The 54,759-nt window shown below is 62.2% G+C and carries 58 protein-coding genes and 1 pseudogene; 21 read left to right on the top strand and 38 right to left on the bottom strand.

Annotation, left to right across the window (positions count from 1 at the left end; all coding sequences use genetic code 11):
* Together AC070A_RS21270 and AC070A_RS21275 are read right to left on the bottom strand one after the other, a co-directional pair.
* Positions 1-75, bottom strand: a pseudogene (locus tag AC070A_RS21270) (hydrolase); the annotation flags it as partial.
* A 292-nt stretch (positions 76-367) separates the two neighbouring features.
* The gene (locus tag AC070A_RS21275) at positions 368-994 is read right to left on the bottom strand and encodes a hydrolase (RefSeq protein ID WP_057252195.1); all 627 of its coding nucleotides are present in this window, start codon (positions 992-994) and stop codon (positions 368-370) included.
* 409 nt (positions 995-1,403) lie between these two features.
* Here AC070A_RS21275 and AC070A_RS21280 point away from each other — a divergent pair, with 409 nt between their 5' ends.
* The 10 genes from AC070A_RS21280 (at position 1,404) to AC070A_RS21325 (ending at position 11,412) form a co-directional block, all read left to right on the top strand.
* Complete coding sequence (locus AC070A_RS21280) at positions 1,404-2,327, top strand: dioxygenase family protein (RefSeq protein WP_112996842.1); 924 nt, start codon at positions 1,404-1,406, stop codon at positions 2,325-2,327.
* A gap of 28 nt (positions 2,328-2,355) precedes the next feature.
* The gene (locus tag AC070A_RS21285; protein WP_057252208.1) at positions 2,356-3,141 is read left to right on the top strand and encodes an SDR family NAD(P)-dependent oxidoreductase; all 786 of its coding nucleotides are present in this window, start codon (positions 2,356-2,358) and stop codon (positions 3,139-3,141) included.
* A 123-nt stretch (positions 3,142-3,264) separates the two neighbouring features.
* Positions 3,265-4,161: a beta-keto acid cleavage family enzyme gene (locus AC070A_RS21290; RefSeq protein WP_057252197.1), complete on the top strand. Its 897-nt coding sequence runs from the start codon at positions 3,265-3,267 to the stop codon at positions 4,159-4,161.
* A gap of 12 nt (positions 4,162-4,173) precedes the next feature.
* Positions 4,174-5,199 carry a quinone oxidoreductase family protein gene (locus AC070A_RS21295; protein WP_425988100.1) on the top strand — a complete coding sequence of 342 codons (1,026 nt, stop codon included), beginning with the start codon at positions 4,174-4,176 and terminating at the stop codon, positions 5,197-5,199.
* 4 nt (positions 5,200-5,203) lie between these two features.
* Positions 5,204-5,548, top strand: coding sequence for a cupin domain-containing protein (locus AC070A_RS21300; RefSeq protein ID WP_112996841.1), 345 nt, complete (start codon positions 5,204-5,206; stop codon positions 5,546-5,548).
* 93 nt (positions 5,549-5,641) lie between these two features.
* Entirely contained in the window at positions 5,642-6,991 is a 1,350-nt protein-coding gene (locus AC070A_RS21305; RefSeq protein WP_057252199.1) for a dicarboxylate/amino acid:cation symporter, read from the top strand.
* Between the two features lie 64 nt (positions 6,992-7,055).
* Positions 7,056-7,583, top strand: coding sequence for a gamma carbonic anhydrase family protein (locus AC070A_RS21310; RefSeq protein WP_057252200.1), 528 nt, complete (start codon positions 7,056-7,058; stop codon positions 7,581-7,583).
* Positions 7,584-7,629: 46 nt separating this feature from the next.
* The gene (locus AC070A_RS21315; protein ID WP_112996840.1) at positions 7,630-8,325 is read left to right on the top strand and encodes a CoA transferase subunit A; all 696 of its coding nucleotides are present in this window, start codon (positions 7,630-7,632) and stop codon (positions 8,323-8,325) included.
* A gap of 12 nt (positions 8,326-8,337) precedes the next feature.
* Positions 8,338-9,012 (top strand): 3-oxoacid CoA-transferase subunit B, encoded by a 675-nt coding sequence (locus AC070A_RS21320; RefSeq protein ID WP_057252202.1) that lies wholly within the window; start codon positions 8,338-8,340, stop codon positions 9,010-9,012.
* Positions 9,013-9,126: 114 nt separating this feature from the next.
* On the top strand, positions 9,127-11,412 hold the full coding sequence (locus tag AC070A_RS21325; RefSeq protein WP_057252203.1) for an NADP-dependent malic enzyme: 2,286 nt from the start codon (positions 9,127-9,129) through the stop codon (positions 11,410-11,412).
* 67 nt (positions 11,413-11,479) lie between these two features.
* Here AC070A_RS21325 and AC070A_RS21330 read toward each other — a convergent pair whose 3' ends face one another.
* From AC070A_RS21330 to AC070A_RS21370, 9 genes are all read right to left on the bottom strand, one after another.
* Complete coding sequence (locus AC070A_RS21330) at positions 11,480-12,727, bottom strand: patatin-like phospholipase family protein (protein WP_162728168.1); 1,248 nt, start codon at positions 12,725-12,727, stop codon at positions 11,480-11,482.
* Between the two features lie 55 nt (positions 12,728-12,782).
* On the bottom strand, positions 12,783-13,949 hold the full coding sequence (locus tag AC070A_RS21335; protein ID WP_057252205.1) for a low temperature requirement protein A: 1,167 nt from the start codon (positions 13,947-13,949) through the stop codon (positions 12,783-12,785).
* A gap of 56 nt (positions 13,950-14,005) precedes the next feature.
* A complete protein-coding gene (locus AC070A_RS21340; RefSeq protein WP_057252206.1) occupies positions 14,006-14,680 on the bottom strand; it encodes a DUF1275 family protein in 675 nt (224 codons plus the stop codon).
* Positions 14,681-14,878: 198 nt separating this feature from the next.
* Positions 14,879-15,571: a hydrolase gene (locus tag AC070A_RS21345; protein WP_425988092.1), complete on the bottom strand. Its 693-nt coding sequence runs from the start codon at positions 15,569-15,571 to the stop codon at positions 14,879-14,881.
* A gap of 386 nt (positions 15,572-15,957) precedes the next feature.
* Positions 15,958-16,170, bottom strand: a complete 213-nt coding sequence (locus AC070A_RS21350; RefSeq protein ID WP_057252207.1) for a hypothetical protein — start codon at positions 16,168-16,170, stop codon at positions 15,958-15,960.
* Positions 16,171-16,190: 20 nt separating this feature from the next.
* Positions 16,191-18,068 (bottom strand): amidohydrolase, encoded by a 1,878-nt coding sequence (locus tag AC070A_RS21355; RefSeq protein ID WP_492383896.1) that lies wholly within the window; start codon positions 18,066-18,068, stop codon positions 16,191-16,193.
* A gap of 636 nt (positions 18,069-18,704) precedes the next feature.
* Positions 18,705-19,583, bottom strand: a complete 879-nt coding sequence (locus AC070A_RS21360) for an AraC family transcriptional regulator (RefSeq protein ID WP_246805952.1) — start codon at positions 19,581-19,583, stop codon at positions 18,705-18,707.
* Positions 19,584-19,646: 63 nt separating this feature from the next.
* Entirely contained in the window at positions 19,647-20,432 is a 786-nt protein-coding gene (locus tag AC070A_RS21365; RefSeq protein WP_492383897.1) for a helix-turn-helix domain-containing protein, read from the bottom strand.
* 139 nt (positions 20,433-20,571) lie between these two features.
* Complete coding sequence (locus AC070A_RS21370) at positions 20,572-21,465, bottom strand: LysR family transcriptional regulator (protein ID WP_112996901.1); 894 nt, start codon at positions 21,463-21,465, stop codon at positions 20,572-20,574.
* A 99-nt stretch (positions 21,466-21,564) separates the two neighbouring features.
* Here AC070A_RS21370 and AC070A_RS21375 point away from each other — a divergent pair, with 99 nt between their 5' ends.
* Positions 21,565-22,026, top strand: a complete 462-nt coding sequence (locus AC070A_RS21375) for a cupin domain-containing protein (RefSeq protein ID WP_057249264.1) — start codon at positions 21,565-21,567, stop codon at positions 22,024-22,026.
* A gap of 101 nt (positions 22,027-22,127) precedes the next feature.
* Complete coding sequence (locus AC070A_RS21380) at positions 22,128-22,943, top strand: arylamine N-acetyltransferase family protein (RefSeq protein ID WP_244495564.1); 816 nt, start codon at positions 22,128-22,130, stop codon at positions 22,941-22,943.
* Positions 22,944-22,996: 53 nt separating this feature from the next.
* Here AC070A_RS21380 and AC070A_RS21385 read toward each other — a convergent pair whose 3' ends face one another.
* Positions 22,997-23,230, bottom strand: coding sequence for a hypothetical protein (locus AC070A_RS21385; RefSeq protein ID WP_492383898.1), 234 nt, complete (start codon positions 23,228-23,230; stop codon positions 22,997-22,999).
* Between the two features lie 423 nt (positions 23,231-23,653).
* On the opposite strand from AC070A_RS21385, the gene AC070A_RS21390 reads away from it, so the two are divergent.
* Together AC070A_RS21390 and AC070A_RS21395 are read left to right on the top strand one after the other, a co-directional pair.
* Complete coding sequence (locus AC070A_RS21390; RefSeq protein WP_244495563.1) at positions 23,654-24,064, top strand: methylated-DNA--[protein]-cysteine S-methyltransferase; 411 nt, start codon at positions 23,654-23,656, stop codon at positions 24,062-24,064.
* Position 24,065: 1 nt separating this feature from the next.
* Positions 24,066-24,701 carry a hypothetical protein gene (locus tag AC070A_RS21395; RefSeq protein ID WP_494773585.1) on the top strand — a complete coding sequence of 212 codons (636 nt, stop codon included), beginning with the start codon at positions 24,066-24,068 and terminating at the stop codon, positions 24,699-24,701.
* Here the strand turns inward: AC070A_RS21395 and AC070A_RS21400 are convergent.
* The 8 genes from AC070A_RS21400 to AC070A_RS21435 all read right to left on the bottom strand — a co-directional run bounded on the left by AC070A_RS21400 (position 24,679) and on the right by AC070A_RS21435 (position 30,707).
* A complete protein-coding gene (locus AC070A_RS21400; RefSeq protein WP_112996904.1) occupies positions 24,679-25,428 on the bottom strand; it encodes a 2OG-Fe(II) oxygenase in 750 nt (249 codons plus the stop codon). The two genes, AC070A_RS21395 and AC070A_RS21400, sit on opposite strands and share 23 nt — an antisense overlap.
* Complete coding sequence (locus AC070A_RS21405; protein WP_492383900.1) at positions 25,425-25,991, bottom strand: methylated-DNA--[protein]-cysteine S-methyltransferase; 567 nt, start codon at positions 25,989-25,991, stop codon at positions 25,425-25,427. Before AC070A_RS21405 ends, AC070A_RS21400 begins: the two co-directional genes overlap by 4 nt.
* Before the next feature lie 88 nt (positions 25,992-26,079).
* Positions 26,080-26,730, bottom strand: a complete 651-nt coding sequence (gene alkB, locus AC070A_RS21410; RefSeq protein WP_057249257.1) for a DNA oxidative demethylase AlkB — start codon at positions 26,728-26,730, stop codon at positions 26,080-26,082.
* Positions 26,714-27,364 carry a hypothetical protein gene (locus AC070A_RS21415; protein WP_057249256.1) on the bottom strand — a complete coding sequence of 217 codons (651 nt, stop codon included), beginning with the start codon at positions 27,362-27,364 and terminating at the stop codon, positions 26,714-26,716. The genes alkB and AC070A_RS21415 overlap by 17 nt, the downstream gene beginning before the upstream one ends.
* 22 nt (positions 27,365-27,386) lie before the next feature.
* The gene (locus tag AC070A_RS21420; RefSeq protein ID WP_494773586.1) at positions 27,387-28,028 is read right to left on the bottom strand and encodes a DNA-3-methyladenine glycosylase family protein; all 642 of its coding nucleotides are present in this window, start codon (positions 28,026-28,028) and stop codon (positions 27,387-27,389) included.
* 94 nt (positions 28,029-28,122) lie between these two features.
* On the bottom strand, positions 28,123-29,214 hold the full coding sequence (ada, locus tag AC070A_RS21425) for a bifunctional DNA-binding transcriptional regulator/O6-methylguanine-DNA methyltransferase Ada (RefSeq protein WP_057249282.1): 1,092 nt from the start codon (positions 29,212-29,214) through the stop codon (positions 28,123-28,125).
* A 344-nt stretch (positions 29,215-29,558) separates the two neighbouring features.
* On the bottom strand, positions 29,559-30,008 hold the full coding sequence (locus AC070A_RS21430; RefSeq protein WP_492383902.1) for an ester cyclase: 450 nt from the start codon (positions 30,006-30,008) through the stop codon (positions 29,559-29,561).
* Positions 30,009-30,185: 177 nt separating this feature from the next.
* Positions 30,186-30,707, bottom strand: coding sequence for a DUF6428 family protein (locus AC070A_RS21435; protein ID WP_492383903.1), 522 nt, complete (start codon positions 30,705-30,707; stop codon positions 30,186-30,188).
* A gap of 43 nt (positions 30,708-30,750) precedes the next feature.
* Between AC070A_RS21435 and AC070A_RS21440 the strand changes: the two genes are divergently transcribed.
* A complete protein-coding gene (locus AC070A_RS21440) occupies positions 30,751-31,092 on the top strand; it encodes an ArsR/SmtB family transcription factor (protein WP_057249252.1) in 342 nt (113 codons plus the stop codon).
* Between the two features lie 19 nt (positions 31,093-31,111).
* A complete protein-coding gene (gene arsK, locus AC070A_RS21445; RefSeq protein ID WP_113132689.1) occupies positions 31,112-32,314 on the top strand; it encodes an arsenite efflux MFS transporter ArsK in 1,203 nt (400 codons plus the stop codon).
* Here the strand turns inward: arsK and arsH are convergent, their stop codons facing one another.
* The 16 genes from arsH to AC070A_RS21525 all read right to left on the bottom strand — a co-directional run bounded on the left by arsH (position 32,315) and on the right by AC070A_RS21525 (position 46,448).
* Complete coding sequence (arsH, locus tag AC070A_RS21450) at positions 32,315-33,043, bottom strand: arsenical resistance protein ArsH (RefSeq protein ID WP_057249281.1); 729 nt, start codon at positions 33,041-33,043, stop codon at positions 32,315-32,317.
* Positions 33,018-33,440, bottom strand: a complete 423-nt coding sequence (gene arsC, locus AC070A_RS21455; protein WP_057249250.1) for an arsenate reductase (glutaredoxin) — start codon at positions 33,438-33,440, stop codon at positions 33,018-33,020. The genes arsH and arsC overlap by 26 nt, the downstream gene beginning before the upstream one ends.
* A 2-nt stretch (positions 33,441-33,442) precedes the next feature.
* Entirely contained in the window at positions 33,443-34,501 is a 1,059-nt protein-coding gene (gene arsB, locus AC070A_RS21460; RefSeq protein ID WP_057249249.1) for an ACR3 family arsenite efflux transporter, read from the bottom strand.
* A complete protein-coding gene (locus AC070A_RS21465; protein ID WP_192494900.1) occupies positions 34,488-35,027 on the bottom strand; it encodes an arsenate reductase ArsC in 540 nt (179 codons plus the stop codon). The genes arsB and AC070A_RS21465 overlap by 14 nt, the downstream gene beginning before the upstream one ends.
* A 15-nt stretch (positions 35,028-35,042) precedes the next feature.
* Positions 35,043-35,483, bottom strand: a complete 441-nt coding sequence (gene arsN2 / locus AC070A_RS21470) for an arsenic resistance N-acetyltransferase ArsN2 (protein ID WP_057249247.1) — start codon at positions 35,481-35,483, stop codon at positions 35,043-35,045.
* The gene (locus tag AC070A_RS21475) at positions 35,480-35,833 is read right to left on the bottom strand and encodes an ArsR/SmtB family transcription factor (RefSeq protein WP_112996909.1); all 354 of its coding nucleotides are present in this window, start codon (positions 35,831-35,833) and stop codon (positions 35,480-35,482) included. Before AC070A_RS21475 ends, arsN2 begins: the two co-directional genes overlap by 4 nt.
* Before the next feature lie 203 nt (positions 35,834-36,036).
* Positions 36,037-36,879 (bottom strand): NAD(+) synthase, encoded by an 843-nt coding sequence (gene nadE / locus AC070A_RS21480; protein ID WP_057249245.1) that lies wholly within the window; start codon positions 36,877-36,879, stop codon positions 36,037-36,039.
* Between the two features lie 249 nt (positions 36,880-37,128).
* Complete coding sequence (locus AC070A_RS21485; protein WP_057249244.1) at positions 37,129-38,019, bottom strand: intradiol ring-cleavage dioxygenase; 891 nt, start codon at positions 38,017-38,019, stop codon at positions 37,129-37,131.
* Positions 38,020-38,022: 3 nt separating this feature from the next.
* Positions 38,023-39,777: an FAD-dependent oxidoreductase gene (locus AC070A_RS21490; RefSeq protein ID WP_492383905.1), complete on the bottom strand. Its 1,755-nt coding sequence runs from the start codon at positions 39,775-39,777 to the stop codon at positions 38,023-38,025.
* Entirely contained in the window at positions 39,770-40,855 is a 1,086-nt protein-coding gene (locus AC070A_RS21495; RefSeq protein WP_492383906.1) for a branched-chain amino acid ABC transporter permease, read from the bottom strand. The genes AC070A_RS21490 and AC070A_RS21495 overlap by 8 nt, the downstream gene beginning before the upstream one ends.
* A 10-nt stretch (positions 40,856-40,865) precedes the next feature.
* The gene (locus AC070A_RS21500; protein ID WP_057249241.1) at positions 40,866-41,729 is read right to left on the bottom strand and encodes a branched-chain amino acid ABC transporter permease; all 864 of its coding nucleotides are present in this window, start codon (positions 41,727-41,729) and stop codon (positions 40,866-40,868) included.
* Positions 41,716-42,438 (bottom strand): branched-chain amino acid ABC transporter ATP-binding protein, encoded by a 723-nt coding sequence (locus tag AC070A_RS21505; protein ID WP_113477951.1) that lies wholly within the window; start codon positions 42,436-42,438, stop codon positions 41,716-41,718. The genes AC070A_RS21500 and AC070A_RS21505 overlap by 14 nt, the downstream gene beginning before the upstream one ends.
* Entirely contained in the window at positions 42,435-43,154 is a 720-nt protein-coding gene (locus AC070A_RS21510) for an ABC transporter ATP-binding protein (RefSeq protein ID WP_057249239.1), read from the bottom strand. Before AC070A_RS21510 ends, AC070A_RS21505 begins: the two co-directional genes overlap by 4 nt.
* A gap of 40 nt (positions 43,155-43,194) precedes the next feature.
* Entirely contained in the window at positions 43,195-44,475 is a 1,281-nt protein-coding gene (locus AC070A_RS21515) for an ABC transporter substrate-binding protein (protein WP_112996914.1), read from the bottom strand.
* A 39-nt stretch (positions 44,476-44,514) separates the two neighbouring features.
* On the bottom strand, positions 44,515-45,576 hold the full coding sequence (locus tag AC070A_RS21520; protein WP_112996915.1) for a maleylacetate reductase: 1,062 nt from the start codon (positions 45,574-45,576) through the stop codon (positions 44,515-44,517).
* A complete protein-coding gene (locus tag AC070A_RS21525) occupies positions 45,573-46,448 on the bottom strand; it encodes a dioxygenase family protein (RefSeq protein ID WP_425988064.1) in 876 nt (291 codons plus the stop codon). Before AC070A_RS21525 ends, AC070A_RS21520 begins: the two co-directional genes overlap by 4 nt.
* A gap of 89 nt (positions 46,449-46,537) precedes the next feature.
* On the opposite strand from AC070A_RS21525, the gene AC070A_RS21530 reads away from it, so the two are divergent.
* The 4 genes from AC070A_RS21530 to AC070A_RS21545 all read left to right on the top strand — a co-directional run bounded on the left by AC070A_RS21530 (position 46,538) and on the right by AC070A_RS21545 (position 52,239).
* A complete protein-coding gene (locus AC070A_RS21530) occupies positions 46,538-47,488 on the top strand; it encodes a LysR family transcriptional regulator (protein ID WP_057249235.1) in 951 nt (316 codons plus the stop codon).
* Positions 47,489-47,844: 356 nt separating this feature from the next.
* Positions 47,845-48,939, top strand: a complete 1,095-nt coding sequence (locus AC070A_RS21535; protein ID WP_057249234.1) for an HlyD family secretion protein — start codon at positions 47,845-47,847, stop codon at positions 48,937-48,939.
* Complete coding sequence (locus AC070A_RS21540) at positions 48,939-51,278, top strand: ABC transporter permease (RefSeq protein ID WP_112996916.1); 2,340 nt, start codon at positions 48,939-48,941, stop codon at positions 51,276-51,278. Before AC070A_RS21535 ends, AC070A_RS21540 begins: the two co-directional genes overlap by 1 nt.
* Positions 51,268-52,239: an HlyD family secretion protein gene (locus AC070A_RS21545; protein ID WP_057249232.1), complete on the top strand. Its 972-nt coding sequence runs from the start codon at positions 51,268-51,270 to the stop codon at positions 52,237-52,239. The genes AC070A_RS21540 and AC070A_RS21545 overlap by 11 nt, the downstream gene beginning before the upstream one ends.
* A gap of 207 nt (positions 52,240-52,446) precedes the next feature.
* Here AC070A_RS21545 and AC070A_RS21550 read toward each other — a convergent pair whose 3' ends face one another.
* Both AC070A_RS21550 and AC070A_RS21555 read right to left on the bottom strand, forming a co-directional pair.
* Complete coding sequence (locus tag AC070A_RS21550; protein WP_057249230.1) at positions 52,447-52,629, bottom strand: hypothetical protein; 183 nt, start codon at positions 52,627-52,629, stop codon at positions 52,447-52,449.
* 146 nt (positions 52,630-52,775) lie between these two features.
* Positions 52,776-52,973, bottom strand: a complete 198-nt coding sequence (locus AC070A_RS21555; protein ID WP_057249229.1) for a heavy-metal-associated domain-containing protein — start codon at positions 52,971-52,973, stop codon at positions 52,776-52,778.
* A gap of 425 nt (positions 52,974-53,398) precedes the next feature.
* On the opposite strand from AC070A_RS21555, the gene AC070A_RS21560 reads away from it, so the two are divergent.
* Positions 53,399-54,691: an NCS2 family permease gene (locus AC070A_RS21560; RefSeq protein WP_057249228.1), complete on the top strand. Its 1,293-nt coding sequence runs from the start codon at positions 53,399-53,401 to the stop codon at positions 54,689-54,691.
* Positions 54,692-54,759: the final 68 nt, after the last annotated feature.

The following is a 54,759-nucleotide window of genomic DNA, read 5'->3' on the forward strand; positions in this document are numbered from 1 at the left end:
GGCCATCTGCGGCTGCTGGTCGATGAAGATCAGCTGGCTGTTTGCGGGGGTCAGGACTTCGAGTTTGCTGGACATGGACTTTCTCCTCTTTGAGCTGGTTGGAGCGGGGCGGCGGTGCCCGGTCTTGGCCGGTCTGGGGTGAACTGGTTTGGTGACACCAGGTGCAGCCGACCGGGTTGTGCCGCTGAAGTGCAATAATCATTTCGATTGAATTGCGTAAAATGAAACAAAGGTTGGGTTGGTGAGTCCCGAACTCCGTCGATTGATCTCTCGGATGCCAGGGCGGGTGGGTCGCGGTTGCTCGCTGGTCCTGGGCCTTGGATGCCGGGGCAAGTCCAGAGAGGCACCCGCGCAACGTCCCATCTGATCAAACCGGGTGAATCATGTCACGCGCATAGGCAAGTCCGATCCCGTATCCGCCCGCATGCGCTTCTACGATCGCCCGGGCACCATCGTAGGTCTCCTTGCGCGTCCAGTCCCGCTGAAGCTCGAGGAGAAGCTGCAGCCAGGACGTCATCGTCGCGCCTGCCTTCTCCATCCTTCGCAACGCAAGGGCGTGGCTCTCCGCGGTGATGCCGCCGCATGTGTCGGCTACGACGAAGACCTCATAACCATCAGCAAGCGCGGAAAGAACGGGGAAGGAGACGCATGCTTCGGTCAAGAGACCGGAGACGACGAGCTTGCGGCGGCCGGTTTTGACGACCGCGTCACGAACGCCGTCGTCCTCCCAGGCATTCATGTTGCGCCGCTCGATCACCGGAACGTCTGGGATGACGCTTCTGATCATCGGCATCAGGGGGCCGCTATAGACCTTGGATGCGGAGGTCGACACGACGATCGGCAGGTTGAAAACGCGCGCAGTTTTGGCAAGAGCCACTGTGTTTCCGACCAGCAACTGGCGATCGCCGGATCCCACGCCGAAGGCGAGTCCAGCCTGCTGGTCGACGATCAGGAGCAATGGCTCGTCGGGTGTCAGAAGGGGAATGGGCGTCATTTCTTTTACTCCAGGGAATAGCGGACAGCTGGAAAAGATAGCGGTCCGGCTTGCCGGCGGCTTGAACGCAAAGGCGGCATTTTGCCGAAAGCAATTGGATTTGGTCGGCTGTGACCGCGTTCGTCGACGGCGATCGGCGCACGCCCGCGCGATCAGCTGCATGACCGCTTCCCGCTTCGTTGCACGAGATCGAATCCCGTACCGCGCGCGTGGTCTCTGGGGCGAGCCGCGTCTTGCCTCAGCGATATGGACAGCGCTGGCGTGCGCCGCCTGCATGCGAATCCGGGTCTTTACGGGAAGCGAACCTCTGTTTGAGTCCCCGATAAAAAAGCATTCCTTCATGCTCTTGACATTATGCAATCGATTGCGTTAAAAGACATGCAATCGATTGCATAGTTGGAGAGATCCCATGGACGCAGCAGAGACGAAAGCTAGGCCCACCCACGTTATCGGAAATCAGGCGGAGGTGACGGGAGTGGTGCTCGACGCGATGTCGCGAGCGACCAGCGCCCGCCTCAGAGAAATCATGGAATCGCTCGTCAAGCATCTGCATGCCTTCGCCCGCGAAGTCCGCCTCAGCGAGGATGAATTCGAGCAGGGGATCGATTTCCTCAACCGGATAGGACAGGCGACCAACGACGCTCACAATGAGGGCGTGCTGTTCTCCGATGCGCTCGGCTTTTCCACCCTGGTCTGCCTGCTGAACAACGGCCAGAACGGCGCGACGGAAACCGCCGCGGCGTTGCTCGGGCCCTTCTGGCGGATGCATTCGCCGTCGACCGAAAACGGTGGTTCGATCATCCGCTCGCAGACGCCCGGCCCGGCCCTCTTCGCTGAATGCCGCGTCACCGATCCCGACGGCAAGCCGATCGAAGGCGTCGAGATCGACGTCTGGCAGGCGTCTCCAGCCGGCCTTTACGAGAACCAGGACCCGGACCAGGCAAACATGAACCTGCGCGGCAAATTCCGGACCGATGCGCAGGGTCGCATTTCTTTCCGCTCGGTGAAGCCCGCGGGCTATCCGGTGCCGACCGACGGGCCGGTGGGCGAGTTGCTGCGCGCGCAACTCCGCCATCCCTACCGCCCGGCGCACCTGCATTTCCTCTGCTTCAAGCCGGGCTACAAAACCCTCATCACCCAGATATTCGTCGATGACGACGAGCATCTGGAAAGCGATGTGGTGTTCGGCGTCACCCGCCACCTGATCGGCGATTTCACGCAAGGCGCCGGCGCGCCGCCGGCTGCCGATGTGACCGGCCCCTGGTACCGGCTTGCCTATGAATTCGTGATGGAATGCGGCGAAGCCAAGCTTCCGGCTCCGCCGATCCGCTGACCCCAACATAAGAAAACGGATGTATCTCATGTCGAACACAGAACAGCTGAAACGCGAAACCTATCCCCGTTCGCTCGAAGGCAAGGTTGCACTCGTCGTCGGTGGCGCCGGCGCCATCGGCGCCGCAACCAGCCGCATGCTCGCAGCGGCAGGAGCGACGATCGTCGTCACGCATATGGACACGGAGCGTGATACGCTGGCGGCCGAAGCGTTGATCAAGGAACTCGGCGCGCCTCACGCCGCCTATGTGGCGAATGTCGTCGACACGGCTTCACTCATCGCGCTTCGCGCGACGCTTGAACAGAAACACGGCCGCCTCGACATCCTGGTCAATGCCGCCGGTTTCACCAAACCCGTCCCGCATGCCGACCTCGATGGGCTCACCGACGAACTCATCGACCTCATGTTGCAAGTCAACTGGCGCGGCCAGTTCGCGACCATTCGTACCTTTGCGCCGCTGCTGAAGGCATCTGGCGACGGACTGGTCGTGTCGATCTCCTCGATCGCCTCCTTCACCGCTGTCGGTTCATCCATCGCCTATTGTGCGGCGAAGGCCGGCATCGACGTCATGACCAAGGCTTTGGCGCGGGCGCTTGCGCCGGAAATCCGAGTGCTGGCGGTCTCGCCGGGCGTCGTCGATACCGAATTTGTTCCGGGCCGCGGCGCCGACTTTAACGACAAGGTCAAGGCCTCGACGCCGCTGAAGCGCATCGGCACCGCCGAAGACATTGCCGCGGCGATCACCGCCTGCGCCACCATGCTCCGCTACTCTACCGGGCATATCATCCAAGTCGACGGCGGCCGGGCGCTCTAGAGCGCCGTGCGTTCAGACGAACGCACAAAGGACGCTCTAGCACTTTGATTCTAGAGCATCTTTCCGCTTCGAGTGATTCCACTTGAGAGCGGGATGCTCTAGCCAGGTAAACGGGAGGAAACCATGACACGCGCACCGCTGTCGAAAGTGTTCATCACCTGCGCGATCACCGGCAATATTACCCAGCCGGAGCAGACGCCGCATTTGCCGATCACGCCAAAGCAGATTGCCGATTCCGCGCTGGAAGCGGCAGATGCCGGGGCGGCTATCGCCCATATCCACGTCCGCGATCCCAAGACCGGGCGTCCGTCGATGGAACTCGATCTTTACCGCGAGGTGCTCGATCGCATCCGTGCGAAGAATTCCGAGTTGATCATCAACCTGACAACGGGGCCGGGCGGCCGCTTCGTACCGTCAGAGCATGATCCGAAGATCGCGGGCGAGGGTACGACGCTGATGGTGCCGGAGCTCCGTGTCGAGCATATCGTCGCGCTGAAACCCGATATCTGCACGCTCGATCTCAACACTATGAATTCGGGCGGACAGGTGGTCATCAACACGCCGGCCAATATCCGCCGCATGGCGAAGGTGATCGCTGACGCCGGCGTCAAGCCAGAGATCGAGTTGTTCGATTCCGGCGATATCGCCCTGCTTCATGACCTGATCGCCGACGGCACGTTCAAGGGACTGCTCCTGACTTCCTTCGTGATGGGCGTGAAGTACGGTTTCCAGCCGTCGCCGGAGACCGTGCTCTATGCCCGCGGGCTGCTGCCGGCCGACGCCGCCTTCACCGCCATCGGCATCGGCCGCTCGGCCTTCCAGATGGTCGCCCAGTCCTATCTGGCCGGCGGCCATGTCCGGGTCGGGCTCGAAGACGCCGTCTATATCGAACGCGGCGTACTTGCGCCCTCCAATGCGGCCCTCGTCGAGAAAGCGCGCCGCATCGCCGAAGATCTGGGGGCCCAGATCGCCAATCCATCCGAAGCGCGCCGCATTCTCGGCTTGCGCGAAGCTGCGTGACAGGAGGCCTTGATGATGAACAACGAAGATTTGAACATTAAAGCGGCATCGACGGTGCGGGGCCTGCGTCTCCATGCCAAGGCGCCGAGCTACGACGCGATCGAGCTCCCCATCGAGACGCATCCGCTGCGGCCTCTTCGGCCAGGCGAGGTGCTCGTCGAAATCCATGCGGCGGCCGTCAATCCCTCCGATGCCAAGGCGGCAACGGGCCTGATGCCCTATGCGGTGTTTCCGCGAACGCCTGGCCGCGATTTCGCGGGCCAGGTAGTGGCGGGGCCCCAGGAGCTGATTGGAAAGCGAGTCTTCGGTTCGTCCGGTGACCTCGGCATCCGGCTGGACGGTGCGCAGGCGAGCCACATGATCGTCGAGGCCGACGCCGTCGTCGAAGTTCCCGACGGCATCGACATCAAGGCGGCCGCAGGGATCGGCGTGCCCTTCGTCACGGCCTGGCAGGGTCTGCAACGGGCCGGATTGCCCGCAGCCGGCGAGACCGTGCTCATTCTCGGCCTCAACGGCAAGGTCGGGCAGGCGGCGGCCCAGATCGTAACCTGGCGAGGGGCGCGCGTCATCGGCGTCGTGCGCCGGGACGAGGCCTATCAGGGGCACGCCAATGCGCCGATCGAGGTCATTGCCGCCGACAAGACGGATGTGCCGGCGCGAGTTCGCGAACTGACCGACGGAAAGGGCGCCGATATCGTCTACAACACGGTCGGCGACCCGTTCTACGAGATCGGCCAGAAGTCGCTTGCGGTGCGGGGCCGGGCGATCTTCATCTCGGCGATCGACCGTTTCGTCAACTTTGACTTGCTTGCCTTCTACAAGGGGCAGCACACCTATGTCGGCATCGACACGATTTCGCTGAACTCGGTCGAGACGGGCGCGATCCTCAAACAAATGGCGCCGGGCTTTGCCGCCGGCAAGCTCAAGCCGTTTCCCATTGTAGAAACCGCGATCTATTCGTTCGAGAACGCCCACGAAGCCTATCAGGCCGTCATGGCGTCCTCGCGCGACCGCATCGTGCTCGTTCCGGGAGCGTGAGGCCGTGCACGTGGTCAAGTTCACGGATGCTCCGCCCTACCAGGCGCCGGGCCACGACAAGATGAGGATGGTTCGCCTGCAGGGTCTCGAGGCCGGGCCGTCCGATACGGCCTGGCTCGGAGTGTCGACGTTGGAGCCCGGCGGCGGCACGACCCTTAGCAGTTCGCCCGTCGAAAAACTCTACGTCGTTCTCGACGGCAAGGTCACGGTTTCGAACGGCAACGAGGAGGTCGTTTTGCAGCCATGGGATTCCTGCCGCATTGCACGGGCGGAAAGCCGGAAGCTCTATAATGCGACGGACCGACCGGCGACGATCCTCTTGGTGATGCCGACGACCCAGCCGCCGTAAGGCAAGCGGCCGCTATCTCGAAAATTCGATGCCAGTTCACGTGACGGGTTGCCCGTCGCGGCAATCCTGCTCGTTCCGAAGGGAGGACCTTTCATGACGCATGCTTCCACCACGCCAAAGCCGCGCAAGCCTTGGTATCAGATACTCTACATACAGGTTCTGATCGGCATCGCGATCGCGATCGTCTTTGGTCATTTCTGGCCCGAAACGGCCATCGAGATGAAGCCCCTTGGGGACACCTTCATCAAATTGATCAAGATGGTGATCGCGCTCGTCATCTTCTGTACCGTGGTCTCGGGCATTGCGGGCATGAACGACCTGAAGAAGGTCGGCCGCGTCGGCGGCAAGGCCCTTCTCTATTTCGAGGTCGTCTCGACTCTGGCGCTCGCCATCGGCATGGTGATCGGTAACGTGCTCACGCCCGGCGCCGGCTTCAACGCCGACCCCGCCACCCTCGATGCCGACGCCGTCAATGTCTATGCCGGCAAGGCGGCGGAGCAATCCGTCACCGAATTCCTCATGAACATCGTGCCGAAGACCGTGGTCGACGCTTTCGCGCAGGGCGATATCCTGCCCGTCGTGCTGATCTCGGTTCTGTTCGGCTATGTCCTGTCGCATCTCGGCGATCGCGCCAAGCCGATCCGCGATGTCATCGAGGCCGGTTCGCATCTCGTGTTCGGTGCCATCAATGCGATCATGCGCCTCGCCCCCATCGGCGCGTTCGGCGCCATGGCCTTCACCATCGGCAAATACGGCGTGTCGTCGCTCGGACCGCTAGCCTTCCTGATCGGCACCTTCTATCTCACCAGCATCATCTTCGTGCTTGGTGTCCTCGGTCTGATCGCCTGGTGGGCCGGGTTCAGCATCATCAAGTTCCTGGCCTATATCAAGGAAGAGATCCTGATCGTGCTCGGCACCTCGTCGTCCGACTCAGCGCTGCCGAGCCTCATGGAAAAGTTGACGAATGCCGGTGTGGCCAAACCCGTCGTCGGTCTGGTCGTGCCGACCGGTTACGTATTCAACACCGACGGGTCGTCCATCTACATGACGCTCGCAGCCCTGTTTGTCGCTCAGGCGACCAATACGGACCTTTCGCTCAGTCAGCAGTTGGCAATCTTCGGGGTCGCCATGCTCACCTCCAAGGGTGCATCGGGCGTCACCGGCGCCTCCTTCATCGCCCTTGTCGGCACGCTTTCGGTGGTGCCGGCAATCCCGGTGGCCGGCATGGCGCTCATCCTCGGCATCGATCGCTTCATGAGCGAGGCACGCGCCCTCGTCAACATGATCGGCAATGGCGTTGCGGCGATCGTCATGGCGAAGTGGGAGGGCGAACTCGATGAGGCCCGTCTCCAGGCGGTGCTTGCCGGCAGCCCGCTCGCCGATAGCCAGGCCGTCGACGACCTGGATGTCATTGCGACCCCGGAACTCGCCTCGAAGATCTGACGGCGGTGGGGCCGCGGCGACGGCGGCCCCGCGCATCGGACCACAGTTACCATGGGAGTGTGAAATGGCCCTCTACGATCTCGAAGACCGTAAGCCGGTGCTGGATGAAGACTTCGGATGGATCGCGCCGGATGCTCAGGTCATCGGCAGGATCCGCATCCGAAAGGATGCCAGTGTGTGGTTCGGCGCGGTCTTGCGCGGCGACAACGAACTGATCGACGTCGGCGCCCGCAGCAATGTGCAGGACGGCGCGATCCTCCATACCGATCCGGGTTTTCCCCTGGTGATCGGCGAGGACTGCACCATCGGCCATGGCGCCATCCTGCATGGCTGCACGATCGGAAACGGCTCGCTCATCGGCATGGGGGCGATCGTCATGAATGGCGCTGAGATCGGCGAAGGCTCGCTCGTCGGGGCGGGCGCCATGGTCACGGAAGGCAAGTCGTTCCCGCCCGGCTCGATGATCCTCGGCTCGCCGGCAAAGCTTGTGAAGACGCTTTCGGCCGAGGAATCCGAACGTCTGAAGGCATCCGCTGGGCGCTACGTCCGCAACGCGATCCGGTATCGCGACCATCTCGCCTCAAACGGCTAGCGGCAGCGCCGCGCATCGACAAGGGAGTACATCCGTGAAGAAGGTAATGAGCAGCGCGACCGAGGCCTTGGCCGGTCGCCTCAAGAACGGCATGACGATCCTCTCGGGTGGCTTCGGCCTGAGCGGCATCCCGGAAGCCCTGATCCTGGCGATCCGCGAATCCGGCGTGACCGGCCTGACCGTGATCTCCAACAATGCCGGCGTCGACGGGATCGGTCTCGGCGTCCTCCTCGACTCGCGCCAGATCCGCAAGATGGTCTCGTCCTATGTCGGTGAGAACAAGACCTTTGCACAGCAGTACCTATCGGGCGAACTCGAACTCGAGTTCACCCCGCAGGGGACGCTTGCGGAGCGCATCCGCGCCGGCGGCGCCGGCATCCCGGCCTTCTACACGCGCACCGGCGTTGGCACCATCGTCGCAGACGGCAAGGAGACCCGCGAATTCGGCGGCGAAACCTATGTCATGGAAAAGGGGCTGCGCGGTGATCTCGCCATCGTGCATGCCTGGCAGGGCGATAGTGAAGGGAACCTGATCTATCGCTACACGGCCCGCAACTTCAACCCGATGATGGCCACCGCGGCAGACTTCACGGTCGCTGAGGTCGAGCAATTTGTGGCGGCTGGCGATCTGAACCCCGACGGGATCCATACCTCCGGCATCTATGTCGACCGCGTCGTGCACGTCGCCAATCCCGAAAAACGCATCGAACAACGCACGACCAGACCGCGGACCGCGGCTTAGGAGGACTGACCGATGGCATGGACTCGCGATCAGATGGCGGCGCGCGCCGCTAAAGAACTGCAGGACGGTTTCTACGTCAATCTCGGCATCGGCATTCCCACGCTGGTCGCCAATCACATCGCACCCGGCATCAGCGTGCAACTGCAATCCGAGAACGGAATGCTCGGCATGGGGCCGTTCCCCTTCGAGGGCGATGAGGACGGCGACCTGATCAACGCCGGCAAGCAGACCATCACCGCGCTGCCGACGACCAGCTTCTTCTCGTCTGCCGACAGCTTCGCCATGATCCGCGGCGGGCATATCGACATCTCGATCCTCGGCGCCATGGAGGTGGCGGCCAATGGCGATCTCGCCAACTGGATGATCCCGGGCAAGATGGTCAAGGGCATGGGTGGGGCGATGGACCTGGTGGCCGGCGTCAAGCGCGTCGTAGTGGTTATGGAGCATGTCGCAAAGGACAAGACGGGCTCCATTCAACCAAAGCTGGTTCCGCATTGTTCGCTGCCCCTGACGGGCAAGGGCGTCGTCGGTCTCGTCATCACGGACCTCGGCGTCTTCAAGCCGCTGCGCGGCGATGCCGCTGCATTCGAGGTTCTTGAACTTGCCGATGCCGTGACGATCGAAGACGTCAGAGCCACCACCGGCACTGAGATCGTCGTTTCATCGCGGCTCGCCGTGAGCGCCTGACCCGCGCTTGAACTTGCCGGTGCAACCGCGACCGGTGCCGCGGTTTTCCAACTTCAAGCATCGCTAGCGGCAGTCGCTGCCGATCGTATTCATATTGGCGAAGGGAACGAACTGATGTCATCGAAAAGAATCCACGCCGCAGCCTCGGTGACCGCCGCCGAGGCGCTTGAGTTTCATGCCATGGGGCGTCCCGGCAAGCTCGAGATCACGCCGACCAAACCGATGGCGACGCAGCGGGACCTTTCATTGGCCTATTCGCCCGGTGTCGCCGAGCCCGTCAAGGCGATAGCAGAAGACCCCTCACGCGCCTTCGATTACACGACGCGCGGCAACATGGTGGCCGTGATTTCCAACGGCACCGCCATTCTCGGCCTCGGAAACCTCGGGGCGCTCGCATCAAAGCCTGTGATGGAGGGGAAATCGGTCCTGTTCAAGCGGTTCGCGGACATCGACTCGATTGACCTCGAGGTCGATACGCCGGACCCTGAGCAATTCATCAACTGTGTGCGCTTCCTCGGTCCTTCCCTCGGCGGCATCAATCTCGAGGATATCAAGGCGCCGGACTGTTTCATCATCGAGCAGCGCCTGCGCGAGATAATGGATATCCCGGTCTTCCATGACGATCAGCATGGCACCGCCATCATCGCGACCGCAGGGCTGATCAATGCGCTGCACATCACCGGACGCGACATGAAAACGACGCGTCTTGTCTGCAATGGGGCAGGTTCGGCGGCGATCGCCTGCGTCGAACTCATCAAGTCCCTCGGGTTTCCGTCGGAAAACGTCATTCTGTGCGATACCAAGGGCGTCGTTTATGAAGGTCGCGCCGAAGGCATGAACCAGTGGAAATCCGCACATGCGGTGAATACGAAGCTGCGCACGCTGGCCGAAGCGATGGACGGCGCCGACGTATTCTTCGGTCTTTCTGCCAAGGGAGCGCTGACGCCGGCCATGGTGCTGTCGATGGCGAAAAACCCGATCATCTTCGCCATGGCAAATCCGGATCCCGAGATCGCGCCAGAGGAAGTCGCAGAAATCCGCGACGATGCCATCATGGCCACGGGCCGCTCGGACTATCCGAACCAGGTCAACAATGTCTTGGGCTTTCCCTATATCTTCCGCGGTGCGCTGGATGTCAGGGCGACGACCATCAATGAGGCCATGAAAGTGGCGGCCGCGCAGGCGCTGGCCGAACTTGCCCGCAAGGACGTGCCCGACGAAGTCGCTGCTGCCTATCAGGGCAACCGGCCGAAGTTCGGCCCCAACTACATCATTCCGGTACCGTTCGACCCGCGTCTCATTTCAGAAATTCCGCTCGCCGTCGCGAAGGCTGCGATGGAGACCGGCGTCGCACGTCGCAACATCGACGATCTGCAAAAATACGCTCAGGAGTTGTCCGCCCGCCGCGATCCGATCGCTTCGACCCTCCAGCGCATCTACGACCGCGTGCGCCTTCAGCCAAAGCGTGTCGTCTTTGCGGAAGGCGAGGAGGAGCGTGTCGTACGCGCGGCAATCGCATTCGTTAATCAGGAGCTCGGGACGGCGATCCTCGTGGGTCGTGAGGATCGCATCCGTGAAACAGCGAACAACGCCGGCCTCGATATTACCAGCAACGCCATCGAGATCACCAATGCGAGGCTCTCGCCTCGCAGCGGTAGCTATGCCCAGCATCTCTACGCGCGGCTACAGCGCAAAGGCTTCCTGCTGCGCGATTGCCAACGCCTCATCAACAATGATCGCAACCACTTTGCGGCCAGTATGCTGGCGCTTGGCGACGCCGACGCCATGGTCACCGGCCTGACGCGCCACTACTCATCCGCTTTGGAGGATATCGGGCGGGTGATCGATCCGCGCCCGGGTCAACGCGTTATCGGGGTCTCGATCGCCCTGAGCCGCGGGCGCAGCGTTATCGTGGCGGACACCTCCATCCATGACTTGCCCAATGCCGAGCAGTTGGCAGATATTGCGGAGGGAGCGGCTGGTTTCGCGCGGCGCATGGGTTACGAACCGCGTGTCGCGATGCTCGCCAACGCGACCTTCGGCCAGCCGCAGAGTGAGCGTTCGGAGCGCGTGCAAGAGGCCGTGCGGATCCTCGACATGCGCAAGGTGGATTTCGAGTATGATGGCGAAATGGCAGCCGATGTTGCGCTCGATCATCACCTGATGCAGCAGCAATATCCGTTCTGCCGATTGTCAGGTCCGGCCAATGTCCTGGTCATGCCGGCCCTGCATTCAGCTTCGATTTCGACAAAGATCTTGCAGGAACTAGGCGGTTCGACCGTCGTAGGTCCGCTTCTGGTCGGCCTCGATAGATCGGTGCAGATCGTACCGCTCAATGCGCGCGATTCCGACATCGTCAATTTGGCGGCAATCGCCGCCTTTGGAACCGACGGCAGCTGAGCAGATGTCGGCGGCTGCAGCCAGGAGCGCTGCAGCCCGCGATCCAGGCTGCAGGCATTGACGAACGTCAGCCAGGATTGCGCTGCTCGGCCGCTTGCACCGGCGTAAGCGGTGGCTGCTTGCGCCACCGCCCAAGACGGCCTTCGTCGTGACCGGCGGCAAAAAGCTGTTGCATGTACCTTCGATCAAATTCGGATTTCGGGCTCAGTGTGAACTGATCCGGAATCGATGCGTAATAAAGCTGACCGCGGGCGGCCGTCGTCTGAAGCTGCAGGCGCACCAGATCGGAAATCGCCTGATACTTGATCAACGTTTCGATCGAACGGCGGGCGATCCCGAGCGCTGTTTCTTCGGTCGCGGCGTACTCGGGCGTCAATCGCCCGTTGCGGATCAGATAGAGTGTTCGCGAGCGGGCATGACCAAAGTAGCGCTTCTCATATCCCGACAGCTCTATATTGGGAGGGGCGAAGAAGATCTGCGCCACGGTCCCGCCGTCGACATGCAATTCCTGCCTGGCTTGACTGTCCAGCCTTACATCGATCCGAACCGGTGGGAACACCGCAGGTATGGCCGCAGACGCCAACAGGACGTCGATCATGTGCTCTCGACGATCGGCGCGCGCACTGGCCGCGATGGCGGACAGGTCCCAGACAACAGGACGCTGGGCATCAATGTTGGTGGTTTGGATCAGCAGACGCCGGCCGATGCGGTACTGCGCTGCAATTTCCGTGACCATTTCTTCGGTGAGATAGCGACCGATCAATTGCCGCAACGGCCCATTATCGTAGAGACCACGGCCCATCACGCCGAACAGGCCGAGATTTCTATAGATATCGCGGTCACCATACTGCGTGAACACTTCGCGCAATTCCCGGTCGTGGGACGGCCCAAGGAAAGCAAAGGGAGCCGCCAAAGCGCCCGTGCTGACGCCAGTCACGACCTCGAATTGCGGTCGATTGCCCCTCTCGCTCCAGCCCGTCAGATATCCGGCGGCAAACGCGCCGTCGGCGCCTCCGCCCGAAATGGCAAGAAAGTCGACATGATTGACGGCGGTGCGCGGGCGACGCCCTGAGCGAACCGCATCGTGGGTCTGCTTGTACTGTTGCGCTATGAGCGAACGTAGAGTGGGCGTGACCTCGTCTCCCCAGAAGCGGGCAAGGTCCACGTGTTCGATTTGCACAGCCGAAGCCTGTTCTGCCGGAACCGAGATACGCTCAGGCCCGGTGACACATGCCGTCAGTAGACCGGATGCAAAAAGGAGCGGCATGATTGAGGATCGAAATCCCTGAATGCGCGTAAAAATGGTCGCTGACAACGATATCGCCCTCGGATCCCCCATCCTTTTAATCCACCCTTTGCTTGCGCCGATTTCAGTCGCGTTCGCCGCCCGCATGCAGGCTTGCCGGATATAGTCGGCGGCGTATCGTTACGGTGATCGCCAGCAACATTGCGATCAATTCCAAAGCGTGGGAGGCGAACGTGCTGCTTGCGAGCACGAGCGCCGCCATGATCAAGAGAAGCCAGTGCATCGAGCCATGTTTGGACGCCCGGTCGCGGACCAGCCAGAGGGCGGTCAGGTACATCGCGATCGGTATGCAAAAGGCGAGAGCGGCAAGCTGTTGCGAAACGGTCCCATCGCGGGCGACGCTAAGAAACACCGTAAAGCCGGCGGCCGTCGCCGCCCCAGCCGCGAAAAGCAGACAATGTCCGTAGGCCCAGGTCAGAACGATGCCAGGTTTGCGGCTGAGCAGCTGTTCGTTGCGGTCAAAGTATAGTCCCCACATCGAAAACGCGATGATGGAGCACAGGACCGCCCACCAGAAATGCCTTAGTTCCGGCGTCGCGGGATCCGAGATAATCAAGGCGATGGCGGCAAAACATTCGCCAAGGACGATGATATTGAACGAGTTGTAGCGATCGATGATGTGACCATGATGCCAGTTGCTGGCGGTCCCGCGCTCGGCCAGCAGCGGTACGGCCAGTTCGCCAGCGGCGCCGAGCGCAAAGAGCGGAAAGTAAAGCGGCGCTTCAGGGGAAACTGTGACGATCAGGGTGTTCCAGTAAACCTGCATGCCGCCGATCCCGGCCGCGTAGCGCAGGGCCGCCGGGCGGGCATGCCGATCCCCGTTCGCCGCGCCGAGCCACAGGGCGATCATGCCCAGTCGCATGATGCTGAAACCGATGAGGACGAGCCAATGCGGCTCATCGCCGAGGCCGCTTCGGATCCCTCCGGCAAGGGTAAGCGATCCGAACATGATGACCATCGTCACCACACGGAAGGCGGCCGACTTGTTGTCATAGCCCGAGGCGAACCATGTGTAGTTCGCCCAGGCCAGCCAGGCCATGAAAAAGCTGCAGGCGAAGCGGACGACGCCGGGCGCGAATTCGCCGGCTTCGATGTCCTGTGCCAGTCCATGGGCGGCGGCGGCCACCGCCACGACGGTGGCAAGATCGAACATCAGTTCAAGGGAGGTCGAGCCGCGGTTGACCTCGTTACGATCGCGCGGGGGCAGGCTGAAAGCGGCTATCGCGGACAAGGCTGGCCTCCCTTCGAGATCACGCTTGGAGGCGGCAAAACGACAGCGGCCATCGTTCAGCCCGGCTTCTTCGTGTTTTGCGGTGAATAGAAAAGGCCGACCACGAGCAGCAAGAGAGCCGGGAAGAGCATTCCCGCAACGCCCACCGTGACTTGCGCAAACGCGCCGGCAGCACACCCCATCACAAAGCCGAACACCAGAATGATCGATGTCAGCGACTGCCCCCACTCTTCCGGCTTCTCGGTATAGCCGATGACGCGACGGGCCGCAGCGACTGCGAGGCCGGCGATGTTGCCCGTCATGAGCGAAAACGGTGGGCCGAGCCTTGGGTCGAGACGCTCGATCGCCGTCAGCATCCCCATAGCGACGACGGCGAGAAGGGCGCATGCGGATACTAGCCCGGCATCGAAGATCGCAAGAAGGGCGGCCGTTGCAAACGCGGCCGCGGCGATGATGAGCGTCCAGAATGTCGCGCGCTCGAGAGGCTTGATCCAGGCGACGAGGATGGCGGCCAGGCCCGCGCCCACCATGAAGAGCGGGAAGGTCATGATCTGAAGATCGCGCAGGCCGCCTTTTTCGTGACCGACCAGTCCGAGTCCGAGGAGCACGACGTTGCCGGTAACCAACCCGACGAAAAGGCCACCCAAGTGAATGAAGAAGAGTGCGTCAGCGAACCCGGAAATGAACGCCAGTGCCAGTGAATTGCTTTTCCCGCGAAGTATGTTCAGCATCGTATGCCGCTGCCCCCTATTGCTTGAGTCCTGGCGACATTCTCGATTGCAGCGATAACGAAACCGTCGACGCTGGTGTCACCTGGCATGGCGTGAAGCGAGCTCTGATCCCGCGGTGCGCCGATGAAAACGAGTCTTGACAGGACGATGCGGGTCCCCTGGTCCGTCTTGGCGACAAACCAGGGGACCCAGTGATGCTCACTTCGCCGGGTTCGGGCCGATCGTCTTGCCGTGGCTGACGCGTTCGTCGCCCTTGTGAACCATGGTGACGGCGTAGTCGATGCCCATGCCGTAGGCGCCGGAATGCTCCTTCACCAGCGAAGTGACGGCATTGTAGGTTTCCTTGCGCGCCCAGTCGCGCTGCCATTCGAGCAGGACCTGCTGCCAGGTCACCGGGATGACGCCGGCCTGGACCATGCGGTCCATGGCGTATTTGTGCGCATCGGCCGAGGTGCCGCCGGAGGCGTCGGCGACCATGTAGATCTCGTAGTCCGGGACGTCATGGAGAGCGGAGAGCGCGAAGGTGGTGTTGCAGACTTCGGTCCACAGCCCGGAGACGACGATTTTCTTGCGGCCGTTGGCGGCATTCCTGGCGAGCGCGTCGCGGACGTTCTGATCGTCCCAGGAGTTCATCGAGGTGCGTTCGAGAATGTCGTTTTCCGGGAAGACGGCGAGCAGTTCGGGATAGGTGTGGCCGGAGAAGGACCCGGTCTCGACGGTGGTGATCGTGGTTGGAATGCTGAAGACCTTTGCGGCCTTGGCGAGACCGACGACGTTGTTCTTCAGGACCTGCCGATCGATCGACTGAACGCCGAAGGCCATCTGCGGCTGCTGGTCGATGAAGATCAGCTGGCTGTTTGCGGGGGTCAGGACTTCGAGTTTGCTGGACATGGATTTTCTCCTCTTAAAGCTGGTTGGCAAGCGGGGCGTCGGTGCCCGGTCTTGGCCGGTCTGGGGTGAACTGGTTTGGTGACAACAGGTGTAGCCGACCGGGTTGTGCCGCTGAAGTGCAATAATCATTTCGATTGAATTGCGATATTGGCAATAATCGAGATAGGCGACGCCACTCCAAGGTCTTTCGCATCTCCTTGTGACGGTCACACGGATGGCGTGGTTTTCGCCGCCCAGATGCCGGCCCGGTCACCACCACACCGCGAAATCGACTTCCGAATAAAGCTCCCGACAACGCACCGGAAGCGGGCCGGATGGCTCTGGCACTTTGTTTCTAGAGCACCTTCCGCTTCCAGTATTCCGCTTGAAAGCGGGACTCTAGTCCCTCATCGGGTCTGCGGCCATTCGAGATTGCCGAAGGTGGTCCGGGATACTCCCTTGTAATAGGCGCCCGCCTTCGGCGGTGGCTGGTTCACAACCACCTTCGCCCAGGAGGGTCGCTTGTTATCTTTTGCGGGTGCACCATCGTCGCCGAGTGCGGCCGACGAAGTGATCAGGATGGAGGCCGCCAATGCGGCGGCGCCGACGATCGTTTTCATTTTGCGCCCTTCCACCGTCGTCACACGGCCCAGCAGGAGCAGCCGAGTGCGCCGAAGAAGCCCTTGAGATCGGCGATCGGCAGCTTTGACGTCCAGGCGCCGGCATGGTCGTGACCATGCAGACCGCAATTGCTGGCGCAGCCGCACGCGGTGATCGCCGTGCGCCGGAGCGAGTTCTTGCCGGCACCATCGGGCTCGCCCCAGGCGGCATAACCGCCGAAGCTGCGAACCGGCGACCAGTCGGGCATCGCCGGCGGCACCGGGTTCTCGTCGTGGGAAGCGAAGTCGCCGGCCGCATAGACGACCTTGCCGCCGACCATCGTCAGCTCCGAGGTCAGGAACGAGATCTCGTCCTCGGCGCAGGCGAAGTAGTCCTTGTTCGGCACGATCAGGTCGGCAAACTGCCCCGTCTCGATCCGGCCCTTCTTGCCTTCTTCGTTGGAGAACCACTGCACCTTCTCGGTCCACATCCGCAGCGCCGTCTCGCGGTCGAGGCAGTTGGCGCGCGGATAGAGCTGCAGGCCGCCGATGGTCTTGCCGGTCACCATCCACGACAGCGAGACCCAGGGGTTGTAGGAGGCGACGCGGGTGGCATCGGTGCCGGCGGAAACGTTGACGCCCTTGTCCAGCATGCGCCTGATCGGCGGCGTCGCTTCCGCCACGCCGTGGCCGTAGCGCTCGACGAAATATTCGCCCTGGTAGGCCATGCGGTGCTGGGTGGCGATGCCGCCGCCAAGCGCGGCGATGCGGTCGATCGACCGGTCGGAGATCGTCTCGGCGTGGTCGAAGAACCAGTTGAGGCCGTCGAGCGGGATATCCTTGTCGACCTTCTCGAACACGTCGAGCGCGCGGCTGATGGTTTCGTCATAGGTCGCGTGCAGCCGCCAGGGCCAGCGGTTCTCGGCCAGCACCCGGACGACCTCTTCGAGCTCGCCCTCCATCTCCGGCGCCATCTCCGGGCGCGGCTGGCGGAAGTCCTCGAAATCGGCCGCCGAAAACACCAGCATCTCGCCGGCGCCATTGTGGCGGAAGTAGTCGTTGCCCTGCTTGTATTTGACCGACGAGGTCCAGTTGAGGAAGTCCTCTTTCTCTTCCTTCGGTTTCTGGGTGAAGAGATTGTAGGCCAGGCGAACGGTCAGCTGATCGTCGTCCGACAGCTTCTGGATGACGGCGTAGTCATCCGGATAGTTCTGGAAGCCGCCGCCAGCGTCGATGACGCTGGTGACGCCGAGCCGGTTGAGCTCGCGCATGAAGTGGCGGGTGGAGTTGACCTGATAGTCGAAGGGCAGTTTCGGTCCCTTGGCCAAGGTCGAATAGAGGATGCCGGCATTGGGCTTGGCCAGGAGCAGCCCGGTCGGGTTGCCGTTGGCGTCACGGGTGATCTCGCCGCCCGGCGGGTTGGGCGTGTCCTTGCCATAGCCGACCGCCCTGAGGGCGGCGCCGTTCAAGAGCGCCCGGTCATAGAGATGCAGCAGGAACACCGGCGTATCCGGGGCGACCGCATTGATCTCGTCGATCGTCGGCAACCGCTTTTCGGCGAACTGGTGTTCGGTAAAGCCGCCGACGACGCGCACCCATTGCGGTGCCGGCGTGATCGCCACCTGTCGCTTCAGCATCGCCATCGCATCGGCGAGCGAACGCACGCCGTCCCAGCGCAGTTCCATGTTGAAGTTGAGGCCGCCGCGCACGACGTGGGTATGGTTGTCGTTGAGGCCCGGCAGCACGCGCTTGCCCTTGAGGTCGATCACCCGGGTGCCCGCGCCGGCCAGCGCCATGATCGTCCGGTCGTCGCCGACGGCCAGGAACTTTCCGTCCTTGATGGCAACCGCGCTTGCCGTCGGGTTGCTGCGGTCGAGCGTGGTGACAAGGCCGTTGTGCAGGATCAGGTCGGGCGTCATCGAGGTGTCTCCAGTCTGTTGGGCGTGTGTCGCGGTTGCCCTGCCCAAGCGGCGGCGGTTGCACCGAGAAAATTGCGCCGTGTAGGCATTATACGGGTTTCCTATCTATGGAGTTGCTGCCCGGCGTCCAATACCTGCGCTTGACGTGGTCGCGGAGCCCAGAAGGAAAATGGCAGGATCGACATGCCGCCGCGCAGCAGATGACGGCGCCAATGTCAGGGGAAAGGAGCGGGTAAAAACCTGCGAAGGGGGGCGCCAAGCTGCCGGCAAGGTCACTCGATCAACGAACTGGCTGTCGAGTGGGCGGACGGCGCTAAGATAGGTGAGATCAGAAGGCTGCGGGACGGCGGCGTGGCTGCCAGGATCATCGGCTTCTCCCAGATCAGTTGCCGGTTGCGGGACTGTTTCTCCAATATTGCGTTTATTCCACTGCAGTTTCTTGTCGGGAATGTCTGCCTTTTGAAGATTCTCACGTTTAAGCAGCGAAATCTAACTCTGTGGACGTCCGGACGTTTTTCCCTGAACTTATCGCCGGTTGCGCCGCCAAGGTTGAGCCGGGGGCGGAGGCTTGTTCGTCGTGTTTATCTTACAAGGCGTCCGTTCCATGCAGCCAACGGTCGCTCCCGTTTGGCCGATTCAGGTGCGCCGGTCACGCCGGAAACGAGCGGGCGTGATGCCCGCTATCAGGGAAAAGCTTCTGGTCAGATGGCTTTGGTCGGCGAAGCCACAGCGAATGGCGATTTCGGCGATTGGCATATCCTGGAGCAGCAATTCCTTGGCGCGGGCGATGCGGTATTCGGTGAGCCAGCGTAGTGGTGTGCGGCCGAAGCTCGCCTTGAAGGCTTGTATAAAGTAGCTCCGAGACAGCTCGCAGCTTTTTGCGAGCTCCATCATCGATAGGTTTCCGTCGAGCTGCGCGGCCAGGTACTCCAGCGCGCGCTTTTCCTGCCAGGGAGCCAGCGTGCCCTTGCGCTCGCCCGGAAAATACAGCCCGCCGTATTTCTGCACGAGATGTGTCATGATGGCGAGCGTGACTTGATCGATGAATAGCCGACTGGCCTGTTTTGGCCGCTCCAGCGCGGGCAGCAGCGCGTGGGCGAGGCCGAGAATGACGGTGTCGACTGTACCAGGAGGGCATTCGAAGCCCATGAGGTCGGGCCGCCCGATTTCGGTGGCGAAGTCGCGCACATGCCGAAAGGGAATCCGGAAGCGCACGTTGTCGAAGGGCGATAGATGATGGCAGCGCCATTCCTCGCGCAGGTCCGTGATGGCAAGCGCCCCCTCGGGGTGGCCGCCTTCGAAAATCAGCGACTTACCACGCCAAAGCCGATGTAACCGAAAGTCGCGCAATTGCGTGATAATGCTAAAGGCGTCCTCGCGCACGTTGGCCGGGCTTGGTGCCAAGTCTTCCCGATCGGACTTCAATCGCATTATGGAGATGGGAGACGCATCGACGATCGATCGGCGTATGGCGTCCGGCTCCTGGGTCTTTTCTGGGGCGGACTCCCTGTACATCGTGCACTCCCAACTAACTGGCGAACGAAAGATTGCCCAACTCTCTTCGTTGAAGCAATTGGACTAATGGAGGCCTCGTCGCCGCCAAACTGAAGGCGTAACGCCAGTTTCACTGACAAATACCCTCTCAAAATGTCCGAGGTCGTCGAAATCGCACGCATGCGCAATGTCCTCCAGCGAGAGGGCATGGTCGGCAAGGTGTGATTTCGCCCTGCCGATCTGCGCGGCGATTGGCCGTAGCGTGGTTCCGGGTTCTTCCCGCATAAGAGCCCCTTGCGCCTTGCCAACGCTTTCCTCGATCGGCTCGCCATACCGGTGCAGGAGGTGGGCGCAGATGGCGACCGCTACGGGTCGCAGGGGCGCCGGCGCCGTTCCGGTGCCGGCAAAAAATGCAAGCAGCGCGGTACCGAGATTGCGAAGCGCTGAATCCGGTTCGCCGCGACGGCAGATCAGGCGTCGTCGCCCGATTTCCGGCGATAGTTCCGCAGTCTCGTTGAAAAGGGCCTTGGGCAGCACAAAGGCGAGCGAGCGCAGCCGACTGTTGAGGCGAATGCCCGCCCCGTCCGCGAGATCCACGAGGCAGATCGTACCGCGCGCGAAGTGGCGAACCTCAGTACAGGAGCCATCCGCCCGAATGTCGGCGTGTTCGGCGTCCTCCAGGTAGAGCATGAGGAAATAGGACTGGGAGGCAGGGAGCCGAACGTCGTTTGCCTCATCGGCCCTGGGTTCGCGGCAAATGCTGGTCACGGAAAAGGTCGCGGCGCGGATTGGAACAGTGCTCAAGCATGGGGCCTCTGGCGTCCCGAAGCAGACGCCTACGCATGCCATGTCTTTGCTATCGAAGTTCAACGACAATCCCTGGGCGATATCTGAGGAATGACCTTGTAAATGCAGGTTCTGCCCCTCGACTGTATTCCAGGCTGTGCCAAGGTGCAACGCGAAGACCCATCGAACTCGCGTTCAACGGGAATTGTCGAGATCACCTCTTCTACGTCCGCAGTTTGCCTGCCAGGAACGAGACGAAGCGTCGGACCTTGACCGCGATATGGCGGTTGGCCGGATAGACCGCCTGCAGCTGTAACGTACTGATATGCCAATCGGGGAGAAGCTGTACCAACCGGCCCTGCCTGAGGTCTTCGCCAACGATAAAGTCGGGCAGGAGGACGATACCGACTCCCAGCAAGGCGGCGTCACGAAGACCAAGGCTGTGATTTAGTTCCAGCCGCGGCACGATCGGAATGCGGAACTCCTCATCGTTCCTCCTGAACGGCCAGATCCGCCCCCACCGCAATTCGGCGAAGTGGAGGCAGAAGTGGTTTGCCAGGTCGTGCGGCGTCTTCGGTGCGCCGTGTTCGGCCAGATAGGCGGGTGACGCGGAAATCACGAGGGACGATGTCGCCAGCTGCCGAGTGATGAGATTGATGTCGACTTCGAGGCGCCCTCGAATTGCAAGGTCGAAGCCATCCTCGACCAGGTTTACGGCCCGATGCGACAGGTCCAGTTCGATGGACACGGCCGGGTTGAGCTTCAGGAACTCCGAAACTGCCGGCACGATCACCAGATGCCCGAGATCGGGCGGCGCCGACACCCGCAATCGTCCGACGGCTTCCTTCTGGAACGAGGTCGCCGTCCGCTCCGCCTCCCTTATCTGCGGAAGGATACCCGAAAGGGCTTCGCGGTAAGCGGCGCCCGCCTCGGTAAGAACGACCTTGCGTGTCGATCTCTGAAAGAGGCGGATGCCGAGGCGATCCTCGAGCTGCCTGACCTGGGCTCCCACCGTCGCGCGCGACATGCCCAGTTCGTCCGCAGCCTTGGTAAAGCTGAGATGGGTGGAAACCGTCAAAAAGGCGGCAATCCCGTCAAGCGGATCGAGCGATTTCATGAGCGCGATTATCCGTTCAATGATGTCAAGTCATCGCTCTTATCATGAGACGAAGCACAAAGTAATCGATGGGTGTCCTCAAGCAGAAGGAGACCCGACATGAAGACATTCACTTACGCGGCGGTATCACCGCCGGGACATGGAATGCCGGCAGCGGCGTTCGGCAAACACGTGATACGGATGATGGCCGACAATACAGGCGGTGCGCTGGGCATGCTCGAGGCCATCGTGCCGCCCGGGGAGGGCCCGCCGCTTCATGTGCACGAGCGCGAGGATGAGTTCTTCCGTGTCCTGTCCGGTTGCTTCGGTTTCTGGTGTGGTAGCGATTATGTCGAGCTCGCCGAGGGAGGCTGCATCGCGCTGCCGCGCGGCGTGCCGCATCGCTTCCGGAACATCGGGGAGACGGAAGGCTGCCTCATGGTCGTCGTGACGCCGGGCGGGTTCGAGAACTTCTTTCCGATCATCGACCTCTGCAAGCCCGAAACGCCCGAGGAGATCGCCTCCATCGCAGCGGATTTCGGCCTGACTTTCCTGCCTGAAGGCAGGCGCAAGGTCGCCTGATCCGGCGGCAGACCGCCCCAAACACAGTGCCGAGAAAACTCGACAACGGTCCATCGAAAGGAGACCGAAGGATGACACACGCGCCTTCACACGAAATCGGAATGAGCCTGACCGCCGGCCAGTTGGACGCCTATCTCGCAAGGATCCGGGTCGACCGGCCAATTTCTCTCGACCTTCAAGGCCTGTCGAAACTTCACCGCGCTCACCTCATGACCTTCACCTGGGAGGCGCTGGATGCCTTCATGGGATGGCCGTGCTCGATCTCCCCGGCATCCGCCTTCGCGAAGATGGTGGAGGGCAGGCGCGGCGGCTGGTGTTACGAGATGAACGGTCTCTTCGGCGCAGCACTTGACGCGCTCGGTTTCCGGGTAACCCGTCTTTGCGGCGCCGTCGACCGCAAAAAACTGGGCAATATCGCCATCGGCAATCATCTGACCCTGCGGGTTAATCTCGACCGCCCCTATCTTGCCGAGGTCGGCGTGGCCGACGCCATCGTCGAACCCGTGCCGATTGCTGTCGGACCGTTCAGCCAGCGCGGTTTCGATTTTTCGATCATGCCGGCGGAGGACGGCTGGTTGCGCTTCAACAACCATGTACACGGCATCGCACACAGCTTCGATTTCCGTGCCGATTACAGCTGCGAGGCCGCCATGGCCGCCACGCATTCGTGGCTGATGCGGGACCCCGGGTCGCCATTCACAAACGCGCTTGCAGTGCTGCGTCATACCGCGGACGGTTATGTCGCCCTACAGAATGATCGCTTGCGCACGGTCACGCCGGGCAGCGTTCGCGAACATCGCATCACAAGCGCGGACCATCTCGCGGACACGTTTGAGACCGTTTTCGACCTTGAGATTCCCAGGCCCGAGCGGATCTGGGACAAGGTCCAGGCGATTGGCCGCGACAAGGCGGCCTGAAGGCGCGGCACCAATATTCTGGGGTTCGAAGAAACGTCTATCCTTCGCGCAGTCTAGCGAATATTGCCGCGCATTCGCAGGAGCATCGGCACGACCTCGGCAGATCGAGTGGGCTGTTCCATCTCATCGGCGGGCTTGCCGCCGGTGTCCTGGCCGATCGCCGCACTGCCCATACGCTCGACCTCGGACCAAGCCGGCGACGGCGTGATCATTCGGAGTAATTCCGGAGGCAGACCGTCGCCGCGCTGAGCGGCGATGGAATGCAGACCTCGCAGCAATGTCATCATGGCTGGTCCCTCCGTTGTGATTTGAAGGGCCTCTTCAGACCGCGTTGATGTTCCTCAGCGTCGTGGAAGAGCCCCGGAGTGCCGCGCGCGCGTTTTCACGCTGACGGCGGGCGGCGGCCATTTGCAGTTACATTGGGCTTGCCAACGAACGATACGGCTGCCGCTCGGGCACACGCGCTCCGAAAATTGCTTTCAAATCGAAATTAGCAGTTCCTCGGAACGAGACGCTGACGATCAGTATTTCGATTTGAAAGCAAGGACCGGAGAGTGGCGCAACGCATCAGCTTCTAAACTCGTTTCACAACGAGTGAAGAAGGTAAGACGATGCGTGAAACTATTCGATTTGCATGGGGCGCCAGTTCCCTTGGCGACTTTGTTGTCGCCATGTCGAACAAGGGGATTGTGGCGCTTGAATTCAGCTCGATGCGCACCGCGATGGAGGATGCGTTGAGTATCCGCTTTCCCGAACCCGAGCTTGAACGCGCCCAGCAGGAACTTGCCGACGTGATCGAAACCGTGGCCGGCGCGATCGACGATCCGGCCAAGGTTTACGATCTGCCACTCGATCTGCGCGGGACGTTGTATGAGGTCCAGGTCTGGCTCATGTTGCGGGAAATTCCTGCTGGCCAGACCACGAATTATGGGGCGCTCGCAGCCAAGCTCGGTTCGCGTGATCCGCGGGACGCAACAGCTGCGATCGCCAACAACCCGATCGCCGTGATCGTGCCGTGCCATCGCGTCATCAAGAAGGATGGCTCGATTTCCGGTTATCGATGGGGTGTCCGCCGCAAGCGTGCTCTGCTGGCACGCGAGCAGCGCGCCACGGAGGAATGAGATGTCGGATGCTCGTTCCGCAGTCTCGCCGTGCGGGCATATCGCCGAGCCGCTGCAGGTCATCAGGCTGTCGATCGATTCCGTAGATGCCGCCCGTCGGCAATTCCCAGGCTACAGGTTGACGCGGCTGGTGGGGGCGCGGCTTGAGCTGGATGAAAAAGACGTCGAAAGGCTCTGTGACCTGCTCGGGGTCGATCTCCTGCGACCCGTGGAGGGCGCGTCGAAGCCGTTCGATCATCATTTGCGCCATGTGATCGCTCTCTACGAGCTTAGCGCTCTGTTTCGCAATGACGGGCACGCGCCCTACCATCATGCGATCCGGCCGACCGGCTACGACTATCACCGAGACGAGGTGGATCCGCACGGCATGGAGCTATGGCAGGCCGACTATCGCGCGATGCCGGATGTCAGGCAAATGATGGCCGCTTCGATCCTATGGCTCTATCGGGCAGGGAAAGACACTGTCTGGCTGCGGCGGGTGCCTTGCATCTGGCACGCTCTCGGCTCTACGCGCTTTATCCTGGGTGGTAGTTGCGGCAGTCCGCTCGGGCTGCAGGCCAGGGGCGCCGGAAGGCCAGCCGGCGCTGCGAAACCGCGGCGCCGGCATCGCGCGCTCATCGGGCGTCGTGAAAAATGATCCCAACGGTGTGGCGCATGCCGGATCGGACGCGGCTGACACCGTGGCGCAGATTCACGCGGTAGTTTCCCTTCGTCCCCTGGACCGGACGATTGTGGACGGCGAAAGCGACGGCGTCGCCCTGTCTGAGCGGCACGACCTCGACGCGGCTTTGCATGCGCGGCCGCTGTTCGGTCAGTGCAAATTCGCCACCTGTGAAATCGCGGCCCGGCTCGGAGAGCAGGATCGCCACCTGGATCGGGAATGCGAGGTCGCCGTAAAGGTCCTGGTGAAGGCAGTTGAAGTCGCCGGCAACATATTGCAGCAGCAGCGGCGTCGGCCGGGTCTGGCCGGCATCGTGGCATTGCTTGAGGAACGCGGCATGCTCGCCTGGAAACCTCTGGTCCAATCCCATCCGTTCGTTCCACACGTTGGCGACACCGGCAAGGCGCGGGTAGAGCGCCGTGCGGATACCGCCGATGAGATCGGGCAGCGGATATTTGAAATAGCGATACTCGCCCCTTCCGAAGCCGTGCCGCGCCATGATGATATGGCTGCGGAAATGGCTTTCGTCGGCGTAGAGCGACGCGACGCTGCTGCATTCCTCGGGCGTGAGAAGCTGGGGAAGGACAGCGCAGCCGAAGCCGTCGAGCTCGCCGGCGAGCGCCTTCCAATCATAGGCAGCAATCCGTGCCGCCGCGGACGCATCCGCAGAGGCCGGTACCATGTTGATCGCAGTCTTGTTCATAGCGTGGCTTCCTTCTCTATGAGGGTGCGTTTGCGCTCAAGGCCCCAGCGATAGCCGGCGAGGTCGCCGTCGGTGCGCACGACCCGGTGGCACGGAATGGCGAGCGCAATGGGGTTGGCGGCGCAGGCGCCGGCGACAGCGCGCGGGTTCGCGAACGGGCCAATCCACCTGGCGAGTTCCATGTAGCTCACCGTCCGGCCGACGGCGATGGCCTTCAGCTTTTCCCAGACGCGGCGCTGAAACGGCGTGCCGCGCATGTCGAGCGTCAGCTGAAGGCCGCCGGATGGCTTGGCGATGTAGCGCAGGACTTTCGCAACGTCGTTCTTCACCACGGCCTCGCTCGCCACGAGCGTGGACTGCGGGAAGCGATTGGCAAGGTCCGCCGTCAACTCTTCGGCGCTGTCGCCGAGCAGGATCGAGCATACGCCCTTGGCGCTGCGCGCGACCAGCACCTTGCTGAGTTCGCAATCGGCGACTGCGTAGGAGAGAACACCGGCGGTCGTCGAAGGGGAATGCTGCAGTGATTGCGGCCGCAGCGCGTCAGTCTTGATCATGAGGTTCATCGTCGTAGCTCCTTGTTCTGTCCTCACGATCGAGACTACGTTTTTGGTCGCGCCGCCAAACTCCGATCCTTGCTTTCAAATCAGAAAGCTATAACGCTCCCCGGAAGGTGAGATTGATGCGCATCCGTCCGACAGTCTCATGGACGCCATCCTTCAATTCGGGCACGCCGTGATAGAAGAGCCGCGACGGGCCGCCCCAGACCGCCACGTCGCCATGCCGCAGCGCATACTTCTTCACAGGATCATTCCGCTTCAGGCCTCCGAACTGGAAGGTGGCTGGCAGGCCGAGCGAGACGGACACGATCGGATTGGCGAAGTCGCGTTCGTTTCTGTCCTGGTGCAGCGAAAGGCGGGCGCCCGGCTCGTAGCGGTTGATCAGGCAGGCGTCAGGGCGGAAGTCCGGATAGCCCGCCCGTGTCGCCGCCTCCACAGCCAGATCGAGGAAGCATTCCGGCATGGCCGGCCAGGGACGGTCTGTTTCCGGATCGTCGCGATCGTATCGATAGCCGGTACGATCCGTGACCCAGCCGGCGGTGCCGCAATTCGTCATCGCCACCGACATGGTGAAGCCGCCCGGTGTGACCATATGTCGGAATGGCGACTGGCTGGTGATGTGGCCGAGCGCGGCGAGCAGATCCTTTTCAAAGGGAAGTGCTGCGCCGCGAAGCAGCATGGCACCCTCCGCCATGATCTCGGTTGCGGGATCGGCTGGGGCAAGCATGTCAAACAGATCGGGCATCTTCGGGCCTATTGCGTATCGTGTTGATCGACGGGTGAAAGACGGGCGGGTAGCCCGCAAGGAGCACCATGACCGTTGATGGTGGTGTCAGGAGCCAATCGGCGTCGTTGAGGATTTCGGGCCTGTCGTAGCCGTCATTGGCCCAGCGATACGCGAGGCCGGCGCGCAGCGTGTAAGCCTCATCCGCTGCCACGACGACCGCGCCGTCGGGCAGGTCGGTCACCGGAAGCGTGATCGGATGCAAGCGCTTGCGGCGGTGATCGAGGCGCTCGGCATGCAGGACGGAATCCATATGCGTGGCCGAAGGAGGCGCCTCTTTCTTCGCCGACGCCCAGCAGGCCCGGAAGCGTTCCGCGGCCTCGCGCCGGCAGAGGAAGCAGGGACGATGTCCGGCGGCGAGCGCAACGGCCTCGTCGAGGAAAAACAACTCCGTCCAGCTCCGGCGCGCCATCACGTCCCGGCGCCACCCCTTGAACGCGCAAGCGCAAATGAGCCAGGTTTTTGTCGCCCAGCGCCTGGCCAGCAATGTCTTCGTTGCCGGATCGTGGATGATGCCGCGATTGCCGGTAAACAGCCCGCGCTGAGAAATGGCGACGATATCACCGAAGGGCGTGACGCGGTTTTGAAGGGGCATGGTGTACTTCCCGGAGCCGTATTTACTTCAAAACGTTTCCGCGCTCGCGCGGGATGCGCCACAGATACCAGGCTGCGACCGTGCGATGGGGCGACCAGAGCTTGGAGATCTCGCGCAGCTGTTTCGGCTTCGGTTGCTCAGGCAGCGATTTCAGGACGCGGTAGCCTTCGCGGACACCGAAGTCATCGACGGGCAGGATATCCATCCGCTGCAGAGAATACATCAGCAGCATTTCGACCGTCCAACGGCCGATGCCCTTGATACCGACCATTCGGTCGATCAGCGCCTCGTCGTCCATCGTCGCGGCGATGTTGTGGGTGGGGATCAGGCCATCCAACGTTCCTTGGGCGATTGCCTTGATGGTGGCGATCTTGCTGGTCGAGAAGCCGCAGGTCCGAAGCTGGTCGAACTCGGCCGCGATGAGGTCTTCCGGGCTCGGAAAATCGCGGTCATCGAAGAGCCCCTTGAGGCGTCCAATGATGGCATCGCCAGCTTTGGCCGTCAGCTGCTGGTAGGCAATCGCGCGAACGAGCGCCTCGTATGGTTCGCGGGCGGCTTTGGGGTCGTGCCGGCAAGGGCCGACCAGCTCGATCAATCTGGCCCAGTCGTCGTCATGACTGGAGAGGAAGGCAACAGATTCATCGTGGTGGGAGAGCAAATTCATAAGGACGCCTTGCATTCGTCGGCAACCGCGAAGCGCGGCCGGTTGCAGGTGGTCAGGATGTGGCCGCGGCGGAGCGGCGGTTGTGGCCGTGACGTCATGCGGTCTGAGACGCTTCCCGATCGAGCAGGGCGCGCTTGCGGTCGACGCCCCAGGCATAACCGGAAAGCGCGCCGTCGTTACGCACGACGCGGTGGCAGGGGATGGCAACCGCGATAGTGTTTGCGGCGCATGCTCCGGCGACTGCCCGCGTGGCACTCGGCGAGCCGATACGTCGGGCGATTTCAGAATAGGACACACGCGCGCCGACAGGGATCTCCTGCAGGATCTGCCATACCCGGCGTTGGAACGCCGTGCCGCGGACGTCGAGCGGCAGATCGAGGCCGACGGTGGGGTTTTCGACGAAGCCACAAACGCGGGCGATCAGAGCCTCGTATTCGCGGTCCATGCCGATTAGGCGCGCCTTCGGAAAACGATCCTGAAGATCGCGAACCAGTTCGTCCGGATCGTCGCCGAGTAGGATCGAGGCGACGCCTTTCGTGCTGGAAGCCACAAGGATTGCGCCGAGATAGGACTGGCCGATCGCAAACTTGATCTCCTCGTTGGCGCCGCCTTCACGATACTGTGTCGGCGTCATGCCGAGCATACCGGTCGACTTTTCGTAGAAGCGGCCGCTGGAATTGAAGCCGGCGTCATACATCGCCTCGGTGACGCTCGTGCCGGTATCGAGGCCCTCACGCACTTTCTTCGCGCGGTGGCCGGTGGCATAGGCCTTCGGGGTCAGCCCCGTCGACGTCTTGAACATACGATGGAAATAGCTCGGACTGCGGTCCACAGTAGCCGCCAACTCTTCCAGCGACGGTTCCTCCTCGCTCTCTTCGATGATGCGGCAGGCCTTGGCGATTAGGGCGGCATTCTCGCATTCGAGCGAAGGGCCATCGGGGTTGCAACGTCGGCACGGACGAAACCCGGTTGTCCGTGCGCTTTCGAGCGTATCGTGCAGCGCGACGTTCTTCGGATTTGCCGTGCGTGACGGGCAGGAGGGCCGGCAATAGATGCCGGTCGTCGAAACGGAATACCAAAACTGACCGTCGGCAGACTTGTCGCGCGCTACGATCCGCGCCCAGCGGGGATCGTCCCCCACGGAAGGAGGTGAGCTGTAAAGGGTTGGTGCGGGCCGGATGTTCATGTCCATGGTCTTCTACTCGGATTTGTTCTGGCTCGATCGTGCCTCCGATCCGCGCTGGTCACACTCCGATCCTTGCTCTCGAATCGAACAAAACCCACCCGAAACTTGCGCGGGCGATCGATAGGGCGTCGGGTTTCCGGCGTACCTCCAGTGCACGGGCACTCAGTGCGAAAAGCGTTTTGATCCCATGTTGAAACACCACTTTTGGTTCGGCCAGACTACATGCGCGGCATTGAGCGGGGTGGTGAAACATGCAATTGAGGCTCGCACAGGGAGCTGTGCGAGCCTCAATTCTCTTGGCCAAGATGCGCAGCTCACGCGAACTGGCGCTATGTGGTTTTCGATCAGGCTTTCTGGATCAGCCCGAGCTGCATCATTGCGGTCAGGCCGTCGTCGAGACCATGCTCTTCGACGATCATGCCGTCGACCACCTTCAGCACGGTCTTGCCGGTAAAGTGCATCTTGCGGCCGGTCGCCGCCGGTACGCCGCCGAGCAGGAAATTGTCGAAAGCCGGACCCGTGTGGGTGCCGCCGCCTTCCCACTGGCCGACCACATAGTCGCCCTCGGCAATCAAGTCAGCTGTGCCCCAGAAGTTGAGTTCGGGGAACGCGGCGCGGAAGTCGGTCATGAACGCCTTGATGTCTTCGCGGCCGCGGCGCGGTTCGTGCAGGGAATATTGCAGGAGCATATCGGGCGCCGCGACCTCATCGATAACAGCAAGATTGACGTCCTTGCCCCAGAATTCGGTGAACCAGCGAACGACGACTGCCTTGTTGTCTTCTTCTTTGCTCATGGAAATATCCTCATTTCAAAATCGGGCGACCATCGAAACCGCTCGATGACCTGATCAAAGGGATATGTGAGCTTGCCGGGCGCCAAACTCCGGTTCTTATCTTCGAATTGGAAACGGCGCGCGAGGTGAGCGCTGGCGGTTACCGCATGGGTGAAATGGCTGCCGTTCCCGGGTGGCCTAGGCGCAGCACTCCGCGACGGTCGAAGGGCCGCAGCACCGCTTTTCATTGGACGCGTGTTCAGCCAGCCATCGGTCTCGAGGCTTGCAGCTCGCGGGGCGGGGCGTCAACGTAACGTGGAGAGCACCGTCTTCCGCGACAGGATCGTTTGCGCAGAACAACTGCATCGGGCGGACTCCATCGCTCACTTCGAAGGTCAGCTTGGCCGAACCGTCAAGACGAACGTGCTCGGAAACTTTGCGGACAATGGCCGAAAATTTTCCGGCCGTCATATGGGTCCGCTCGCCCTCTTCGATATCCCACAACTGGACGAAGATTTCAGACCAGGCCTCCGGATTAGCGCCGCAATCGAGCGCGGAGAACTGGCCAACCTTGACCTCAGTCACATGGTAGCCGGGCTTTACGGGCTTTCCGTCGTAGGCGAACACCAGTGGGAGGTCCGCGGCGTCAGCGATCCTTTCAAGCAACTCTCCGAGCGAGATGTCAGATTTGTTGGAATGGCTATTGTCGATCTTGCTCATTTGCGTCTATCCTCGATTTCAATAGTTCAAGGATTATTGAAATATGGATGATCGTCAAGCCCTCGCGTCCTTTGCGGCACTTTCTCAGGAGACCCGGCTCGCCATCGTAAGAACGCTGGTCGTCGCCGGCCCTGAGGGCCTGGCCGCAGGCGCGATTGCGGAGCGCATGGGCGTTTCTCCATCGAACGTCTCGTTTCACCTCAAGGAACTCGAACGCTCCGGCCTCATCTCCCAGCGCCGCGAGTCGCGTTCGATTGTCTACAGCGCAAGTTATGACACGCTGGCTGACCTGGTGACGTTCATGACGGAGGACTGCTGCGCAGGACATCCCGAAATCCGCGGCTCGGTCGAGCGATCCGCTCGTTGCTGCCCAAGCGAAGCGTAGAGCGCCGAGGAATACGTCATTGCATACGAACAAGGTTCCTGCGGGCATCGTCTCCGCTCTCGGTGTCACGCAGATTATTGGCTACGGCACTCTCTATTATGCCTTCAGCATCCTGGCGCCAGGAATGGCCAAGGACCTGGGCATCAGCCTGGAACGGGTCTTCGCCGTCTTCTCGGTCTCGCTGTTCATTGGAGGTCTTTCCGCTCCGTTCATCGGCAGACATATGGACAAGGTCGGCGCGGCGACGGTGATGACGGTTGGTTCGACCCTTGCGGCGTTCACCCTGGCGCTTTGCGCGTGGTCGCCGTCCGTAGCGCTCTTTGCCCTTGCAATCATCCTGCTGGAGGTGTCCTCCGGCATGGTCCAGTACCAGGCAGCCTTCGCGACGCTGGTCGAGAGCGAACCCCGTTCAGCCTCCCGCAGCATCACCTATCTCACACTGATCGGCGGCTTTGCTTCGACCATCTTCTGGCCGATCGCCGCGACACTGATCAGGTACCTGTCCTGGCGGGAAATCTATCTGCTGTTCGCGGCGCTCAATCTTCTCATCTGCATGCCACTTCACTACTGGATCATGCGTGCCGGAAGGGTCGGCTCCAAACTGGATGAGACAAGAACCCACGAAATCGTCGTCGGCGCACTTGAGCCGCGAGCGCGCCGCCGCGGGATGTTGCTGGTCTCCATTGCCTTCTCGCTTTCGGGGTTCACTCTCGCGGCAATCCTCGCCCACATGGTGCCGATGCTGGGCGCGATGGGACTCGGCAGTGCGGCGGTCGTGATCGGATCGCTGTTCGGCCCGGCACAGGTCATGAGCCGCCTGATCAACATGGCCTTCGGAAAGGGCCTGTCGCCGCCCGCGCTTGCGATCGTTTCTGCGACCCTTATGGTCCTCGGCGTCCTCATACTCGGAGTCTCGGGCAACTGGTTGCCTGGCGCGGTGGCATTTGCCGTCTGTCTTGGCCTTGGGTCCGGGATCAACAGCATCGCTCAAGGGAGCCTGCCACTCTATCTGTTCGGCTCCGCAGGCTACGGAGCGATTACAGGAAAGATGGCTGCGGCCAGACTGGCGGTGGGGGCCGCCGCCCCCTTCGCGTTCGCCACGGCGATGGAGAATCTCGGCATCGCCACGGCGCTGTTCGTCAATGCCATGCTTGGTACACTCGGGATCGCTGCATTCATCGCAGTGGCTGTCTCTACGCGCAGCCCCACGAAGGCTGGGTGACTAAATCGACCTCAACGACACCCGCTTTTCAAGTTCGGCAGCGTGTTCCTTCCGCTCGCTGTAGCGGTCGGTCAGGTAGGCGGAAGCGTCCCTCGTCAGCAGCGTGAACTTGACCAGTTCCTCGCACACGTCCACGACGCGGTCGTAGTAGGAGGACGGCTTCATTCTGCCGTCGGCGTCAAACTCCTGGTAGGCCTTGGCGACGGACGACTGGTTCGGGATCGTGATCATCCGCATCCAACGGCCGAGCACGCGCATCTGGTTCAGAGCGTTGAAGGACTGGCTGCCACCAGAGACTTCCATGATCGCCAGTGTCTTTCCCTGCGTCGGTCGAATTGATCCGAGCGACAGGGGAATCCAGTCGATCTGGGCCTTCATGATGCCCGTCATCGCGCCATGGCGCTCGGGGCTGACCCAGACCTGGCCTTCCGACCATTGCGACAGCTCGCGCAGTTCCTGCACTTTCGGATGGCTGGCCGGAGCCGCGTCGGGAAGCGGTAACCCTCTTGGATCGAACATGCGCACCTCGCACCCCAAACGCTCGAGAAGTCGTCTGGCTTCGTGCGCGAGCAGCCGGCTGTACGAAACCTCCCTGAGCGAGCCGTAGAGGATCAGGATACGCGGCTTGTGCGTCGAAAAGGCGGGACGCAACGCGTCGAGGTCAGGCTGACGAAGATGCGGCTCCTGCAAGGCAGGGAAGGTCTCAGACAATGCGCTTTCCCTCTTGATCGAGGACCTGCTCGCCGTCTTCCTTGAAGAAGGCTCCCTTGAAGGCATCCGGCAGGATGTCGAGCACGACCTCCGAGGGGCGCGCGAGCCTTGTGCCGAGCGGCGAGACGACGAGCGGCCGGTTGATGAGGATCGGGTCCTTGAGCATGGCATCGAGCAACTGGTCGTCCGTCAGCTTCGGATCGTCGAGACCCAGCTCCACGTAAGGCGTCCCTTTCTCGCGGATCGCCTGGCGGACGGTCAGTCCGGCGTCGGAGATCATCCTTGCCAGTTCCTCGCGCGAAGGCGGAGACTGGAGATAATCGATGACCGTCGGTTCGATCCCGGCTGCGCGGATCATCTCCAGTGTGTTGCGGGACGTGCCGCAGGCCGGGTTATGATAGATGGTGACGTCCATTGTCATGTCCTTTCGGTAATGGTGTTCCGGGAGACGGCGGGTGCTGCCTCGTACCAGCCCTTGGTGCGGTTCACGGCCCAGACGACCGTGAGCATCACGGGAACCTCGATGAGCACGCCGACGACCGTCGCCAGCGCTGCGCCGGACTGGAAGCCGAACAGGCTGATTGCGGCCGCAACCGCGAGTTCGAAGAAATTGCTGGCCCCGATCAGTGCCGAAGGTCCGGCGACGCAATGGCGCTCGCCCGAGATCCGGTTCAAGACGTAGGCCAGCCCCGAGTTGAAATAGACCTGGATGAGGATGGGGACGGCCAGCAGGGCGATGATCGTCGGCTGCGCGATGATCTGCTCGCCCTGGAAGCCGAAGAGGAGGACGAGCGTTGCCAGCAGCGCGACAAGCGAAAGCGGCTGCAGCTTCGCCAGCATGACGTCCAGCGCCCTGGTCGTGCCGTCAGCGGTCAGACGGCCTCTCAGGACCTGCGCGATGATGACCGGGACCACGATATAGAGCACGACCGATAGAACGAGCGTGTCCCACGGTACGGTGATGGCCGACAGCCCGAGCAGGAGACCGACGATCGGCGCGAAGGCGACAACCATGATCGCATCGTTGAGCGCGACCTGGGAAAGCGTGAACAGCGGCTCGCCGCGCGTCAGATTGCTCCAGACGAACACCATCGCGGTACAGGGCGCGGCCGCAAGGATGATCAGACCTGCGATGTAGGAGTCGATCTGGTCGGCGGGCAGATAGGGACGGAACAGCCATCCGATAAACAGCCATCCCAGCAGCGCCATGGAGAACGGCTTTACCGCCCAGTTGATGAACAGGGTCACGCCGATTCCGCGCCAATAGCTGCTCACCTGTGCCAGCGAGCGGAAGTCGATCTTGATGAGCATCGGGATGATCATCAGCCAGATCAGGATGGCGACGGGCAAATTCACCTTGGCGATCTCCGCCGCGCCAATGGCCTGGAAAACACCGGGCATCAGATGGCCGAGGGCGACGCCGACGACGATGCAGAGAAAGACCCAGATGGTCAGGTAGCGTTCAAACGTCGACATTGGCGGACTTTCCCTGGCTTGCCGCCGAACCTTCCATCGCGCCGATCTGGCCGAGCTTCGTTTCGAGCGCCAGGTGATCGAAGGATGCCAGCGGGAGGCTGACGAACACCATGATCCGGTTCTTCAGGAAGCGGGCGGCTTGCGCGAAGGCGCGCTGGATTTCGACCTCCGTGCCAACAACGGCGGCCGGGTCTTTTACACCCCAATGCGCGGTCATCGGATGTCCGATCCATACCGGACAGGCTTCGCCGTGTGCGCTGTCGCAGACGGTGAAGATAAAGTCCATTTCGGGCGCACCAGGCTCGGCAAAGACGTCCCAACTCTTGGAGGAGAAGCCAGTCGCCGGATAACCAAGTGCTTGCAGTTCCTTCAGCGCATGCGGATTGATCTCGCCTTTGGGCTGGCTGCCCGCGGAGAATGCCCTGAACCGTCCGCCGCCCTCTTTGTTGAGGATGGATTCGGCGAGAATGGAACGTGCGGAATTGCCCGTGCACAGGAAAAGCACGTTGTAGGTCTTGTCGGTCATGGCCGTTGTCCGTGGTTAGGTCGGAGGATTGCTGAGTTTCATGATCGTGGCCGATGCCGGGCAAATGCCCGAAAGCTGACGGGTTGCGAGAACGGCGGGCGGCGCATCGGCTCGCTCGACCGCAACGAAACCGAGGCTTTCGAAGAACGGCGCGGCGGTCGTCGTAGCCAGGAAGACTGCCGAGCTTTCTTTGACGGCTTTCAGGGTTTCCCTGGCCAGCGATTTGCCGAATGACTTGCCACGATGCTCGGGCAAGATGACCATTGACCTGAGGAGGACCGCATCGCCGCACGTCTCAATGCCAGCGTAGCCAATTGTGCCGCCATCGGAGGAAACCGCCCTGAAGAACGAGCGTCCCGGCTCTCCGAGGTCCTCGATCGGAAGACCGGAGGCCGATAGCGCCAGCTTCAGTCCGGGATCGCTTCCCGGGATTGGCTCTAGTCTGATGTCGCTCATGACAGCTTCACCTCGGGTCCGCAGCAGGGCGTAAGTTCGGCGATCAGCGGGGCACAGAGTTCGGTCGAGCCGCCACAGCAGTCTTTCAACAGGAAAAGGGTCAGGTTTCGCAGGCCGTGGAGGTCGGCTCGATAGATGATCGAACGGCTTTGCCGTTCGCTTGTCACGAGGCCGGCGCGCAACAGCGTCGCGAGGTGCGCCGACATGGTATTCTGCGGGACGTCGAGAAGGCGGGCAAGTTCGCCGGCAGGCACGCCATCCGGTTCATGTCGGACGAGAAGCCGGAATGTCTCGAGCCTGGTAGACTGGGCCAGTGCGGCAAGCGCCGCTATTGCGGTGATATTATCCATTAATCCAGAATAATAGATATATTGGATATGTCAATTGCTGCCAACGATCCTCCTCTCCACTATTGGCGCGAAGCCGGAGCAGCCCCGAATGCATAATCCACCCGGCAACAGCGCTCACAGCTGTGATGATACCTTCTCGCTGGTGTCGCTTGTCTGCGCGGGCCTCACACCGGAATGGACCAGGATTTGCCGAACCGCAGATATCATGCAGTCGTGGCGTGCAAGACCTGGTGATGGTCCGTGGGAACGACGGGAAGGGCGCGCTTATGTGCGCTGGCGCGATAGGTTGAGAGTATGCGTTCAGCCGCAGCCGACGCGACAGTTCTGCCTTCGAGAAAGTCGTCGATCTGGTCGTATGTCACGCCGTAAGCGTCCTCGTCCGGCCGCAGAGGCGCGTCCGATTCAAGGTCAGCGGTGGGAGTTTTCCAGACGAGCTGTTCCGGCGCGCCGAGTTTCGAGGCGACGGCGCGGACGCGGCGCTTGTTCAGACCGGCGAGAGGGAGAATGTCCGCTGCGCCATCACCGAACTTCGTGTAGAAGCCCATGAGCGCCTCCGCAGCGTGGTCCGTGCCGATGACGAGACCCGACGATGCCCCGGCGATCGCATATTGGGCGACCATCCTCTGCCGTGCCTTCACGTTCCCGAGGATGAAATGATGACGTGGGGCCGGGTCAACGCCGCCGGCAAGGATTGCGTCCATGAGGCTATCGGCCGCCGGTTTTATATCCACGGTGATGACACGGTCCGGGCGGATCGCAGCGACGGCTGCGGCCGCATCGTGTTCGTCCGCCTGCACACCGTAGGGAAGCCGGACGGCAATGAACGTCGCCGAATGGCCGCTTTCGCGTAACTCCTGAACGGCGCGCTGGGCGAGAAGCCCGGCCGTCAGGGAATCGACCCCGCCGCTGATCCCGAGCACGTAGGCGCGCTGTCCGCCTTGCACGAGATATGCCTTCAGGAATTCAATCCGCGTGCGGATTTCGCTCAGCGCATCGAACTCCGATCGAACGCCAAGCGCCTGAATGATGGCAAGTTGCTCTTTCACTGAATGTCTCCTGCTGCCTTCGCCTCGTTGCTCCTGGCGGTCCGTCCCTTCGGGGTGACCGCACCAGATATTTCATCTGAGGATCCGAAGGAGGCAAGGGAATAACCTTCCTGCCTCCTCCTTCTTCCACGTCGAAGTCACGCACGCCAGCAATGCTGGACGTGGTCTTGCAGCAGAATGGCGAGCCTGCGGCCTGAGCGACGATTGCTTTTTTGGCGTGCCGCTGCTAGGCAATGACCTCGGAACCGGTCAGTTGGCGCCCTTTGACCGCGCCAGCACGAAATCGTGGTTTACTTCCCAGAAGCGACCCGAAAATCCGTAATCCGCGGCGCGGCCCGGGTCCTCAACGCGCCGGAAAGTCGCCAGGAGGCTCTGCTTCACTCCGAACACCGCATCCGAATGGATATACGGATCATCCGGATCGAAGATGTGGGTGATGAGCGTCTCGTACCCGTCGGCCTTGATGATGTAGTGGAGATGGGCCGGGCGGTTGGGGTGACGCCCGAGATGCTCCAGCATCCGGCCGACCGGACCGTCGTTCGGGATCGGGTAGTATTTCGGCTTTACCGCCCGGAACCAATATCCGCCGTCTGGCCCGGTGCGGAAGACGCCGCGCAAGTTGAACTCCGGCTGGATGCCCTTCTGCTGAACGTCATAGAAACCTTCGTCATTGGCCTGCCAGACATCGATCACGGCGTCAGCAATGGGCCTGCCCTCGGTATCGAGGATGCGACCGCCGACCACCATGTCCTCGCCCTTCTGGTCGAGACAGATGTTTGCGCCCATCTCGAGCTCCGGCGCGTCCTGGACATGAAACGGGCCCAGCACGGTGCTTTCGGAGGCACCCGACGGCTTGCGATTGTTGATTGCGTCGACCAGCATCGAGACGCCGAGCGTGTCGGACAAAAGGATGAACTCTTGCCGCCATTCGTTACACATCTGTCCGGTGCGTGTGAGGAAGAGGATCGCCTCCATCCACTCCTCCTGCGTCGGCTCGATTTCCCTCACCGCTTCGTGCAGCTTGCGCGTCACGACGTCCATGATCTGTTTCAGTCGTTCGTCCTTGGCATTTTTGTTGCGGCCCGTGACGACCTCAATCGAGTTTTCTTCGGTGAAGAAGCCTTTCTCATGCGCTTCCATGGATCACCTCCCAAGCACTGATGTCATGACCCGACGAAGGTCTGCGACGGGATCTGCCGACTGCGCCTCCGAGCGCCAGCAGACGTGATGGTCAGGACGCACGAGAACGATGCCGCTGTCACGCACTTCGCTCAGCCCGGCCCAGTCGCCGGTGAAATCATCCCAATGCTGCCGCGCGCCGATGGCGTGGGCCGCTATATCGACACCAAGCTCATGGCCGACGACCTTTGCCGCTTCGATCCAACCCTGTCCGCCGATCCCGGTCAGGACCGTGAACCGGCCGTGGCCGGAGAGATCGAGCGTCGAGGCCTTCTTCCCATCGCCAGAGAAAACCCATGCATGCGGCAGTCGGGCCCCCGGCCAGGTGGTCTGCTGGAAATGCAGTTCCGGGTCCTTGGCAAAGGCCGGTTCGGGTTGACCATCGGTGACGATCGCATCCGAACGATAGCGCTGGTTCATCTCGACGCCGTGGGCGTCGAACTCGTAGACCTTGGCGGCGATCGCCTTGCGGATGGCGGCGCGCTGTTCTTCCGCCGCCGGCGTATCGCGGCAGCGCGCATCCATGTTCTGCTGCATCTTCACCGGATCGATGGAATCGAGCAGGCCGAGCGCCTTGAAGATCGGGCCGAACTCTTCAATCGACTTGTTGGCGCGGGTGACGATCTGCTTGGCGACCGGCGCTCGCTCCGTTGTGTAGGTATCAAGCAGCTTTTCGCTCGCCTGGCCCTTCAGCACAAAAGCGAGCTTCCAGGCAAGGTTGAAGGCATCCTGGATCGAGGTGTTGGAGCCGAGCCCGTTCGATGGCGGATGGCGATGCGTGGCATCGCCCATGCAGAAGACGCGTCCGTTCGACATCGTCGTCGCATACATGTTGTTGACCGTCCAGGTCGAGACCTGCTTGATCGTGACATCCAGATCTTGCACGCCGACCAGGTCGCGCACCACCTTCTTCGCATGGGCTTCGTCGACGGCCGGTGCCGGCTGGTTGATATCGTATCCCCAGACGATCAGCCATTCGTTCCAGGGGCGGACCATGCGCACGAGGCCCATGCCGATACCGCCGACGTCGGCCCCCGGTTGCAGCACCCAGTAGAGTACCGAAGGACGGTGGGCGACATAACGCGACAGGTCGGCCTCAAACAGGATGTTCATTGAGCCGGCAACGCCCATCCGGCCCTCGAAGGTGAGCCCGGCATGCTCCGCGACCTTCGAATTGCCGCCGTCAGCACCGATCAGATACTTCGAGCGAACGGTGATTTCCTTGCCGGTCAACCGGTCGAGACAGGTCGTGGTAACGCCTTCGCCGTCCTGTACATGGCTGACATATTCCGTCGACATCCGCGCCTGGGTACCGCGCGAGCAAGCCGTCTTGAATAGGAGCGGCTCCATGAAAGTCTGGGGCAGATCGTTCATCTGGCTCGGCGAGGATAGCTGGTGTTCGGCGCGCGAGACCGGGTGCTTGCCCCAGCTTTTCATGCGTCCGATCTCTTCGCCCGCAAGCGAGGTACAAAAGACGTTCTCGCCCATCAGGTCCTGTTCGGCGGCGAACATATAGACCTCGTCTTCCACGTCCCGGCCGAGATCGCGCAGGACCTCCATCGTGCGCTGGTTGGTGATATGGGCGCGTGGCGTGTTCGCCAGCCAGCGATAGCGGTTGATCACCATGTTTTCGATGCCGTAGCTCGAAAGCAGGGCGGCCGTGGCGGAACCGGCTGGCCCCGTGCCGATGATGAGTACGTCGGTTGTGATATCAGCCATTTGGTCCTCCCTTTGGCATGTGTGCGAGTGGTCCGCCGTTCAATTTGCGACGGACCGGAAAGAGCTGGATTCCGGTGCGATCGGAGAACAGGCCCCAGAGACCGCGCGGCGAAAAGAGCATGACGAGGATGCCGATGAGGCCAAGGACCAGCAGGTACCAGGAGCCAAAATCGGCGAAGAGCTTTTGCAGCAGGAAGAAAAGCACCACGCCGACGATCGGCCCTTCGATGGTGCCGATCCCGCCGATCACCACGATGAAGATGACATAGGCCGTCCAGTCGGTGACGGAGAAAGCCGCGTCCGGCGAAATACGCGCTTTCTGCACGTAGATCAGCGCACCGGCCAGTCCAGTGACGTAGGCCGTCGCTACGTAGACCAGAGCCTTCATGCGGCGGGCGTCGACGCCGACGGCACGGGCGGCCTGCTCGTTGTCGCGCACGGCCGCAAGACCGAGCCCCTGCTTGCTTCGCAGCAGGCGGTAGATGAAGCCGATCGTCGCGAGCGCCAGGAGGAGCGCAATCCAATAGGTGAGGGCATCGCTGGCTGCGGCCGCCTTCATACCGAAGAGGTCACGCACGATATCGACGCTTGCCATGTCCTTCGTCGCCTCGCGCGGCAGCGACGTGCCGGTACCCCCGCCGAGCGCCTTCCACTGTGCGAGCAGCAGCCGCACCACCTCGGCCACCACCCAGGTGCCGATGGCGAAATAGGGTCCCTGCAGCCGGAAGGTGAAAAAGGCCGTCGGAATGGCGAGGAGCGCCGAAAGAGCGCCGGCAATCAGGATCGCAACGATGGGATCAACGCCCGCCAGAATGACCGCACCGAACATCGCATAGGCGCCGAAGCCGACGAAAACTTGCTGGCCGACCGAGATCAGCCCGGCATAGCCGGCAAGCAGGTTCCAGTTTTGCGCCAGCACCAGCATGGTCAGGATGAAGAAGAGATCCTGCACGACGCTGCGGGACACGATGAGGGGAGCTGCAATCGCAAGCGCGAGCCCGGCGACTGCCGCCAAAGCTGCAAGCGATGAGGTTCCGCTCCGGGTTTCGACCTTGAAGGACGGAATGGCGATGGACATCGGCTTGACCTCAATCGACGGCGCGGGGGAAAAGCCCGCGTGGCTTGATGACGAGAACGGTGAGGAAGGCGAGATGTCCGGCAAGGATCTGCCATTCCGGATTGACGGCCGCCCCAAGCGTCTGCGCAACGCCGAGGATGACCCCGCCGGCAAGCGTTCCCCAGAGCGAGCCGAGGCCGCCGATGATCACGGCTTCGAAGGCGTAGATCAGGCGGGACGGTCCCGATGTCGGATCGAAGTTGGCGCGCGTGCCAAGATAGAGGGCGGCGATCGTCACCACGACCATGGCAAGCCCGGTCGCCATGGCGAAGACGCGTTGCGGGCGAATACCCATCAGCCCGGCCGTCACGATGTCGTCGGAGGTCGCGCGGAAGGCGCGCCCGAGCGCCGTTCGATAGATCAGCTGGTTGAGGCCGAAGATCACGGCGAGCGCCGACAGGAAGGTCATCAACGGCATCAGGCCTATGTTGAGCGAGCCGACGCCGATCGAAGCACTTTCCAGCGCCCCGATGGACACGCGGCGGCTGTCGGCGGAAAACGCTTCGAGCAGGCCATTCTGGAGGACGATGGAGATGCCGAACGTGACGAGCAGCGGCGGCAACACGTCCTTGCCGAGCGTGCGATTGAGCACGAAGTATTGCAGGCCCCAACCTGTCAGGAACATCAGTGGCGCGGCAATGAGCGCTGCCAGGAATGGATTGAGGCCGAGCGCCGAGGTCAGCAAAAGGATCAGGAATGCGGCAAGCACGATCAGGTCGCCATGGGCGAGATTGACGAGCCGCATGATGCCGAAGACCAGGCTCAGGCCGGCGGCAAACAGGGCGTAGAGCCCGCCGAGCAGAACGCCCTGCACGATCGTGTCAATGAAGCTCATGGCGCGGCGCTCCGAAATAGGCCTGGTGGATCTGTTCGCGGGTCAGCACCTCCGGACGCCCCGAAAGCGTCACCCGCCCTTCCATCAGGCAATAGACCTGGGTTGCGACCTTCAGTGCCTGGGCGATGTCTTGCTCGACGATGACGATCGAGGCGCCCGTTGCGCGGATACGCGGGAAAGCCGCATAGATGTCGCGAACGACGACCGGTGCCAGGCCGAGGCTGATCTCGTCGCAGAGCAGCACGTCCGGGTTGGACATCAGTGCCCGGCCGATCGCCACCATCTGCTGCTGGCCGCCGGAAAGGGCCGTCGCCGGGTTGTTTCGACGCTCGCGCAGGATCGGGAAGAGCTCATAGACACTCTCTAGAGTCCATGGTCCCTGTCCCTTGCGGCCATAGGCGCCGATCAACAGGTTCTCCTCGACGGTCAGCGACGGGAACAGCCGGCGGCCTTCCGGTACCATGGCGATGCCGCGGGCAAGCACGTCGGGTGCTGCCAGCGCGCCGATCGGTTCATCGCGATAGACGACCATGCCCGGCTCGCTTGTGAGCACGCCGGAGATCGCGCGCATCAGGCTGGTCTTGCCCGCGCCATTGGCGCCGATGATCGCAACGGTTTCCCCCTTGGCAACGGCGATATCGACACCGAAAAGGGCCTGGAAGTCGCCGTAGAAGGCCTTGAGCCCTCTGGTTTCAAGCATAGCCGTCATAGCTCGATCCCCAGATAGATCTCCTGGACGGCACGCGACGCCATGAGCTCGTCGGGTTTTCCAATACCGATCACCTTGCCGAAGTTGAGAACCAGAAGCCGTTCGACCACCGAGGTCAGCGCATGAAGCACATGTTCGATCCAGATGACGGCAACGCCCTTTTGCTGGATGGCACTGATGGTCGCGACCAGTTGGTGGCATTCGGCTTCCGTCAAACCGCCGGCGATCTCGTCCAGCAGCAACAGCCGGGGTTCGGTGGCAAGCGCCCTTGCCAGTTCCAGCCGCTTGCGCTGCAGAAGGGTGAGGCCGCCGGCCAGTACATTCGCCTTCTCGAACAGGCCGGTGTCCACCAGGATTTCGGCGCAGCGGTCACAGGCTTCCGCCTCGCGCCGCCGCGTGCCAAAACTGCCCGCGACGAGCAGGTTCTCAAAGACTGTCAGCTTTTCGAAGGGTTGCGGGATCTGGAAGGTCCGCCCCATGCCCGAAAGACAGCGCGCCATCGGCGGCGTTCGGGTGACATCCACGCCGCCGAAGCGGACCGTGCCGCTGTCGGCGGCGATGTTGCCGGTAATCAGATTGAACAGCGTCGACTTGCCGGCGCCGTTTGGCCCGATGATGCCCAGCGCCTCACCCTCGCCGACCGAAAAGCTGATCTCGTCGGCGACGGTCAGCGCGCCGAAGCGCTTCGAAACCCGCTCGAGCTCTAACAGAGACATGCCTGACCCTCCTCGGTCACAGTCCCACGCCATCAGGCGCTTAAACGATCGCTTCCATTTTTCCACCGGCGGGGATGTTCGGCGCCGTCTTGTTGTCGGTAATGACGAGGTCGTAGCCGCCGGCGTCCTTCAGCCGCCACTGACCGCCGACGAGCGGCGTCTTGGCGACGTTGCGGGCAGCAAACGGCGGCAGTCCCTTGCCGTCCCATGCAATGGGACCGACGAGCGTATCGAGTTTTGTGGCGGCGATTGCCTGGGCCACTGCATCGCCGTCCGTCGGGTCGTCGGCCCGCGTAACGGCGTCGACGGCCAATTCGAAGAGGGCGTGGGCAAAGCCGATCGGCTGCGTCCATGGCCGGCCGGTCGCCTTGGTGAAAGCGTCGGCCACTTGAGCGGATGTCTCGCCTGTCAGCGACGAGGCGAAGGGGTGGCTCGGCGACCACCAGACTTCGGACGAGAGATTGTGCCCGGCCTTGCCTAGCGCTTCGACCGCGTGCGGGAACAGCAATGCCTTCCCGATCGAGGCGACCTTCGGCACGAAACCCTGCTGCTTTGCCTGGTTCCAGAAGGTCGTGAAGTCAGGAGGGATGACCACGCCGGTAACGATCTCGCATCCAGCCGATTTGAACGCATTGATCTGGGCAGAGAAATCGTCCGTCATGTTCTGGTAACGGCCGGGGTCGGTGAGCCCGTAGCCAAGCTTTTCGAGGACCGGCGGGAAACCCACGGTCCCGTCGCCCCAGGCATTGCCGTCACCGTCATTGGGGAAGAGGCCGCCGACTTTGTGGTTCGTCTCGACCTGGGCCCACATATTGGTGAAGACGGCGATCACATCCTCGAGGCCCCAGAAGAAGTGATAGGCATAGTCGAACGGTTTCCACGAAGCGGGATCGCTTGGGTTACCCTGTTGGCCGATGAACCAGGGCTGCCACGGCGCAACCGTCGAAATGCAGGGCATCTGTTCGGCTTCGCAGGTGGTTGCAACAGGGTTCGTGGTTTCGGGTGTCGAGGCGACCAGAACCAGATTGACCTCGTCATCGACGATCAGCTGCTTGGCGACTTCCGCCGCCCGGTTCGGGTTCGACTGGCTGTCCTTGACGACAACCTCGAAGTTTTGGCCCTTGGCCTTGGTCGCCGCCAGAAACGCGTCGATGACGAATTTGTCGGCTTCGCCGAAGGCAGCGAGCGGCCCGGTTTGCGGGCTCACATAACCAAGCTTGATCGCCGTGTCCTTGGCAATCGCCGGCATCGCAAGTCCGGATGAAAAGGCGACTGCGCCACCTGCGGCTGTCGTCTTCAGAAAATCGCGTCTCGTCAGCATGGTTCCTCCTCCCAATGCCCTTCCTCCCGAAGGGTCTCGTCAGTTCGTCGGCCGGCTGCCCTCCCAGGCATCCTGCAGCAGCGCCCGAATGGACTGGCGCTCGATCGGGCGTGGGTTCCAGTAGGGGTTTTCGGTCGCAATCTCGGCGGTCCGATCCAGATCGGCCTCCAAAAGGCCGAGGTCCTTCAAGGCCAGCGGCGCACCGAGCGACTTTGCGAAATCCCACAAGCCGCCGCCAACCGATCCGCCGAAGGTCCGGGCCACAGGTTCAAGCAGCTCAGGCACGGCCGCGGCGTTGTAGGCCGCCGTATGCGGCAGCATGATCGTGTGGGTTTCCGCGTGCGGCGTATCGAAGGTGCCGCCGAGCGTGTGGCAAATCTTGTGATGCAGCGCCATGCCGACCGCGCCGAGCACGGTGCCCGAGAGCCAGGCGCCGTAAAGCGCTTCGGCCCGTGCCTCGCGATCGCGCGGCGTCCCAATGATCGTCGGCAGGCTCGTCTTGAAGGCTGACAAGCCTTCTTTCGCCATCAGCGAAGAGATCGGGTTACGATCCTGCGCATAAAGCGCTTCGACCGCATGGGCCATGGCGTTGAGCGCGCTGGCAACGCTCATGCCGACCGGCAGGCCGAGAGTCAGCTCGGGATCGTAAATCACCACCTCCGGCAGGATCGAAGGATGCCTGTCGGTCGTCTTTCGGCCGCCTTCCGTCTGTCCGAGGATCGGCGTTACTTCCGAACCGGCGTAGGTGGTCGGGATAACGACTTGAGGCAGATCGGTGCGGTAGGCGATCGCCTTGCCGAGCCCGGTGGTGGATCCGCCGCCAAGGGAGACGACACAGTCGGCGCCGCTTTGGTTGACCGCTTCCATCGCCTTTGCCGTGACCTCGACTGGCGTATGCATCACGGCCCCGGCAAAAACGCCTGCGGCAAGTGGCCCGAGCCGCTCCGCCAATGCTTCCGCGTCTGCCCGTTGCTGCGGTGTTGAGAGCACCAACGCTCGGCTGCACCCAAGCTTTTCGACCCAGGCTCCGGCCTCGCGGCTCCTGCCTTCGCCAAAGACGATGTGCCCCGCACTGCCCTGGTAGGTGAAATTGTTCCTCACGACCCAGATCCTTCCCTTGCCCTCGCCATCAGGAACTTGAAGTCCAGCCGCCAGCCGGGCTTGCCGCCGATGTCGGAGCATTTGAATTCGTGCACCAGTTCCGGCTTGACGCCGAAGATCGCGTCCTCGTCGATATGAGGATCGCTGCCGTCGTAGATATGCGTCGTAATCGTCTGGAAACCTGGAGCGGTGACGATGAAATGTAGATGGGCTGGGCGCCGGAGCGAACAACCCGCCTGGCCAAGGAGCTTGCCCACCGGCCCGTCTTCCGGGACGCTGTAGCCGGCGGGGCGCACCGTCAGGTAGTCGAACCGCCCTTCGCGATCGGTCTTGAAGACGCCGCGCAAATTAAACTCCGGTTGCAGGTCCGGTTGCTGGTTCTCGTAGAAACCTGCGGCGTTCGCCTGCCAGGTCGTGACCTCCGCGCCCTCGATCGGGTGGCCGTCGAGATCGAGCAATTGCCCGAAGACCGCCAGCCGCTCGCCGACGCCATCGAGCGAGATGTTGCTGCCGGATATGCGTTTCGGCGTGTCGGCGCGAAAGAACGGCCCACGGACCGTATTGGGTGTCGCCTGTTTCGGGCGACGGGAGTTGATCTCATCGACCAGCGCCGAAGCGCCAAGCAGGTCGAACAGCAGACCCCACTCCTGCCGCCGCTCGTCCGTGGTGTGACCAACCTCGGTCAGAAACTCGATCATTTTGCGCCAGTCGGCCGCGCTGGGACGCAATTCCCTGATGAGCTCGTGAAGGTGGGTGACGACCGTGCTCAGCACCAGCGGCAGCGAGCCGTCGTCCGCTTTCGATATTCGCTGTGCGAAAGCCTCGGTAAAGGCTGCTTCCTTGGGATTCGAAACCATCGCGCCCCGCATCACACTCCTCCAGACACTTGGCTGAGATGAAAGCTAACACGGGCCGCGGGCGCGATTGATGATTTTACTCTGAGTTAATATAATCAATTGTTATGAAGATAGACGAACGCCATCTTGTTCAGCTCGCTGCGGTCGTGAAGGCTGGCGGCGTCACCGAAGGGGCAGCGCTGCTCGGGCTGTCGCAGCCGGCGATCTCGCGCACCATTGCCATGCTCGAAAAGCGCCTGGGCGAACCGCTTTTCGTCAAAGGGCGGCGGCCGCTGCAACCGACGCCGCTCGGGCGCGCGCTCGCCGATCATGGCCAGGTCATGCTGTCGGCGTCGCGCAAGGCGTCCGACACGATCGAAAGCTTTCGCCTCGGCAAAAGCGGTCTCGTGCGCGTCGGCGGTACGCCATTTTTCATGGACGCCTTGATCGCGCCGATGATCGCAGACTTCCAGGCACAAAACCCCAACGTCAGGATTGACCAGAGCTACGGCTACATGGCCGACCTGCGCGCTGCCCTGAAGGGTGATCAGATCGATCTTGCTATCTGCCCGCTCGATATTCTTGAGGAGGGATCGGGCTTGGCGTTCCAGAAGGTGCTTCCCGGTCGAAACGTCGTCGCCTGCCGGGTCACGCATCCGCTTCTGTTGAAGCGACGGCCGCAGCCGTCTCAGCTACTCGAATATCCCTGGGTGGCGCCGCCGCCGGGAAGCCCGCTGCTTGCGGATCTCCATAGCCTGCTGCTCTCCTTCGGGGCGACCGAGATCAAGATACGCTACACAGGCGGCTCGCTGATGAGCCTCGTCAACTATCTGAAGGGTATCGACGCCTTGACTGTGCTTCCGCACAGCGTCGTCTTCGCGCTACGCAACGAAAAATCGATCACGGCACTTCCGGTTTCCGTCCCGCACCCGGAACGTGCCCTTGGGCTTCTGAGGCGCGCGACCTCGGCGCATACCCCGGCCATCGAAAAATTCTCGCAACACATCCGCCACAGCTTCGACCAGCTTCAGCACCTCATCCATCGACATGAACAGGCCGTGGTTTGGGGTGTTTAGCTGGATATCTGCCCATGCGAACCCGTAACCGCGTTCTGATCGGTGATGCGATGGTCTCGAGTCCAGGAAAGATCATCCCGGCAAGTCCGACGCGGCAAAAATCATCGCTTTCTCCATTTGTGCCGCGCAACATGTGATCGGCGCTTGACCGGTTTTTCCTGTTGACGTCTCCGACATCACGCGGGCACCATTTGCGCCTCGGGCGAAGGCCTCGCCACCCAGGACGAAGCAGGGCTTTGCCGTGCTTGGAGCTGTGGGCAAGCCGAAGTGGAGACGGTGCAGTGGTAGATACGTCACGCAGCGCAGGCAACGGTGTTTCAGAAACTGACCGCAGTTCCGATGGCGCGGCGAGCGCGATGGAAAAGACGACGGACCGAGACGAGGCGGTGGACCCGAACGTCCAGCTTCGTGGGCCCGACGATCCAGAAAATGTTCCTTCCGACGCAACTGAATCGGGCCTGCGCGGGAAGCCGCCGATCGCTACCGCACTCATCGTCGCGGTGTTCACGCTGGCGATCGTCGGATTGTCCCTCTGGTACCTCGTCCAGCCACAGCCGCTGCTGGTGCAGGGAGAGGCGGACGCGACCCGCATCGATATCGCTGCCCGTGTGGACGGGCGCATCGGCGAGCGACCGGTCTCACGCGGCGAGGATATCAAGGCTGGACAGACCCTTGCCTCGATCAGCAATCCCGAGTTGCTGATGAAGCTGCAGGAAGCCGAGGCCGCTCGCGCCGTCGCGGTGGCCGACCTCAATCGGATCGAAGTCGGCACAAGGGCAGAGGTGGTGGCGGAACGCAAGGCTGCGGTCGCAGCCAGCGAGGCAAGCCTGACGCTGGCCCAGCAGACCTATGATCGCACGCTGCAGTTGACCCAGGGCGAACACGCATCGGTCCAGAACCTCGACCAGGCAACGGCAAATCTCGATGTCGCCAAACGGTCGAATGAGCAGGCCAAACTCGCCTACGACGAGGCGGTGGCCGGTTACACGCCAGAGGAGCGCGGTGTCGCGAAGGCGGCCGTGGCGAAGGCGGAGGCCGCAATCGCGACCTTGAAAGCACAGGTCGCGGAGTTGACGGTGACCGCACCTATTGCCGGGCAGGTCTACCAGATTGCCACCGAACCGGGGGAGTATGTCTCGCCTGGCGTGCCTCTGCTCTCGCTCGTTGATCTTTCCGACATCTGGGTACGCTTTGACCTTCGAGAGGATCTCGTGAAGGGCCTGAAGGTGGGCGACCATTTCCAGGTGAAAATTCCAGCGCTCGGTGACACCCCCGTCGAAGTCGAGGTCCGCACGATTGCAACGCGCGGCGAATATGCGGGCTGGCGCGCAACCCGGGCGACCGGTGATTTCGACCTCAGAACCTTCGAAGTTCGGGCCTATCCGGTCGAAAAGATCGCCACATTGAGGCCGGGCATGAGCGCCTATGCCGACTGGGCGGATGCACGGTGATGACGGCCGCTCAGCCTCGCGGGCTCGTTGCGGTTGCCGCCCGGGAAGTCCTGTGGATGTGGCGGGACAAGGTAGCCCTGCTTCTGGTGGTGGGCATCCCGCTTCTGGCTTTCTCGCTGCTTGCCGCAACTTTCGGAAATGCGGTCATCCGCAACCTTCATGTCGACGTGGTCGATCAGGATCGGTCGAGAACCTCGATGACCTTCGTGCAGGCAATCAGCGCCGCTCCCGGGGTCAATGTCGACAGGCGGTCCTTTGATCTTAGCGGCGCCATGCATGCGGTGCGGTCGGGTGAGGCGATCGCTGCCGTCTATATCCCCAAGGATCTCGAGCGTGACATCATGGCCGGGCGGCGGCCGCAGATCGTGGTGTTCTTCAACAAGCAGTATTTCACACCCGGGAACGTCGCTTCGACCTCCCTGCAGTCGGCGGTTTCGGCGGCGATCGCCGACCTGCCGCGCGGCGCGGCAAGCCCGGGTTTCAGGCCGGGCCCGCTCGTCGTCGAGCAATATGTCCTGACCAATCCGGCCCTGAACTATGCGCAGTTTCTGCTTCGCGCCATATTGCCGACGGTACTTCATGTCGTTGTCGCGATCGCGGGCGGTTATGCTGTCGGGTCGGAATTCGGATCGCGCAGCATGAGCGAATGGCTTGCCACGGCCGGAGGCAGCAGCCTCACGGCTCTCGTCGGCAAGTTGCTGCCGTATTTGGCGATCTTCCTGCTGATGATGGCCGTGGTGCTCGGCATCATTCACGGCCTCTACGAGATCCCGTTCCGCGGCAATCCGGTCCTGGTCGCGGCCGCAGCATGCCTTCTCATCATTGCCTATCTCTCGGTCGGCGCTCTCTTTCAACTGCTCGTCAGAAACCTCGCTTCCGGCCTCAGCCTGACCGGTATCTTTTGCTCCCCCGCTTTCGGTTATGCCGGCGTGGGCTTCCCGATCCTGGCGATGAATACCTTCGCCCAAAGCTGGGGGATGCTGCTGCCGCTGCGTTGGTACATTCAGGTCCTGTTCGACCAGGCGGCCCGCGGTGTACCTGAGCAGGACTCGATTACGCCCTTCATGGCACTTGGCGCTCTCGCAGCGCTCTATTTCCTGTTCTCATGGCTTCGGTTGCGCGCGATCGCGAACAGACCCTTGCCCACCACGGAGGAGACGGTCGAACCACGGCGATCGGGCAGGATCAGTGTCGCCCGCGCGCTCGCGGACGAATATGGCCGCGTCCTGCGAGACCGTGGAGCTTTCGGCCTCATCGTTCTCGGGCCGATCATCTACGGTCTGTTTTATCCTCAACCCTATGTCGGGCAACTCATCCGGAACATTCCGATCGCTGTCGTCGACGACGACCACTCGGACATCAGCCTCACGATCGTCCAGGCCCTGGATGGACACGAAGCGGTCGAAGTTGCAGCCCGTCCAACGACCCTTGCCGAAGCGCAGATGGCCCTCGCCCGGCGGCAGGTGTTCGGTATCCTGAGTATTCCTGCCGGCACCGAGCGCGAGGTCATGAAGGGGTCGACGGCGCGTTTGCCGGCCTTTGTCGATTCCACATACTTCCTGCTTTACAGTCGGACGCTTCAGGGCATTCAGGAGTCTGTCGGTTCGGTTCGTTCCGACCTCTCCACGCAGAGCGCGCGCGCCGAAGGAAGCCGCTATCGGGCAGCTTTGTCCGTCAGTTCGCCGGTCGAGATTCTCAACCAGCCGCTGTTCAATCCGACGGGCGGCTACGGCAGTTATGTCGTGCCGGCTGCCTTCGTCCTGATCTTGCAGCAGACCTTGCTGATGGGCACGGCGACGATTGGCGGGGTAGCGTTCGAACGCGGCGGGCATGAGGCGCGGCGAAGCCGTAGCGCGGTAAAATCGGTTCTCGGCCAGGCGCTTGCGCATCTTCTGCTGGCATTGCCGGCCTACGTGTTCTTTCTCGTCGTCCTGCCGAGAGTCTACGGATTTTCCGCCACGAATCGGGTGCTGGACCTTTTTGTTCTCGCTGTTCCCTTTATTCTCTCGGTCAGCTTCCTGGGGCAGTTTGCAGGAAGCTGGTTCAGGCGCCGAGAGACCGCCGTCCTGCTGTTCATAGCGATCAGCCTGCCGCTATTCTTCCTTGTGGGCGTCGCCTGGCCACCGGAGGCGATCCCGCCGGGATTGCGGGCCGCGAGCTACGCCCTTCCAAGCACGTCGGGGATCGATGCGCTGGTTCGAGCAAACCAGATGGGGGCCGCGTTCGGCGACGTCTTCAAGGACTGGGCGCGGCTCTGGATGCTGGCATTCATCTATGCTGCCCTGGCCATGATCTCCGCTCGGTTCGTCACCTCACGGAGGGGCGTCAATGAACGCTAGATCCATGCGCCTACCGATCATTGCCGCGACCGCACTGGCCCTCTCGGCATCCGCCGCATCGTTGGCCGCGGCGGCGGACAGGGAGGCTATCGCCGGCATGGTCAGGCGAACGGAAATCCGCATTGCTCCCGAGACATCCGGCCGCCTCGCCAGCGTTGCCGTAAAACCGGGGCAGAAGGTGCGTAAAGGCGACATAATCGCGGTGTTGGACAATCCGGATCTGTCAGCGCTTGTCGGAGAGGCGAGGGCGGCGGCCGCGAGCGCGAAGGCAGAGCGCGACCGGATCTATTCCGGCATCAGGCGCGAACAGGTTGATATTGCAGTGGAGGCCGTGCGCACGGCCGAGGCAAACCTGGTCCTTGCACGACAGGAGAACGACCGGGCGACCGCACTTGCGGCCAAAAACTTCGCAAGTCGGCAAAAGGCCGACGAAGCCGCTGCCTCTCTCGCCAAGGGCGAAGCAGATCTGGAGGTAAAACGCGCCCAGGCAGAGGCAGCGAATGCCGGTCCTACTGTTGAAGAGCGGGCACTCGCGGATGCCAGGGTCGCACTTGCCGAGGCGACGGTGGCGAGTATTCAAGCCAAGCTCGACAGGACAAGGCTCGTTGCGCCAGCCGATGGCACGATCAACATCCGCGTCGCCGAACTTGGGGAAATCATCGGGCCCGGAAAACCTGTGGTAACGATGGACGTCGACGACCGGTCGTGGTTTGCCTTCACCGTGCGTGAGGATGATCTCCGCGGCATGACGGTCGGCACCCCCGTAACGCTTTCGACGCCGAACGGGCCGTCTGTTCCCGCACATGTGACGGAACTTCGGCCGTTGGGCGAGTTCGCGACATGGCGAGCGGCGCGGGCTGTCGGAGACCATGACCTCAATAGCTTCCGTGTTCGCTTGGAGGCAGATATGCCCACGAGCGATCTCGAGCCTGGCATGACCGTGCTGCTCGCTCGCCCCTAGAGTTCGGCGGTTATGCCGGTGCCGTTGATGGGAAAGGCTTCTAGGACCTGCCGAGACAGGCTCGAGAGCCGGGGATAATGGACGCTGGACGTTGCAGACAACTTTGCGGGGACCGGCGTCTTGCCTTCGGGTCGATGCCCGCAGGCAAGGAAAGCAGCAAAAGTGCCGTCCGCACTTTCGTCCATCTGGAGGCGGTATTCTGCGGGGTTAGCTGTCGATCGCAAAAGCAGCCCCCGAGCGGCGCTGCGGTCGGAGGCTGCGTTTCGTTCCGTCGACCGGGATCATGCGGTCCTCGGTGGCGAGATACCAGCTCGGCTTTTCCTTCCAGGCGGGCTTGCCCACCTCGCCCTGAAGCGCCTCGAGGTCCCACGGAACCTGGGAGTCGGTCATGAAGGCGGCAAGTCCGGGCTCGACGTCTGCGGCAAAGGCGGCGGCGAACTTCTCGACCAGCGGCCGAAAAGCCGCCCAAGCGCTTCGGGCGGGGCATTCGTTGCCACCCAGTTGGGCTGTGGATGGTCCACGGCGCGGCCCATCGTCTAGAGCGCACGGCTTTCGTAGCCGGCGGCCCTCAAGGCGTCGGCGATCGGGCCCGCACCGGCAACGGTCTCGACGCTGACTTCCCGGTTGCCGAGATCGACCTTGATCGTAGCCTGCGGATCGACGCTCAGGATCGCCTTTTGGACGGCACCGGCGCAGTGGCCGCAGGTCATGTTGTCGATCTTGTAGTTCTGCATGCTTGTCTCCTTCGTTTCGTTGTGAGAGAAACATGGCGGTTCCCATCGTTGGAAGGTCAAGAGGACCTTCCAACATATTTTGTCGAGAGTTTCTTCTTGGCACACCCCGATGGTGGTGAACACGCGAAACACGCAGTTTCGGCCCCCCAAATGCTCCGAAAAATTTGAAAGTCTTTCATCACCGATCCCGGGAATGGACGGCTAGCGGTCCGGCTCCGGAAGTCGCACAATCCCAAGGCTGTGCAAAAGGCATTCGCGTCGTCCGAAAGAGGGCGGACGATCGCCAGCCGGCACGAAGCCTTAAGCGAAGCGATCGTCCCGGAAACTTCCGGACGTTCGAAATGCACTGGTCGGGAACTGGAGGAGACGGTTTCCCGGTCACTGTCGTTCGGCTGCGTCGTGGTGACGCCGCCAAGGGAGGAAAGATGTTTGAACGACTATTCAAGCTGAAAGAGCATCAGACGACGGCGCGCACCGAGGTGATCGCCGGTATCACGACATTCCTGACGATGTCCTACATCATCTTCGTCAACCCCGACATCCTGTCGAGCACGGGCATGGATAGGGATGCCGTCTTCGTCGCAACCTGTATCGCCGCCGCACTCGGCTCCGCCGTCATGGCGCTCGTCGCCAACTGGCCGATCGGCATGGCGCCCGGCATGGGCCTCAACGCCTTCTTCGCCTTCACCGTCGTCGCTGCCCTCGGCTTCACCTGGCAACAGGCGCTGGGCGCGGTCTTCATCTCGGGCGTGATCTTCCTGATCCTCACCGTGACCGGGGTGCGAAGCTGGCTGATTGCCGGCATTCCGCATTCGCTGAGAAGCGCGATTGCCACCGGTATCGGCCTCTTCCTCGGCATCATCGCCTTGAAGAACGCCGGTATCGTCGTCGACAATCCGGCAACGCTCGTCGGTCTTGGCGATCTCAAGCAGACCGGTCCGCTTCTCGCCATCCTCGGCTTCTTCGTGATCGCCGTGCTCGATGCGCTGAAGGTTCGCGGCTCGATCCTGATCGGCATCCTGGTTGTCACGGTTCTGTCGATGATCCTTGGCGTCAGTGAGTTCAAGGGCATCGTCTCGGCACCGCCGAGCATTGCGCCGACCTTCCTGCAGCTCGACATCATGGGCGCTCTGCATGGCGGCCTGCTGCACGTCATCCTCGTCTTCGTACTCGTGGAAGTCTTCGACGCCACCGGCACGCTGATCGGTGTCGCCAAGCGTGCCAAGCTGGTCGAAGAGGGCAAGCCGAACCGTCTCGGCCGCGCGCTTCTGGCCGACAGCACCGCGATCGTCGCCGGCTCGCTGATCGGCACCAGCAGCACGACTGCCTATGTCGAAAGCGCCTCGGGCGTTCAGGCAGGCGGCCGCACCGGCCTGACCGCGCTCACCGTCTGCGTGCTGTTCCTGGCAGCACTGTTCTTCTCGCCGCTGGCAGCGGCCGTCCCGTCCTATGCGACGGCTCCGGCTCTGCTCTATGTCGCCGGCCTGATGATGCGCGAACTGACCGAAGTCGACTGGGACGACCTGACGGAAGCGGCACCGGCTGCGCTCACCGCGCTCGCCATGCCCTTCACCTACTCGATCGCCAACGGCCTCGCCTTCGGCTTCGTGAGCTACGTCGTCTTGAAGGTCTGCACCGGAAAGTGGAGCGTCATCCACCCGGCCACCCAGATCGTCGCCGCCCTGTTCATCGTGCGCTTCGCGTTCTTTGCCGAGTAATACGAAATTTGGCCGGGGCATCGTCGCCTCGGCCAATCAGAACTTCCCCGTAAGTGCTGGCCGGAGCA

It is taken from the genome of Ensifer sp. GW101-20A05, assembly GCF_059424735.1.

Excerpts from the sequence above, each read along its gene's own strand:
- AC070A_RS21275 (WP_057252195.1), bottom strand. The coding sequence starts at position 994 with ATGACGCCCATTCCCCTTCTGACACCCGACGAGCCATTGCTCCTGATC.
- AC070A_RS21280 (WP_112996842.1), top strand. The coding sequence starts at position 1,404 with ATGGACGCAGCAGAGACGAAAGCTAGGCCCACCCACGTTATCGGAAAT.
- AC070A_RS21285 (WP_057252208.1), top strand. The coding sequence starts at position 2,356 with ATGTCGAACACAGAACAGCTGAAACGCGAAACCTATCCCCGTTCGCTC.
- AC070A_RS21290 (WP_057252197.1), top strand. The coding sequence starts at position 3,265 with ATGACACGCGCACCGCTGTCGAAAGTGTTCATCACCTGCGCGATCACC.
- AC070A_RS21295 (WP_425988100.1), top strand. The coding sequence starts at position 4,174 with ATGATGAACAACGAAGATTTGAACATTAAAGCGGCATCGACGGTGCGG.
- AC070A_RS21305 (WP_057252199.1), top strand. The coding sequence starts at position 5,642 with ATGACGCATGCTTCCACCACGCCAAAGCCGCGCAAGCCTTGGTATCAG.
- AC070A_RS21310 (WP_057252200.1), top strand. The coding sequence starts at position 7,056 with ATGGCCCTCTACGATCTCGAAGACCGTAAGCCGGTGCTGGATGAAGAC.
- AC070A_RS21315 (WP_112996840.1), top strand. The coding sequence starts at position 7,630 with ATGAGCAGCGCGACCGAGGCCTTGGCCGGTCGCCTCAAGAACGGCATG.
- AC070A_RS21320 (WP_057252202.1), top strand. The coding sequence starts at position 8,338 with ATGGCATGGACTCGCGATCAGATGGCGGCGCGCGCCGCTAAAGAACTG.
- AC070A_RS21325 (WP_057252203.1), top strand. The coding sequence starts at position 9,127 with ATGTCATCGAAAAGAATCCACGCCGCAGCCTCGGTGACCGCCGCCGAG.
- AC070A_RS21340 (WP_057252206.1), bottom strand. The coding sequence starts at position 14,680 with ATGCTGAACATACTTCGCGGGAAAAGCAATTCACTGGCACTGGCGTTC.
- AC070A_RS21345 (WP_425988092.1), bottom strand. The coding sequence starts at position 15,571 with ATGTCCAGCAAACTCGAAGTCCTGACCCCCGCAAACAGCCAGCTGATC.
- AC070A_RS21350 (WP_057252207.1), bottom strand. The coding sequence starts at position 16,170 with ATGAAAACGATCGTCGGCGCCGCCGCATTGGCGGCCTCCATCCTGATC.
- AC070A_RS21355 (WP_492383896.1), bottom strand. The coding sequence starts at position 18,068 with ATGACGCCCGACCTGATCCTGCACAACGGCCTTGTCACCACGCTCGAC.
- AC070A_RS21360 (WP_246805952.1), bottom strand. The coding sequence starts at position 19,583 with ATGTACAGGGAGTCCGCCCCAGAAAAGACCCAGGAGCCGGACGCCATA.
- AC070A_RS21370 (WP_112996901.1), bottom strand. The coding sequence starts at position 21,465 with ATGAAATCGCTCGATCCGCTTGACGGGATTGCCGCCTTTTTGACGGTT.
- AC070A_RS21375 (WP_057249264.1), top strand. The coding sequence starts at position 21,565 with ATGAAGACATTCACTTACGCGGCGGTATCACCGCCGGGACATGGAATG.
- AC070A_RS21380 (WP_244495564.1), top strand. The coding sequence starts at position 22,128 with ATGAGCCTGACCGCCGGCCAGTTGGACGCCTATCTCGCAAGGATCCGG.
- AC070A_RS21385 (WP_492383898.1), bottom strand. The coding sequence starts at position 23,230 with ATGATGACATTGCTGCGAGGTCTGCATTCCATCGCCGCTCAGCGCGGC.
- AC070A_RS21390 (WP_244495563.1), top strand. The coding sequence starts at position 23,654 with ATGCGCACCGCGATGGAGGATGCGTTGAGTATCCGCTTTCCCGAACCC.
- AC070A_RS21395 (WP_494773585.1), top strand. The coding sequence starts at position 24,066 with ATGTCGGATGCTCGTTCCGCAGTCTCGCCGTGCGGGCATATCGCCGAG.
- AC070A_RS21400 (WP_112996904.1), bottom strand. The coding sequence starts at position 25,428 with ATGAACAAGACTGCGATCAACATGGTACCGGCCTCTGCGGATGCGTCC.
- AC070A_RS21405 (WP_492383900.1), bottom strand. The coding sequence starts at position 25,991 with ATGAACCTCATGATCAAGACTGACGCGCTGCGGCCGCAATCACTGCAG.
- alkB (WP_057249257.1), bottom strand. The coding sequence starts at position 26,730 with ATGCCCGATCTGTTTGACATGCTTGCCCCAGCCGATCCCGCAACCGAG.
- AC070A_RS21415 (WP_057249256.1), bottom strand. The coding sequence starts at position 27,364 with ATGCCCCTTCAAAACCGCGTCACGCCCTTCGGTGATATCGTCGCCATT.
- AC070A_RS21420 (WP_494773586.1), bottom strand. The coding sequence starts at position 28,028 with ATGAATTTGCTCTCCCACCACGATGAATCTGTTGCCTTCCTCTCCAGT.
- ada (WP_057249282.1), bottom strand. The coding sequence starts at position 29,214 with ATGAACATCCGGCCCGCACCAACCCTTTACAGCTCACCTCCTTCCGTG.
- AC070A_RS21430 (WP_492383902.1), bottom strand. The coding sequence starts at position 30,008 with ATGAGCAAAGAAGAAGACAACAAGGCAGTCGTCGTTCGCTGGTTCACC.
- AC070A_RS21435 (WP_492383903.1), bottom strand. The coding sequence starts at position 30,707 with ATGAGCAAGATCGACAATAGCCATTCCAACAAATCTGACATCTCGCTC.
- AC070A_RS21440 (WP_057249252.1), top strand. The coding sequence starts at position 30,751 with ATGGATGATCGTCAAGCCCTCGCGTCCTTTGCGGCACTTTCTCAGGAG.
- arsC (WP_057249250.1), bottom strand. The coding sequence starts at position 33,440 with ATGGACGTCACCATCTATCATAACCCGGCCTGCGGCACGTCCCGCAAC.
- arsB (WP_057249249.1), bottom strand. The coding sequence starts at position 34,501 with ATGTCGACGTTTGAACGCTACCTGACCATCTGGGTCTTTCTCTGCATC.
- AC070A_RS21465 (WP_192494900.1), bottom strand. The coding sequence starts at position 35,027 with ATGACCGACAAGACCTACAACGTGCTTTTCCTGTGCACGGGCAATTCC.
- arsN2 (WP_057249247.1), bottom strand. The coding sequence starts at position 35,483 with ATGAGCGACATCAGACTAGAGCCAATCCCGGGAAGCGATCCCGGACTG.
- AC070A_RS21475 (WP_112996909.1), bottom strand. The coding sequence starts at position 35,833 with ATGGATAATATCACCGCAATAGCGGCGCTTGCCGCACTGGCCCAGTCT.
- AC070A_RS21485 (WP_057249244.1), bottom strand. The coding sequence starts at position 38,019 with ATGGAAGCGCATGAGAAAGGCTTCTTCACCGAAGAAAACTCGATTGAG.
- AC070A_RS21490 (WP_492383905.1), bottom strand. The coding sequence starts at position 39,777 with ATGGCTGATATCACAACCGACGTACTCATCATCGGCACGGGGCCAGCC.
- AC070A_RS21495 (WP_492383906.1), bottom strand. The coding sequence starts at position 40,855 with ATGTCCATCGCCATTCCGTCCTTCAAGGTCGAAACCCGGAGCGGAACC.
- AC070A_RS21500 (WP_057249241.1), bottom strand. The coding sequence starts at position 41,729 with ATGAGCTTCATTGACACGATCGTGCAGGGCGTTCTGCTCGGCGGGCTC.
- AC070A_RS21505 (WP_113477951.1), bottom strand. The coding sequence starts at position 42,438 with ATGACGGCTATGCTTGAAACCAGAGGGCTCAAGGCCTTCTACGGCGAC.
- AC070A_RS21510 (WP_057249239.1), bottom strand. The coding sequence starts at position 43,154 with ATGTCTCTGTTAGAGCTCGAGCGGGTTTCGAAGCGCTTCGGCGCGCTG.
- AC070A_RS21515 (WP_112996914.1), bottom strand. The coding sequence starts at position 44,475 with ATGCTGACGAGACGCGATTTTCTGAAGACGACAGCCGCAGGTGGCGCA.
- AC070A_RS21530 (WP_057249235.1), top strand. The coding sequence starts at position 46,538 with ATGAAGATAGACGAACGCCATCTTGTTCAGCTCGCTGCGGTCGTGAAG.
- AC070A_RS21535 (WP_057249234.1), top strand. The coding sequence starts at position 47,845 with ATGGAAAAGACGACGGACCGAGACGAGGCGGTGGACCCGAACGTCCAG.
- AC070A_RS21540 (WP_112996916.1), top strand. The coding sequence starts at position 48,939 with ATGACGGCCGCTCAGCCTCGCGGGCTCGTTGCGGTTGCCGCCCGGGAA.
- AC070A_RS21545 (WP_057249232.1), top strand. The coding sequence starts at position 51,268 with ATGAACGCTAGATCCATGCGCCTACCGATCATTGCCGCGACCGCACTG.
- AC070A_RS21550 (WP_057249230.1), bottom strand. The coding sequence starts at position 52,629 with ATGACCGACTCCCAGGTTCCGTGGGACCTCGAGGCGCTTCAGGGCGAG.
- AC070A_RS21555 (WP_057249229.1), bottom strand. The coding sequence starts at position 52,973 with ATGCAGAACTACAAGATCGACAACATGACCTGCGGCCACTGCGCCGGT.
- AC070A_RS21560 (WP_057249228.1), top strand. The coding sequence starts at position 53,399 with ATGTTTGAACGACTATTCAAGCTGAAAGAGCATCAGACGACGGCGCGC.